This is a genomic window from Streptomyces sp. AC555_RSS877 (assembly GCF_019049245.1).
Taxonomy (GTDB): Bacteria; Actinomycetota; Actinomycetes; order Streptomycetales; family Streptomycetaceae; genus Streptomyces.
The window spans coordinates 1-44,514 of the sequence record NZ_JAGMUK010000002.1 but is presented as its reverse complement, the minus strand read 5'-3'; the positions used below and the strand labels follow the sequence as shown (position 1 = coordinate 44,514).

The 44,514-nt window shown below is 71.4% G+C and carries 39 protein-coding genes, 3 tRNA genes and 1 pseudogene; 22 read left to right on the top strand and 21 right to left on the bottom strand.

The window, feature by feature from the left end:
* Position 1 precedes the first annotated feature (1 nt).
* The 5 genes from KUM49_RS01835 (at position 2) to KUM49_RS01815 (ending at position 5,325) form a co-directional block, all read left to right on the top strand.
* Positions 2 to 733, top strand: a complete 732-nt coding sequence (locus tag KUM49_RS01835) for an HAD-IIA family hydrolase (protein ID WP_308406527.1) — start codon at positions 2 to 4, stop codon at positions 731 to 733.
* 91 nt (positions 734 to 824) lie between these two features.
* Complete coding sequence (locus KUM49_RS01830) at positions 825 to 1,388, top strand: hypothetical protein (protein ID WP_217234862.1); 564 nt, start codon at positions 825 to 827, stop codon at positions 1,386 to 1,388.
* Positions 1,389 to 1,393: 5 nt separating this feature from the next.
* The gene (locus KUM49_RS01825; RefSeq protein WP_217234861.1) at positions 1,394 to 2,059 is read left to right on the top strand and encodes a class F sortase; all 666 of its coding nucleotides are present in this window, start codon (positions 1,394 to 1,396) and stop codon (positions 2,057 to 2,059) included.
* Between the two features lie 82 nt (positions 2,060 to 2,141).
* The gene (locus KUM49_RS01820; RefSeq protein ID WP_217234860.1) at positions 2,142 to 3,716 is read left to right on the top strand and encodes an LPXTG cell wall anchor domain-containing protein; all 1,575 of its coding nucleotides are present in this window, start codon (positions 2,142 to 2,144) and stop codon (positions 3,714 to 3,716) included.
* Positions 3,717 to 4,305: 589 nt separating this feature from the next.
* On the top strand, positions 4,306 to 5,325 hold the full coding sequence (locus KUM49_RS01815) for a glycoside hydrolase family 6 protein (protein WP_217234859.1): 1,020 nt from the start codon (positions 4,306 to 4,308) through the stop codon (positions 5,323 to 5,325).
* 67 nt (positions 5,326 to 5,392) lie between these two features.
* Here the strand turns inward: KUM49_RS01815 and KUM49_RS01810 are convergent, their stop codons facing one another.
* The 3 genes from KUM49_RS01810 to KUM49_RS01800 form a co-directional block, all read right to left on the bottom strand.
* Positions 5,393 to 7,330: a galactose oxidase-like domain-containing protein gene (locus tag KUM49_RS01810; protein WP_217234858.1), complete on the bottom strand. Its 1,938-nt coding sequence runs from the start codon at positions 7,328 to 7,330 to the stop codon at positions 5,393 to 5,395.
* Positions 7,327 to 9,324, bottom strand: coding sequence for a glycosyltransferase family 2 protein (locus KUM49_RS01805; protein WP_217234857.1), 1,998 nt, complete (start codon positions 9,322 to 9,324; stop codon positions 7,327 to 7,329). Before KUM49_RS01805 ends, KUM49_RS01810 begins: the two co-directional genes overlap by 4 nt.
* 439 nt (positions 9,325 to 9,763) lie before the next feature.
* Positions 9,764 to 9,837, bottom strand: a tRNA-Lys gene (locus KUM49_RS01800).
* Between the two features lie 189 nt (positions 9,838 to 10,026).
* Between KUM49_RS01800 and KUM49_RS01795 the strand changes: the two genes are divergently transcribed.
* The 5 genes from KUM49_RS01795 (at position 10,027) to KUM49_RS01775 (ending at position 15,485) form a co-directional block, all read left to right on the top strand.
* Positions 10,027 to 11,349: a peptidoglycan-binding protein gene (locus KUM49_RS01795; protein WP_217234856.1), complete on the top strand. Its 1,323-nt coding sequence runs from the start codon at positions 10,027 to 10,029 to the stop codon at positions 11,347 to 11,349.
* Positions 11,350 to 11,450: 101 nt separating this feature from the next.
* Positions 11,451 to 12,560 carry an SPFH domain-containing protein gene (locus KUM49_RS01790; protein WP_217234855.1) on the top strand — a complete coding sequence of 370 codons (1,110 nt, stop codon included), beginning with the start codon at positions 11,451 to 11,453 and terminating at the stop codon, positions 12,558 to 12,560.
* A 101-nt stretch (positions 12,561 to 12,661) separates the two neighbouring features.
* A complete protein-coding gene (locus KUM49_RS01785; protein ID WP_217234854.1) occupies positions 12,662 to 13,267 on the top strand; it encodes a lytic polysaccharide monooxygenase in 606 nt (201 codons plus the stop codon).
* Between the two features lie 116 nt (positions 13,268 to 13,383).
* Entirely contained in the window at positions 13,384 to 13,824 is a 441-nt protein-coding gene (locus tag KUM49_RS01780) for a DUF3592 domain-containing protein (protein WP_217234853.1), read from the top strand.
* Between the two features lie 59 nt (positions 13,825 to 13,883).
* The gene (locus KUM49_RS01775) at positions 13,884 to 15,485 is read left to right on the top strand and encodes an AMP-binding protein (protein ID WP_217234852.1); all 1,602 of its coding nucleotides are present in this window, start codon (positions 13,884 to 13,886) and stop codon (positions 15,483 to 15,485) included.
* Positions 15,486 to 15,503: 18 nt separating this feature from the next.
* Here the strand turns inward: KUM49_RS01775 and KUM49_RS01770 are convergent.
* From KUM49_RS01770 to ehuB, 6 genes are all read right to left on the bottom strand, one after another.
* Positions 15,504 to 15,577 (bottom strand) — tRNA-Lys (locus KUM49_RS01770).
* 85 nt (positions 15,578 to 15,662) lie between these two features.
* Positions 15,663 to 16,421, bottom strand: a complete 759-nt coding sequence (locus KUM49_RS01765) for an IclR family transcriptional regulator (protein WP_217234851.1) — start codon at positions 16,419 to 16,421, stop codon at positions 15,663 to 15,665.
* Between the two features lie 222 nt (positions 16,422 to 16,643).
* The gene (ehuA, locus tag KUM49_RS01760; protein WP_217234850.1) at positions 16,644 to 17,420 is read right to left on the bottom strand and encodes an ectoine/hydroxyectoine ABC transporter ATP-binding protein EhuA; all 777 of its coding nucleotides are present in this window, start codon (positions 17,418 to 17,420) and stop codon (positions 16,644 to 16,646) included.
* A 10-nt stretch (positions 17,421 to 17,430) separates the two neighbouring features.
* Positions 17,431 to 18,081, bottom strand: a complete 651-nt coding sequence (ehuD, locus tag KUM49_RS01755) for an ectoine/hydroxyectoine ABC transporter permease subunit EhuD (RefSeq protein ID WP_217234849.1) — start codon at positions 18,079 to 18,081, stop codon at positions 17,431 to 17,433.
* A complete protein-coding gene (gene ehuC / locus KUM49_RS01750; RefSeq protein ID WP_217234848.1) occupies positions 18,078 to 18,806 on the bottom strand; it encodes an ectoine/hydroxyectoine ABC transporter permease subunit EhuC in 729 nt (242 codons plus the stop codon). Before ehuC ends, ehuD begins: the two co-directional genes overlap by 4 nt.
* Positions 18,803 to 19,708, bottom strand: coding sequence for an ectoine/hydroxyectoine ABC transporter substrate-binding protein EhuB (ehuB, locus tag KUM49_RS01745; RefSeq protein WP_217234847.1), 906 nt, complete (start codon positions 19,706 to 19,708; stop codon positions 18,803 to 18,805). The genes ehuC and ehuB overlap by 4 nt, the downstream gene beginning before the upstream one ends.
* Before the next feature lie 97 nt (positions 19,709 to 19,805).
* Between ehuB and KUM49_RS01740 the strand changes: the two genes are divergently transcribed.
* On the top strand, positions 19,806 to 20,300 hold the full coding sequence (locus KUM49_RS01740) for a DUF3830 family protein (RefSeq protein ID WP_217234846.1): 495 nt from the start codon (positions 19,806 to 19,808) through the stop codon (positions 20,298 to 20,300).
* On the opposite strand, the gene KUM49_RS01735 is transcribed toward KUM49_RS01740, so the two are convergent.
* Entirely contained in the window at positions 20,281 to 21,705 is a 1,425-nt protein-coding gene (locus KUM49_RS01735) for an amidase (protein ID WP_217234845.1), read from the bottom strand. The genes KUM49_RS01740 and KUM49_RS01735 overlap by 20 nt on opposite strands.
* 21 nt (positions 21,706 to 21,726) lie before the next feature.
* Positions 21,727 to 22,692 (bottom strand): D-2-hydroxyacid dehydrogenase, encoded by a 966-nt coding sequence (locus tag KUM49_RS01730; RefSeq protein WP_217234844.1) that lies wholly within the window; start codon positions 22,690 to 22,692, stop codon positions 21,727 to 21,729.
* Between the two features lie 270 nt (positions 22,693 to 22,962).
* Between KUM49_RS01730 and KUM49_RS01725 the strand changes: the two genes are divergently transcribed.
* From KUM49_RS01725 to KUM49_RS01715, 3 genes are all read left to right on the top strand, one after another.
* Positions 22,963 to 23,808, top strand: coding sequence for an aspartate/glutamate racemase family protein (locus tag KUM49_RS01725; protein WP_217234843.1), 846 nt, complete (start codon positions 22,963 to 22,965; stop codon positions 23,806 to 23,808).
* Complete coding sequence (locus KUM49_RS01720; RefSeq protein WP_217234842.1) at positions 23,805 to 24,536, top strand: aspartate/glutamate racemase family protein; 732 nt, start codon at positions 23,805 to 23,807, stop codon at positions 24,534 to 24,536. The genes KUM49_RS01725 and KUM49_RS01720 overlap by 4 nt, the downstream gene beginning before the upstream one ends.
* Before the next feature lie 268 nt (positions 24,537 to 24,804).
* Positions 24,805 to 25,899 (top strand): LLM class flavin-dependent oxidoreductase, encoded by a 1,095-nt coding sequence (locus KUM49_RS01715; RefSeq protein WP_217234841.1) that lies wholly within the window; start codon positions 24,805 to 24,807, stop codon positions 25,897 to 25,899.
* Here KUM49_RS01715 and KUM49_RS01710 read toward each other — a convergent pair.
* The gene (locus KUM49_RS01710) at positions 25,885 to 27,819 is read right to left on the bottom strand and encodes a bifunctional diguanylate cyclase/phosphodiesterase (protein ID WP_217234840.1); all 1,935 of its coding nucleotides are present in this window, start codon (positions 27,817 to 27,819) and stop codon (positions 25,885 to 25,887) included. The genes KUM49_RS01715 and KUM49_RS01710 overlap by 15 nt on opposite strands.
* Positions 27,820 to 28,131: 312 nt before the next feature.
* On the opposite strand from KUM49_RS01710, the gene KUM49_RS01705 reads away from it, so the two are divergent.
* Positions 28,132 to 29,394 carry a M6 family metalloprotease domain-containing protein gene (locus KUM49_RS01705; RefSeq protein WP_217234839.1) on the top strand — a complete coding sequence of 421 codons (1,263 nt, stop codon included), beginning with the start codon at positions 28,132 to 28,134 and terminating at the stop codon, positions 29,392 to 29,394.
* A 276-nt stretch (positions 29,395 to 29,670) separates the two neighbouring features.
* Here the strand turns inward: KUM49_RS01705 and KUM49_RS01700 are convergent.
* From KUM49_RS01700 to KUM49_RS01670, 7 genes are all read right to left on the bottom strand, one after another.
* Positions 29,671 to 29,744 (bottom strand) — tRNA-Lys (locus KUM49_RS01700).
* Complete coding sequence (locus tag KUM49_RS01695; protein WP_217234838.1) at positions 29,735 to 30,331, bottom strand: bifunctional DNA primase/polymerase; 597 nt, start codon at positions 30,329 to 30,331, stop codon at positions 29,735 to 29,737. Before KUM49_RS01695 ends, KUM49_RS01700 begins: the two co-directional genes overlap by 10 nt.
* Positions 30,332 to 30,484: 153 nt before the next feature.
* Positions 30,485 to 30,850 carry a hypothetical protein gene (locus tag KUM49_RS01690; RefSeq protein WP_217234837.1) on the bottom strand — a complete coding sequence of 122 codons (366 nt, stop codon included), beginning with the start codon at positions 30,848 to 30,850 and terminating at the stop codon, positions 30,485 to 30,487.
* A gap of 156 nt (positions 30,851 to 31,006) precedes the next feature.
* Positions 31,007 to 32,338 (bottom strand): AAA domain-containing protein, encoded by a 1,332-nt coding sequence (locus KUM49_RS01685; protein ID WP_217234836.1) that lies wholly within the window; start codon positions 32,336 to 32,338, stop codon positions 31,007 to 31,009.
* Complete coding sequence (locus tag KUM49_RS01680) at positions 32,335 to 33,924, bottom strand: hypothetical protein (protein WP_217234835.1); 1,590 nt, start codon at positions 33,922 to 33,924, stop codon at positions 32,335 to 32,337. Before KUM49_RS01680 ends, KUM49_RS01685 begins: the two co-directional genes overlap by 4 nt.
* Positions 33,915 to 35,042 carry a hypothetical protein gene (locus tag KUM49_RS01675; protein ID WP_217234834.1) on the bottom strand — a complete coding sequence of 376 codons (1,128 nt, stop codon included), beginning with the start codon at positions 35,040 to 35,042 and terminating at the stop codon, positions 33,915 to 33,917. Before KUM49_RS01675 ends, KUM49_RS01680 begins: the two co-directional genes overlap by 10 nt.
* Positions 34,993 to 35,946 (bottom strand): phosphatase PAP2 family protein, encoded by a 954-nt coding sequence (locus KUM49_RS01670; protein ID WP_217234833.1) that lies wholly within the window; start codon positions 35,944 to 35,946, stop codon positions 34,993 to 34,995. The genes KUM49_RS01675 and KUM49_RS01670 overlap by 50 nt, the downstream gene beginning before the upstream one ends.
* 195 nt (positions 35,947 to 36,141) lie before the next feature.
* On the opposite strand from KUM49_RS01670, the gene KUM49_RS01665 reads away from it, so the two are divergent.
* Entirely contained in the window at positions 36,142 to 36,738 is a 597-nt protein-coding gene (locus KUM49_RS01665; RefSeq protein WP_217234832.1) for a histidine phosphatase family protein, read from the top strand.
* A gap of 231 nt (positions 36,739 to 36,969) precedes the next feature.
* Here the strand turns inward: KUM49_RS01665 and KUM49_RS01660 are convergent, their stop codons facing one another.
* Positions 36,970 to 38,412 carry a hypothetical protein gene (locus tag KUM49_RS01660; protein ID WP_217234831.1) on the bottom strand — a complete coding sequence of 481 codons (1,443 nt, stop codon included), beginning with the start codon at positions 38,410 to 38,412 and terminating at the stop codon, positions 36,970 to 36,972.
* A 282-nt stretch (positions 38,413 to 38,694) separates the two neighbouring features.
* Here KUM49_RS01660 and KUM49_RS01655 point away from each other — a divergent pair, with 282 nt between their 5' ends.
* Together KUM49_RS01655 and KUM49_RS01650 are read left to right on the top strand one after the other, a co-directional pair.
* Positions 38,695 to 39,126, top strand: coding sequence for a hypothetical protein (locus tag KUM49_RS01655; protein ID WP_374200121.1), 432 nt, complete (start codon positions 38,695 to 38,697; stop codon positions 39,124 to 39,126).
* 53 nt (positions 39,127 to 39,179) lie between these two features.
* Entirely contained in the window at positions 39,180 to 40,040 is an 861-nt protein-coding gene (locus tag KUM49_RS01650; RefSeq protein ID WP_217234829.1) for a spermidine synthase, read from the top strand.
* A 6-nt stretch (positions 40,041 to 40,046) separates the two neighbouring features.
* Here KUM49_RS01650 and KUM49_RS01645 read toward each other — a convergent pair whose 3' ends face one another.
* A complete protein-coding gene (locus KUM49_RS01645; protein ID WP_217234828.1) occupies positions 40,047 to 40,562 on the bottom strand; it encodes a hypothetical protein in 516 nt (171 codons plus the stop codon).
* 122 nt (positions 40,563 to 40,684) lie between these two features.
* Here KUM49_RS01645 and KUM49_RS01640 point away from each other — a divergent pair, with 122 nt between their 5' ends.
* The 4 genes and pseudogenes from KUM49_RS01640 to KUM49_RS01625 all read left to right on the top strand — a co-directional run.
* Complete coding sequence (locus tag KUM49_RS01640) at positions 40,685 to 41,389, top strand: response regulator transcription factor (RefSeq protein WP_217234827.1); 705 nt, start codon at positions 40,685 to 40,687, stop codon at positions 41,387 to 41,389.
* Complete coding sequence (locus KUM49_RS01635; RefSeq protein ID WP_217234826.1) at positions 41,386 to 42,798, top strand: HAMP domain-containing sensor histidine kinase; 1,413 nt, start codon at positions 41,386 to 41,388, stop codon at positions 42,796 to 42,798. Before KUM49_RS01640 ends, KUM49_RS01635 begins: the two co-directional genes overlap by 4 nt.
* A 203-nt stretch (positions 42,799 to 43,001) precedes the next feature.
* A complete protein-coding gene (locus KUM49_RS01630) occupies positions 43,002 to 44,315 on the top strand; it encodes an ABC transporter substrate-binding protein (RefSeq protein WP_217234825.1) in 1,314 nt (437 codons plus the stop codon).
* Positions 44,312 to 44,514, top strand: a pseudogene (locus KUM49_RS01625) (sugar ABC transporter permease); the annotation flags it as partial. The gene KUM49_RS01630 and the pseudogene KUM49_RS01625, both read left to right, overlap by 4 nt.

Below are 44,514 nucleotides of genomic sequence, written 5' to 3'. Positions count from 1 at the left end.
TGTGCTCATCCACGAGGGCGTACCGATCCCCGGCGCCGAGGCCTTCCTCAAGAGGCTGAAGGAGTCCGGCAAGCCCTTCCTGGTCCTCACGAACAACTCGATATACACCCCGCGCGATCTGCACGCCCGGCTGCGGCGCATGGGCCTGGACGTGCCGGTGGAGTCCATCTGGACCTCGGCGCTGGCCACCGCCCAGTTCCTGGACGACCAGCGGCCGGGCGGCTCGGCGTACGTGATCGGCGAGGCGGGCCTGACCACCGCGCTGCACGACATCGGCTACATCCTCACCGACCACGAGCCGGACTACGTCGTCCTCGGCGAGACCCGCACGTACTCCTTCGAGGCCATGACCAAGGCCGTACGGCTCATCGAGGCCGGCGCCCGCTTCATCGCCACCAACCCCGACGAGACCGGCCCCTCCACCGAGGGCCCGCTCCCGGCGACCGGCGCCGTCGCCGCGCTGATCACCAAGGCGACCGGCAGGCAGCCGTACTTCGCCGGCAAGCCGAACCCGCTGATGATGCGGACCGGGCTCAACGCGATCGGCGCGCACTCCGAGACCAGCGCCATGATCGGCGACCGGATGGACACCGACGTACTGGCCGGCATAGAGGCCGGAATGCAGACGTTCCTGGTGCTCACCGGCCTGACCCGGCCCGAGCAGGTCGAGAACTTCCCGTACCGGCCGTCCAAGGTCGTGGACTCGATCGCGGACCTCGTCGACCGGGTCTGAAACCTTCTTGACCCGTTCGGAGCAGTGCGGCCCCGCTGAGGGTGCGGGGCCGCGGCCCGAGGGGGAGGCTCCGGGTATCTGGAGGTTCACGATGGGTTCAGCACGTCTCACTCTCTGCACGGCTCTGATGGTCGCCACCGCGCTCACCCCGACGGCGTACGCGGCGGACGGAGGCAGCGGCATCGCGGTGACCCCCTCGTCCCCCGCGCCCGGCACCGACATCGCGCTGCGGGTCTCGGACTGCACGGCCCGCACCGCCACGGCCGTCTCGGCGGCCTTCGTCGCGGACATCCAGCTCACCGGCGTCGACGGCACGCTCGTCGGCGAGACCCGCGTGAGCGCCTCCGTCGAGGCGGGCTCCTACGAGGTGAAGGTCACCTGCGGCGACAGCGACCGCAAGGCCTCCCTGACCGTCGTGGAGAAGGCACCGCGGTCCGACCAGCCCGCCCACCAGCCCACCACCCCCGCCTCCCCGGTCGCCCCGGTGAAGGCCGGAGGCGGCGGCACCGCGCGCCTCGCGGCCGTGGACGTCGCCGAGGACGCCCGCGCCGCCGGTCCCGGCACCGGGCACGCCGTGATCGGTCTGATCCTCGCCGCGGCCGCCGCGGTGGCCGTCGTGCTCCGGAGTACCCGCCGGAGCCGCGGGACGGGCTGACCGCCATGGCCGACCACGAACGTTCCTTCGGCACCGGCCGTCTGGTGACCGGCGTGGCCTGGGCGCTGCTGCTGCTCGGGCTCTGGCTGTGGGGGCGCGAGGTGACCGACGTACGCCCCGGGATATCCGCGCCCACCACAGGAGACATGGCGGCGGTCGGGCGGCCGCCGGAGGTGGAGCTGCCGCCCGCGCACCGGCCGCTCGGCGCGGCCCTGCCGCAGCGCGTCGACATCCCCTACCTCGGCGTGCAGGCGCCCGTGGTGGCGCGCGGCCTGGACGCGGAAGGCGCGATCGACCCGCCGCCGTTCGAGCAGTCGGGGATCGTGGGGTGGTACGCCGGGGGCGTGCGGCCGGGGGCGGCCGGGACCGCGCTGATGGTGGGGCACGTCGACACCCAGACCCGGCCCGCCGTCTTCTACAAGCTCAGCTCCCTCAAGCCAGGCGAGACGGTCCGGGTGATCCGCGACGACGGCAAGGTCGCCGAGTTCACGGTCGACGACGTCCAGGTCGTCACCCGCGACCACTTCGACGCGCAGCAGGCCTACGGCCCGCGCCAGACCGGGCGGGCCGAGCTGCGCCTGATCACCTGCGGTGGCAGCTTCGACCGGGCCAGCCGCAGCTACACGGCGAACGTGATCGTCTCGGCGTACCTCACGGGCAGCGGACTCTAGAACTCCCGTACAACCCTGGGCGGCGGTCGGATGTCTGAGTGGCCGGCGGGGCGAGGTTCGCCCTGCGGGGAGGGACCCAGGGATGATCAACCGCCGACGCAAGACGGGTGCGGTTCTGGCCGCCTTCGCGGCCGCCGTCGCCGCATGGCTGCCCGCCACGTCCGCCCAGGCGGCCGACGGACCGGTCGTGCACATCGACGTGCGGAGCGAGGCCATCGGGCTGCCCGTACCGCCGAGCGCTGATCCGCCGCAGATCAGTTGGCTCCTGAGGAACGACGGTCCCGGCGCGGCGAAGGACGTGACCATCAGCGCGGACCTCAGTGCCGTCAAGGACTGGGTCACGGTCAACGGAAAGTCGCTCGACACCTTCACCTGGCCAGCGATCGAGGACGTCCCCGAGGGCGACAACGCCGGCTACATCGCGGATCTGAACGCCAAGCCCGGCACACCCCTCGGCACCACCGGCACGGTGACCCTGAGCGGCACGTCGTCCAACGGCACCGTGGTCTCCGTCCCCGTCGAACTGACCGCGGGCACCACCGAGCTGACGGTGAACAAGCTGCCCGACCGGAAGGGCGACAAGCCCGGCTCCACGGTCGAGTCCCCGGTCACGATCAGCAACACCGGCACGCTGCCCGCCGAGGGGGTCCAGCTGCGGCTGCGCACCACCATCGGACTCGCGTACGCGGAGCGCTTCTCCAACTGCGTGTACTCCAAGGCCGCCGGGGACGCCTACGGTCTGACCGAGCAGGCGCTGTGCACGTTCGACACGGTCGTCGAGCCCGGCAAGAGCTACCGGCTGGAGCAGCCGGTCACACTGGACCTGACCCCGCAGGCCCTGTTCGAGTACTTCAGCCACGAGGCCCTGCCCCTGACCGGCGGCGACACCAAGCCTCCCGCCGGGAACGGTCCCGCGCTCTCCCTGGTCGCCGCCGGAGCCGCGGCCACCGACGGCACACCGATCAGCCGACGGCACATCGACGCCGACAGCACCGCCGACATGGTCGCCGGCGGCGACACCGCCGAGGGCGCACCGGGCGACCTGGTGCACGTGGACGTCTCCCTGGGCAACGAGGGCCCGGGCTGGGTCGGCTACAACGCCAGCGACGACCAGCCCGCACTGCTGGTGACCATCCCCACCGGCACCAAGGCCGTGGAGATCCCCGACCGCTGCAGCGTGTGGAACGAGGAGGCGGAGTCCGGTACCGGCGAACAGACACCGGGCGTGCCGCAGTACATCTGCCACCCCCGCCCGGTCCAGTTCGCCGTCGGGGACACCCGTTCCTTCCGGTTCGGCCTGCAGATCCGTGCGAACGCCCGGACGACCACCGGTGAGGCCCTGGCCACCACGTCGTACGGCAACACCATGACCTTCGACGACGAGCACGGCAACGACACCGCGCCCGTCACGGTCAAGGTCGAGGGCGGCGCCGACGGGGCCCCCGCGCCGAGTGCCTCCGCGTCGGCGTCCGCCGCCCCCGGGGCCGACGGCAACAGCCCCCGGACCCAGACGGTCTCCGCGGCCGACGACAGTACCGGCACCGGCTCCCTCGCCAGCACCGGAAGCAACGGCACCCTGCCGCTGGTGGCCGCCGCCACGGGCGCGCTCCTGCTCGGCGGCGCACTGGTCCTGTTCGTCAGGCGCAACCGGGGCTGACAGGTGATTGCGGCCGGCACCCGGCCCGGTCGGCGGCCCGCTCCCCCAAAAGCCGCCGACCGGGCTGGTCCTCGACCGCGCGCACGGGGCTGCGGGAGTAACCCGGCGTCGGCGCGGGAGGCCTGAGTGGCCAGGGGCTGGGGCCGTAGAGAAGACTTCAGGGCGGATGAGGGCCGGGGCCCAGAGGTCGATTGACGCCAAGTTCCCGTCCGGTTGCTCTGCGTCATCCGCGCTGGTGACGCGAAGTGCGCGGGGCGGTACCCGGTTTCTCCGGCGTCCCGCCGAGCGGCGTCTCCTCGGGTGGTTCGCCGTCGCCCGCGAGCCGAGGCGGAGGCCACCACCACCGCCCACGCGACCCGGGCCGGCGGCAGCCGGAGCTCGGCGCGCATGCCCGCGGCCTGTTCGATGCGCGCCCTGCCGGACGGGTCCTGCCGCAACTGCGCCTGGTGGCACGCGCTTTGTGCGGGCGCCTGCGTCCCTGGGCCATGGGGGCCGTAACAGCTCCTGGACAAGGCGCGGACGGCGTCGTGGGCCGCGCGGCGGGTGTGTCAGGATTGGGGCTCGGAACGGTGCACCCAAGGGGGGTTGGATGTACGTCAGCTGGGGGGCTCGAACACGCGCTTCCGCGACGGTGCTGGGGGCGGCACTGCTGATAGCGGGGTGTTCCTCGTCGGGGGACGGGGACGACGAGAAGGACGGCGCCGGCGCCGGGATCACACAGCAGCCCAAGGCGAGTGACCCCTTCTGGGTCAACCCCGCCGGCAACGCGGCGGAGCAGGTCGTCGCCTACGAGAAGTCCGGCAAGAAGGCCGAGGCCGAGCAGATCCGCAAGATCGCCGAGCAGCCGACCGGCGAGTGGATCGGCGTGGAGGACCCGGAGCAGGAGGCGCGCGGCTTCACCGAGGCCGCCGAGAAGGCCGACCGCACGGCCCTGCTGGTCCTCTACAACATCCCGCACCGCGACTGCGGCCAGTACTCGCAGGGAGGCGCCGCCGACGGCAACGCCTACCGGACCTGGATCGACGGCGTGGCCAAGGGCATCGGCGACCGCTCGGCGACGGTGATCCTGGAGCCGGACGCCGTACTGCACCTGGTCGACGGCTGTACCGGCGAGGAGTTCCACGAGGAGCGCTACGCCCTCCTCACGGAGGCCGTCGGCAAGCTCAAGACCCTGAAGAACACCAAGGTCTACATCGACGCGGGCAACGCCGGCTGGGGCAACCCCGACCAGATCTTCGAGCCCCTGCAGCGCGCGGGCATCGACCAGGCCGACGGCTTCTCGGTCAACGTCTCCAACTTCTACTCCACCCAGGAGTCCATCGCCTACGGCAAGAACCTCTCCTCGAAGGTCGGCAACAAGCCCTTCGTCATCGACACCAGCCGCAACGGCAACGGCCCGTACACGGGCGGCAACCAGGACGAACGCTGGTGCAACCCGCCCGGCCGGGCGCTGGGGGAGACCCCGACGACCAAGACGGCGGACCCCCTGGTGGACGCCTACCTCTGGGTCAAACGCCCGGGGGAGTCGGACGGCGAGTGCAAGGGCGGCCCGAAGGCCGGCGAGTGGTGGGCGGACTACGCACTGAAGCTGGCCAAGGCTTCCGGATAGTCCCTTCCACGCGACTGGGGGCGCCCTCCGTGACGGAGGGCGCCCCCAGTCGCGTACTGCCCACGGCCTAGGGAACCTTGACCCACCGCGCCTTGCTCGGCGTCCCCTGGTCGTCGTTCACGAAGACCATGTACCACCCCGACTGGACCAAGTTCTTGTTCTTCGGGACGGTCACGGTGACCTTGTCGCCCGACGTCTTGAAGTCCAGCGCGATCGACCGCTGGTCGACATCCGTCACGTGGGTCGCGGCACTGGGCCGCATCAGCCGCACCGACTTGACCGACGACGCGTGCTGCGAGGTGAACGTCCCCGACTCGCCGCGCTCGATGGTCTGCGGGCCGCCCGAGAGCGAGGGCCGCGAACCCTGGTACAGGTACGGCGGCGTGTAGATCTCGATCCGCTGCTCGAACTCGCCGGGCTTCGTGTTCGCCTTGTCCGCGTACAGCGAGTCCGAACCGAAGAACATCACCCGCCCGTCCGGCAGCAGCAGCGACCCGGAGTGGTAGTTCCGGCCCACCAGCGGCTCGGCGACCTCCTTGAAGGTCTTCGTGTCCGGCTGGTACAGCCGCGCCTGCAGGATGTTGGAGTCACCGCGTCCGCGGTAGTCCTCCGAACCGCCCGACACGAGAACCGTGTCGTCGGGCAGCACCGAGGCCTGCGGATAGCGCGTGCCCTTCTCCATGCTCGGCCCGTCCTCGAACTTCGGGCTGTCCGCCTTCAGGTCGATGAGCCGCGTCTTGTTGCTGGACAGCTGGGACTCGCCGACCCCGCCGCCGCCGATCACCATGTACTTCTCGTCCTGCGCCGGCGGCAGCAGCACGGTCCCCGCGGTCTCCAGCATGTTCGGGTCGCTGAGTCCGGGCAGCTTGGTGAACTTGTTGGTGTCCACGTCCCAGACGCCCGGGTCGCGGCCCACGTCGTCCGGCCCGTAGCCCGCGTTCGCACCCGAGTAGAAGATCTTGCCGTTCTGCATCAGGAACAGCGCCGGGTACGTCGGGAACTGCATGGTCTCCGGCAGGTAGGACCACTTCTTGGTCTTCGGGTCGAAGACCTCGTTCTTGCCGGGGACCAGCTGCCCGATGTCGTCGAGGCCGGAGACGCTGAGGATCTTCCCGTCGCTCAGGGTGGTGAGCGTCGGGTACCAGCGGGCCTCCTTCATCGGGTCGACCTTGATGTACTTCTCGGCGACCGGGTCGAACTCGAAGGCGTCGCGGATGCCCTGGAAGTCCTTCTTGTCCAGGGCGAGCTTCTGCGCGATGCCGTACGTGTTCTTGGCGTCGGCGCCGGACAGCCCCTGCACCTTGTAGTTGTCCTGCGTGCCCGTCTCGTACTTGGCGCCGCTCTTCTGCGCCTCGACGTAGATACGGCCCAGGCCCGGGGTGTTGCCGAGGAACTCGCCGGTCGTCTTGTCGAACTTCTTCGTCGCCCGCTCGACGACGACCGGGTCCTTCGACACGAAGGTCTTGCCGTTCTCCTTGCCCACGAACGTGGTGCCCGCGGGCAGGGTGATCGGCTTGTCCGGGTTCTCGTTGTGGACGATCATCAGGCCGCCGGCCTTGGTGACGTCGCCCTTCAGCTTCTCGTACCGCTTGGTGCCGCCGGCGATCAGCAGGTTGCCGTTGGCGAGCTGGGTGTGGCCGGTGCAGAACAGGTCCTTGGGCGTCGGCACCTTCTTGATGGTGCCCTTGACCGGGTCCCAGATCCGGGTGTCGAACTTCTTGTCGTCGAAGTTGTCCTGGTCGTTGCCCGACCCCGCGACGAGCAGCACCTTGCCGGTGCGCAGCAGCGCCGCGTGGATGGTGTTCTGCCGGTACTCCTCCGGGAACTCGATGACGTCCCATTTGCCGTTCGCGGCTTTGTACTCCGGCTTGTTGATTTGGTACTGGTGGTATTTCTCGGTTCCGAAGCGGTACAGCCACGGCCCGTTCATCCCGGCCAGCGCGAGCACCACCGCCGTACCTATCGCGAGTCGACGGGCGCGGCGGCGGCCTGCACGGTCGTTCATTCCTTACGTCCCCCAAGTCCACCAAGGGCGATCTGCATGGTCTGGTCTTCCGTCCCGTTCGAGGCGGCCCAGCTGGGCTTGTGCTGCGGGGCGTGCTGGGCCGGTGTGCGCTGCACGGGCAGCGGCTGCGGCTCGTAGGTCCCCGCGGCAGCAGCGGGCTGAGGGGCGGGAACCGCGTCCTGCGGCTCCTGCGTGGGCACGTCCGGCTTCTTCTTCGCCTGACGCAGCATGTGGCGCCAGGCGAAGATCGGCGTGGCGGTGATCAGCGTGGCGAACATCGCCCAGATGATCATCGCCGGGTGCGAGTGCCCGAGGACGAAACCGGCGACGATCGAACCGGTGAAGAGCACGATGAAGTACCAGTGGTACCGGAAGGTCCCGAACCACCTGTCCGGGCTCGCGGAGTCGCCCTTGGGCGTGACCACGAACTTGCTCTTGCGGCGCAGGACGGAGTCGATCAGCGCCTTCGCGTAGAGCGGCGCCGACAGGGCGGACATGACCATGCCCGCCACACCGCCGGACCCCTCCGGCTCGTGCGGGGAGACGTTGTGCCGGCGGTTCCAGATGTAGAGGCCGATCTGGAGCGCGGAGGCGTTGCCGTAGAGCATCAGCCACACGGTCGGGTCGATGTTCACACCCGAGGCGCCCAGGCCCAGGAACAGTGCGCAGCTCAGTGCCGCGAGGATCCAGTTGAGGGCGGACATCGGGTAGAAGATGATCATCATCGTGTAGTTGAAGAGCTTGCTCGGCGGCAGCGAGTACCAGCCCTTCCAGTACTGCTTGAGGATCGTCTCGTAGGTGCCGCGGGACCAGCGCATCTGCTGGGTGAAGAAGTCCGTCCAGGCGCTGGGGCCCTCGCCGACGGCGAGGACGTCCGGGGTGTAGACCGAGCGCCACTTCTTGCCCGTCGCCGGGTTCTTGTGGCGGTGGATCTCGAAGCCGGTGGCCATGTCCTCGGTGATCGAGTCGTACAGGCCGCCGATCTGCTTGAGCGCCTTGATGCGCACGGCGTTCGAGGTGCCCACGAACATCGGCGAGCCGTAGCGGTTGCCGGCCCGCTGGATCAGCGCGTGGAAGAGGAACTGCTGCGACTCGGCGGCCTTGGTGATGAAGTTGTCGTAGTTGCCGTAGACCTGCGGGCCGATGACGAAGCCGATGTTGGGGTCGCGGAAGAAGCCGAGCATCCGCTCCAGGTAGTTCGGCAGCGGCACGTGGTCGGTGTCCACGGAGGCGAAGAAGTCGTAGTTGTCGCCGTGCGCGTCCAGCCAGGCGTTGTAGTTGCCGTGCTTGGTCTTGGCGCGGTGCGGGCCCTTGGCCTGGTTCCACTTCGCGACGCCCTTGCGGGAGAAGTGGTGCACGCCGAGGCGCTCACAGACCTCCTTGACCGCCGGGTCGTCGCCCTCGTCGAGGAGCCAGACGTGCATGAGGCCGCGGTGCCGGATCCGCACCGCGGCTTCCAGGGTCTTCGTCACCATGTCCAGCGGTTCCTTGCCGGGAACGAAGGACGTGAGGAACGCCACTCTGGTGCCGGTCTCGGGAACCACCGGAATCGGGTCGCGGGCGACCAGGGTGGCGTGGGCGTTCGACAGCACGTTCATGCACCGGAAGAACTCGATCAGGCCGATCGAGACGAGCATCACGATGTCGAGCGCGGGCAGCCAGGAGAAGGCCGGGTAGTCGCGCTCGGTCCAGTGCTCGGGCTGGAGCAGCCAGGCCAGCAGGACCAGCGAGAGCAGCGGAGCGGCGGCCAGCATCAGCGCGACTCTGATGCGGTGCGGCTCCTGCGAGATCAACGAGCGGTACTGCACCCTGTATGGCTTGCCCGGATCGGGCTGCGTGAGGGGACCGGCCAGTCTGCTGTAGTGCTCGTAGTCGTATTTGGGCAGTGTTTTCTTGATCCGGCGGAACGAACCGGTCCGATGCGAAGGCACCCTGAGCTGGGTGGTCTGGGACGGATCGAGGTCCTGCCGGGCGCCCGTCGGCGTCGACGTCATGAGTCATTCCCCCCACACGCGGGAACGCCGCGTGTTTCGTCGTTTCCTTACGTCTGCTCAGGTCCCCCTCGACCTTCACAGACGTATCAGCGGTGGGTCGCAGTCACCACATGCTCCACACTTACAGGACACGGAACCACGACCTTCCGGTTGCATGATGCCCCCCTCGGCATCCGGTCGTGAACGGGGCCCCTCTCCCCGATCAACCGGGCAACCGGATCCTTCCCCCCAACTGCCGCGTATCGGCAGCATCTTGAAAACCAGGGTTCTACGGTGTTCATCATGATCGCAAGATGCGAAACGCGGTGTTTACCGGTCATACGCGTTCATTGTGGCGCCTGTGGGGAACTTGTGGAGTCATTGTGGACGGCAAAATTGCCGACGACCCGGCCGGAGAGCGGACAGGCCCCCCGCCTGGGCGGGGGGCCTGTCGTGTCTGTGCGCCGCCAGGGACTCGAACCCCGGACCCGCTGATTAAGAGTCAGCTGCTCTAACCAACTGAGCTAGCGGCGCCCGCTGACCTGCACAACTCTACCGGATGCCGGAGAGTGCCCCGGACCACCGGGCGCCACCGGGCGGCCGCCTCGGAGCGGGCCGCCGTACATCATTCGGACCGTCAGCATGCGCGTCTCGATGACAGTTGAGAAACTGTCGAATGTGCACAGGTGTGGACATTTCCATCTGGAATGTGAAGGGAATCGCATGACGACTCCGGTCTTCGAGGAATTCGATCCCGCGAGCGACTGCGACTGTCCCGGATGCGTTCACTGGCGGCGGGTCCTGCCGCACTCCACGTCGTCCCCGGCCGGCCGCCATCCCGCCGCCCACCGGGCGGTGCTCCTCGCCGCGGCGGCCTCCACGGCGCTTGTGTCCGGCCATGCGGCCCCGGCCGTCGCCGCCTCCCACGCGCCCGCCCGACCCGGTGTTCCCGCAGGTGACGAGCCCGAGACCCCGCAGGGCGGCAAGGCCCCGCTGCACGGCCCCGGAGGGCTGCCCGCGAAGCCCGCCGCCCCGGTGAGGACGCCCTCGACCACCCGCGCGGACATCATCACCCGGGCCAAGCAGTGGGTCGCCGCCAAGGTGCCGTACAGCGTGACCGGGTACTGGTCCGACGGGTACCGGCAGGACTGCTCGGGCTTCGTGTCGATGGCCTGGAATCTGCCGGGCAACGAGTGGACGGGCAGCCTCGGCCAGTACGGGGTGCGGATCGCCAAGGACGATCTGCAGCCCGGCGACATCCTTCTCTTCCACAACCCGGCCGATCCCGAGAAGGGCTCGCACGTCGTGATCTTCGGCGGCTGGACGGACTACACGCACACCTACTACGTCGCCTACGAGGCGACCCGCCCGCACGCCCGCCGGCAGTCCACCCCGTACGCCTACTGGAGCCACTCCGACCGGTACGTCGCCTACCGCTACAAGGGGCTCGCGGCCGGTACGGCGGGGGCGCCACCGGACACCACGAAGCCCGACAGCGTGAAGCCGGGCGAGCCGGCCGCGACGCCGTTCCCCGGCTCGGCGTACTTCGGTCCGGGCGCGAACAACAAGTACGTCACCCAACTCGGCCGCCTGCTCGTCGAGCGCGGCGCCGGGCGGTACTACACCTCCGGTCCCGGCCCGCGCTGGTCGGACGCCGACCGCAGGGCGACCCGGGCCTTCCAGCAGGCCCAGGGCTGGCGGGGCGCCGACGCGGACGGGCTGCCGGGTCCGCGGACCTGGGCCCTGCTGGTGACGGGGCAGGGCAGGGACGTCACGGCCGGGGCGGCCGGACCCGCTTCCCACGGGGTGTCCGGCTATCCGGGGCGGGCGATGTTCCGGCCCGGGGCGCACAACACGTACGTCACCGAGCTCGGGAAGCAACTGGTGAAGAAGGGGTTCGGCACCTACTACACGACCGGGCCGGGACCGCGCTGGGGCGAGGCGGACCGGCGCGGCGTCGAGGCCTTCCAGCGCGCCCAGGGCTGGCGGGGCGGCGCGGCGGACGGCTACCCGGGGCCGGAGACCTGGCGGCGGCTCTTCGCGTAGCCCGGGGACCGCTCACCGTCCCGACCCCACGCACTGCTCGCGATCTGCTCGCGATCCCACGCACTGTCATGGCGTATCTGGCGCGGAGGCTGGAGGCACGCATGAGTACGACCACTTCCCACACCCCCGAGTCCGAGGGGCCGTCCCGTCCCGCTCGGCTCATCCAGAACGAGGCGACCACCGAGATCCCCGTCCACCTGTTGTTCCGCGACGAACCCGACCCGGTGTCGGTGCCGCTGAAGCCGGCGGTCGTGGGGCGGCGGCAGGGGGCCGGGGAACAGCCCCGGTTCCGGCGTCAGGTGCCCCTGGAGCCGCGGCCCGCGCCGGAGATCGACCCCGCGCTGACGGAACGGCCCGCGCGGGTGCTGCCGGGTGCGGCGGGCGTGTTCGCCGGTGTCTGCGGGGCGGCCGGCTGTCTGGCCACGTCGTGGTGGGCGGGCGCGCTGCCGCCGCTCGTGGTGGAGGCGCTGGGGCTGCCGTCGTACGCCGGGACGGGACTCGGTCCCGCGCAGTGGGCGGCGTACGCCGGGGCGGGCGGCCTCGCGCTGTTCGGGTTCGGCGGGCTGGCGCGCGGGCGGACCGGGCGGGCCTGGGTGCTCGGACTGTTCGGCCGCTACCGGGGCACGGTCCGGCGTACCGGCCTGATGTGGGTCAACCCGCTGTTGCTGCGCCGCCGGGTGAACGTCCGGCTGCGGCACTGGCGCAGCGAGCCGATGCCGGCGGCCGACGCGAGCGGGGTCGCGCTGCGGGCGGTGGTCCTGGTGGTGTGGCGGGTGCGGGACACCGCGCGGGCCACGCTGGGAGTCGAGGACCACGAGAGGTATCTGCGCGAGTGCGTGGAGGCGGGGCTCGCCCGAGTGCCGGTGGAGATGCCCGGTTCGGGGCGGGGGCCCGCCGACACGGCGGGGGACGCGCTGACCCGGCTGGTCGCGGCCGACGCGGCGCCGGTCGGGGTCGAGGTGTTCTCGGTGCAGCCGGTACGGGTGGAGTACGCGCCCGAGGTCGCGTCCGCGATGCACCGCCGCCGGATCGCCGCGCTGGACGCCCAGCACCGGGCGAGCGTGCTCACCTCGGTCGTCGACTCGGTGGAGGACACGGTGACGCGGCTGACCGTGCGGGGGCTGGTGGCGCTGGACGACTACGAACGCAAGGCGCTGGTGAAGGACTTGACGGTGGCGTTCTGCGCGGGGCGCGGAGAGTCCGGGCCGTGATTGGTATGGACATGCCCATGCGGCGGCCATAATCTGGGACTTGGTCTAGACCTACCTGCACAGCTCACTGAACCTCCCCCACGTTCTCCAGGAGCGGCAGCATGCGCAAAAAGACCAGGTGGTACGCCGCCGCGCTCGGCCTCACGACGACCGGAGCCCTCGTGCTCTCGTCCGGCGGCGCGAGCGGCCACGGCTACACCGACCTCCCCATCAGCCGTCAGAAGCTCTGCCAGAACGGCTCGGTGACCAACTGCGGCAACATCCAGTGGGAGCCGCAGAGCGTCGAGGGCCCCAAGGGCTTCCCCGCGTCCGGTCCGGCCGACGGCCGGATCTGTTCCGGCGGCAACACACCCTTCGCCCAGCTCGACAGCCCGAGGACCCCGTCGGGCGGCGCCTGGCCCACGACGAGGGTGTCGGGCGGGCAGAGCTACACGTTCCGCTGGCAGTTCACGGCCATGCACGCCACGACCGACTTCAAGTACTTCGTCACCAAGGCGGGCTGGAACCAGAACCACAACCTGGCCCGCTCCGACCTCAACCTCACCCCGTTCCTGACCGTCCCCTACGGCGGCCAGCGACCCCCGTCCACGCTCTCCCACGGCGGCACCCTGCCGTCCGGGCTGAGCGGCCGTCACGTCATCGTCGCGGTGTGGACGATCGCGGACACGGCCAACGCGTTCTACGCCTGCTCGGACGTCACGTTCTGAGCGCCGCCCGGGGGGGTGCCGGAACTCTGAGCCTTACTTGAGACAGCCCGGCACCCCCCGCGGGTAGGTCCCCCACACGCCGCCGAACAGGACGGCGCAGGACATCGGGGGACACCATGGAAGCGCTCTTCCTCGTCATGCCGTTGCTCATGCTCGGGATCGTGGGCTTCGCCGCGTTCGCGGTGATCCGTCGCGCCCAGGACGTCAGCAGCGCCTGGAACAGCGGCCTGACGGCCCAGGCCCGCTGCCTGCGGGCGTACACGACGACCAGCGGTGGCGGCAGCACGTCCGTGCACACGACCCTGCACCACGTCTACGAGTTCTTCACGCACGAGGGCCGCGTCGTCCGCTTCGACGAGCCGGGCGGCTCGAGAACGACCGTCGCGGGCGACATCGTCCTCGTGCACTACGCGGCGAACCGCCCGGAGCGGGCCACGGCCAAGCCGCCGGCCCGCGGGCGGCTGGCGGCGAGCACCGGCTGCCTGCTGGCGTTCCTCGGCGTGATCGCCCTGGTCTGCCTCGGCTTCATGGCGGTGGCGCTGGTGGTGTTCGTCTGACGGACGACTTCACGACCCGGGCTCCACATCTGACGGATCATCAGCTACCGTGCGCGGCCATGGAGGCCAGTCGACGGAGCACGGTCGCGGAACTCGTCGCGGCACGGTGGGACGACCGCCGGCCCGGACTGTGGTGTGAACAGCGGACACTGACCCACCACGAGGTGGCGGCCGGTGCCGCGGCCAGGGCGGCGCTGCTGGCCGACCTGCTGCCACCCCGTCCACACATCGGGGTCCTGCTCGACAACACCCCCGAGTACCCGATGTGGCTGAGCGCCGCCGCCCTCGCCCGAGCCGCCGTCGCCGGCGTCAACCCCACCCGGCGCGGCCCCGAACTCGCCCGCGACATCCTGCACACCGAGTGCCGCGTCCTGGTCACCGAACGCACCCACCTGCCCCTCCTCGCAGGCCTCCGGCTCCCCGGCGTACGCCTCCTGGTGACCGACACCCAGGAGTACGAGGACGTGCTCGCCCCCTACGCGGACGCGCGGCCGGACGCCTCCCGGGCCACCCCGGCCGACCGCCTCCTCCTCTACTTCACCTCCGGCTCGACCGGCGCCCCGAAGGCCGCGCTGTGCTCGCAGGGCCGCCTGGCCGCCGCCGGGCGCTCGCTGGCCGACCAGTTCGCCGTCCGCCGGGACGACGTGCACTACGTCTGCATGCCGATGTTCCACGGCAACGCGGTGATCGCCGACTGGGCCCCCGCCCTCGCGGCCGGGGCGGGCGTGGCGCTGCGCCGGCGGTTCTCGGCGTCCCGGTTCCTGACGGACGTACGGGAGTACCGGGCGACGTACTTCACCTACGTGGGCCGCGCGATCCAGTACCTCCTGGCCACCGAGCCGCGCCCCGACGACCGGGACAACCCCCTGCGGCTGGGCTTCGGCACGGAGGCGGGCGCGGTGGACGCGGCGGCCTTCGAGCGGCGGTTCGGGGTGCGGCTGGTGGAGGGGTACGGCTCCTCGGAGGGCGGCGCGGCGATCCAGTGGCGGCCCGGCACCCCGCCCGGCGCGGTCGGCCCGGCGGCGCCCGGACTCGCGGTGCTGGACCCGGCCACCCGCGAGGAGTGCCCGCCGGCCGTCTTCGACCCGGCCGGACGGTTGCTGAACGGCGACGAGGCCATCGGGGAACTGGTGAACCGCGGACCCAGCCCCTTCGAGGGCTACTGGCGCAACCCGGACGCGGACGCGGCCCGGCTGCGGGACGACGGCTGGTACTGGACCGGCGACCTCTTCTACCGCGACACCGACGGCTACCTCTACTTCGCCGGCCGCACCGACGACCGGCTGCGCGTCGACAGCGAGAACCTGGCCGCCGCGATGATCGAGAACATCCTCGCCCGGTACGAGGGCGCGGTCGCCGTCGCGGTGTACGCGGTGCCGGACCCGGTGACCGGGGACCAGGTGATGGCGGCGATCGCCGGGGACTTCGAACCCCGGGCCTTCGCCGGGTTCCTGTCCGCGCAGCCGGACCTGGGGACGAAGATGGCGCCCCGGTTCGTGCGGGTGGTGGAGCGGATGCCGGTCACCGCCACGAACAAGATCCACCGGGCGCGGCTCAGGAAGGAGGGGATCCGGTGTGCCGATCCGGTGTGGTGGCGGCCTCCCGGGGAGCAGACGTACCGGAGGCTGACCCCGGCAGACGCCGAAGGGCCCCTCGTGTGACGAGAGGCCCTTCACCTGTGCGCCGCCAGGGACTCGAACCCCGGACCCGCTGATTAAGAGTCAGCTGCTCTAACCAACTGAGCTAGCGGCGCATGACTCCCGGCGACCACTCTCGCGGCCGACGACAAGAAAATACTACCTGGCCCACAGGAGTGCTCCGGACCACGTGCCGGTGGTCTAGATCGCCAACGACAGCAGCACCGGAGCCGCCCCCCGGTTCAGCTTGTCCGCTGCCTGGCGGAGCCGGTGGGCGTGCTCGACCGGCAGGGACAGGGCGAGGCAGCCGACCGAGGAGCCGGCCGTGATCGGGACGGCCGCGCAGACCGTGCCGACGGCGTACTCCTGCAGGTCGAGGTGGGGCACGGTGGGCGGCTGGGTCTCCAGGCGGGAGAGCAGCAGCTTGTCGCTGGTGATGGTGCGGGAGGTGAGCCGGGCCATCTTGTGGCGGGAGAGATGGTCCCGGCGGCCGTTGTGGTCGAGCTGGCCGAGCAGGCTCTTGCCGAGCGCGGTGGCGTGGGCGGAGTAGCGGAAGTCGACCCACTCGTTGACCGAGGGCGTGGTGGGGCCGTCGGCGTACTGGGCGATCGTGACCTCGCCGTCCACGTACCGGCTGATGTAGACGGCGGCGCCGATCGAGTCGCGCAGCCGGTCCAGGGTGCGCTGGAGCCGCTCGCGCAGCGCCTGGTCGCGGCCCTCGGCGGAACCGAGGCGGGTGAGGGCGGCGCCGGTGACGTACGCCCCGTCGGTGCCCTGCTCGACGTAACCCTCGCGGCGCAGCATCCTCAGGAGCGTGGTCAGTCGCTCCGGGTTGAGGCCGGTCAGGCGGGCGAGACGGGTGTCGGTGACTCCGGTGGTGTGTCGCGCCACGGTCTCCAGGACGCGCAGGGCGTCCTGGGTCGAGTGGTGCGGCGCGGTCGGCTCGTGCATCAGCGCCACGGTGTTCCCCCTGCGCTCGCTCGGTCGCTCTGGCAACTGGGCCGTAATCCGGACAGCGAATCCCCTCCACGATAGCGGGCAAGAGGCTTGTAGTGAGCGGCTGTTGACGAGATTACGTCGGTCGGGCGGCCCTCTCAGCAGGGGTGCTGGCACTCTGGCATATGCCAGTGACAAGCTCCGACCCGTGGACCTCGGGTGTTGAGCTCTGTTCACCTCTTGTCGTCACAGAACCGCGCTGAGGAATTCTCGCGTCCGGTCCTGCTCCGGCTCGCTGAAGATCTTCTCCGGCGGTCCCGACTCGATGACCCGGCCGGAGTCGAACATCAGGACCTGGTCGGAGATGTCCCGGGCGAAGTTCATCTCGTGGGTCACACACAGCATCGTGATGTCGGTGGTGCGGGCGATGTCCCGCAGCACGTCCAGGACGCCCGCGACCAGCTCCGGGTCCAGCGCCGAGGTCACCTCGTCCAGGAGCAGCACCTGTGGCCGCATCGCCAGAGCCCGGGCGATCGCCACCCGCTGCTGCTGGCCACCGGACAGCTGGGTCGGGCGGGAGTCCCGCTTGTCGGCCAGGCCCACCAGTTCCAGCAGATCGCGGGCCCGCTCCTCCGCCTCGTCCTTGGACATGCCGAGGACGGTGACGGGGGCCTCGGTGATGTTCCTCAGGACCGTCATGTTCGGGAACAGGTTGAACTGCTGGAACACCATCCCTATGTTCTTGCGGACCTCGCGGACCTGCTTCTCGGGGGCGGGGAAGAGCCGCTGCCCGTCGACGGTGATCGTGCCCTCGTCGGGCTTGGCCAGCGTCATCAGCAGCCGCAGGATCGTCGTCTTGCCGGAGCCGGAGGGCCCGATCAGCGTGACGTGCTTGCCGGAGTCCACGGAGAAGTCGAGCCGGTCGAGGACGGTGTTCGTCCCGAAGCGCTTGGTGACCTGCTCGAAGCGGATCAGTTCGCTGCCGTCCACCGGCCGGTTGGCGTTGGCGTCGGGCTCTTTCATGAGGGGGGCGTCAGTGGACAAGACGTCGCTCCAGTGCTCGCAGAAGAAGGGAGGCCAGATAGGAAATGAGGATGAAGGCCACGCCGATCACGGTCAGCGGCTCGGTGAACTGGAAGTGCTCCTGGGAGTACAGCCGCGCCTGCCCGAGCATCTCCAGGACGGTGATCACCATCAGCATCGGCGTGTCCTTGAGCATCGCGATGACGTAGTTGCCGAGCGCCGGCACGACCCGGCGGATCGCCTGCGGCAGGATCACCACCCGCCAGGTCCGGGTGACCGGCAGATTCAGCGCCGTCGCCGCCTCCCACTGGCCGGCCGGCACGGCCTCGATACCGGCGCGGTAGACCTGCATCGTGTACGTCGAGTAGTGCAGCCCGATGCCGATCACGCCGGTGGACAGCGCGGACAGGGTCACGCCCCACTCCGGCAGCACGTAGAAGAGGAAGAACAGCTGCACCAGCAGCGGGGTGTTGCGTACGAACTCCGTGACCACGCCCACCGGCCAGCGCACCCAGCGCGAGGGCGTGCGCATCAGCAGCGCCCACACCAGGCCGAGGGCGAACGAGATCAACGAGCCCAGGACCAGCGCCTGCAGGGTGACCAGCAGACCGTCCCAGAAGTGCGGCATGAAGCCGCTCACCGCGTCCCAGTCCCACTTCATGAGGCACCTCCGGCTGCGCCGACCCCGGTCGCCTCGGGCCGGGTGAGCTCATCCTTGACGGACACCCCGCGCTGCGGCCCCTTGCCGACCCCCGCCTTCAGCTTCGTCTCCAGCCCCCGCATCACACGGGTGAGCAGGAAGGCGATCACGAAGTAGATCACCAGCAGGTACGAGTAGATCTCCGCGCTCTCCTGCAGGGCCAGCCGCACCAGATTGCCGCTGAACGCCAGGTCGCCCATGCCCATCACCGACACCAGCGCGGTGCCCTTGAGCAGTTCGATCAGCAGGTTGGAGAACGGCGGGATCATCTCCGGCACCGCCTGCGGCAGCATGATCAGCCGCATCCGCTGCCACGGCGTGAAGCTGAGGGCGATCCCGCCCTCCTGCTGCGCCGGGTCGACGGCCTTCAGCGCGCCGCGCACGATCTCCGAGCCGTACGCCCCGTAGGTCAGTCCCAGCGCGAGCGTGCCCGCCCACATCGGGACGAGCTGCCAGCCGAAGGCGATCGGCAGCACGAAGAACACCCAGAAGATCATGACCAGCGCGGAGGTCCCGCGGAACACCTCGGTGTAGAGGCCCGCGAGGAAGCGGACGATCCACAGCCGGTGGGTGCGGGCGACGCCGGCAACGAAGGCCACGGCCGCGCCGAGCAGCGCGCTGAAGACGAGGAGCTGGACGGTGGTCCATATCCCCTTGAGTACGAGTTCCCAGAGTCCCGAGGTCATCCGCCGCACAACTCCTTCGCGGTGAGGTCCGTCATCTCGGCCTCGGTGAACCCGAAGGGCTTGAGGATCCGGAACAACTCCCCACTCTTCTTCAGCTTCCGCAACTCGACGTTGAAGGCGTCCCGCAGATTCGTCTCGGTGGGCCGGAAGGCGAAGGCGCCCCCGTCCACGTGCGGTTTCCCCTCGACGAGCGGCGCGAAGGCCTTGGTGGCCTCGGCCTTGCTCGACTTCTTCACGACTTCGCGGGTGGTGAGCGCGGTCCCGGCGAAGACGTCGACCCGCCCCGCCTCCACGGCGTTCAACCCGGCCACCTGGTCCGGAACGATCAGAATGTCGCTCTCCTTGTATCCCGCCTCGACGGCGTACTGGATCTCGGCGTACCCGGTGCCGGTGGCGAACCTGGCCTTCTTCTCGACGACGTCCTTGTAGTCGTGCAGGCCCTTCGGATTGCCCTTGCGCACGATGAAAGAGTCGAGCATCTGGTAGTCGGGGTCGGAGAAGATGACCTGCTCGCAGCGCTCGGGGTTGACGTACATCCCGGCGGCGACGACATCGAACTGCTGGGAGTTCAGCCCCGGAATGAGCGACCCGAACTCGGTCGGCACGGGCTGCACCTTGTCGACCCCGAGCCGTTTGAAGATCACCCTGGCGAGCTCGGGGGCCTCGCCGGTCATCTCGCCGTTCGTGTCGATGTACCCGAAGGGAATCTCACCGGCTATTCCCAGCCGTACGACACCGGCCGCCTTCAGCCGGTCGAGGAGTTCACCGCCCTCGGTGCTCGACGCGGTGGCCACGCGCGAGCACCCGGCGGCACCCAGCGCGCCGAGCGCCGCTACCCCCGCGAGCAGCGACCGGCGTGTGGTCCCGGACCTGTGTGTGCCATGTTCCAGTGGTGGAGCCATGGCGGCGCGGCTACCCGAGACCACGCCAGGTATGCCGATCGGTTTCGGCCCCGATCTTCGACAAGGCCCTCTTGACCGGCGGGGGACCATGGAACGCATGGCTGATCGCTACATCGAAGTCTCCCTGGTCAAGCGGGGTATCACCTGCACCGCCAAGCTCCTCGACGACCGCGCCCCGATCACCTGCGCGGCCGTCTGGGACGCCCTTCCCCTGGCCGGCGACGTCTACCACGCCAAATACGCACGCAACGAGATCTACGCCCTGTTCCCCCCGTTCGCGACATCCGAGCCACCCCTGGAAAACCCGACAGTCACCCCCATCCCCGGCGATCTCTGCTATTTCTCCTTCGCCGGAGCGGAACTGGGCACCAAGTCCTACGGCTACGACCGCGAGGTACGCCCGGGTACGACGGTCGTCGACCTGGCTCTCTTCTACGAACGCAACAACCTGCTGCTCAACGGTGACGTGGGCTGGGTGCCGGGCATCGTCTGGGGCCAGATCGTCGACGGCCTGCCGGAACTCGCGGACGCCTGCAACGACCTGTGGCGGACCGGGGCGGCGGGGGAGACGCTCAGCTTCCGGAGGGCGTGACGGAGAGGGCCGTGCCGGCGACCCGGGCCTCGTACAGCGCGTGCGCCGCCCGCAGCACCAGGTCGTCGCGGTGCCGGGCCGCCACCAGTTGGAGGCCGATCGGCAGACCGTCCGCGTCCGTGCCCACCGGTACGGACGCCGCCGGCTGCTGGGTCATGTTGAAGGGGTACGTGAACGGCGTCCAGCCCGTCCAGCGGCGGTGGCCCGACCCCTTCGGGACCTCGGCGCCCGCCTCGAAGGCCGTGATCGGCAGAGTGGGCGTGACCAGCAGGTCGTAGGAGTCGTGGAAGTGGCCCATGCGGCGGCCCAGTTCCATGCGGACGTCGACCGCGGCCAGGTAGTCCAGGGCGGTGAGACGGGCGCCCTGGGCGCAGATCTCCTGGAGGCCGGGGTCGAGCAGTTCACGCTGCTGGGGGCCCAGATGCTGGGTCACGCGGGCCGCGCCGCCGAACCACAGAGCGTGGAAGGCGTCCACTGGGTCGGTGAAGTCGGGGTCGGCCTCCGTGACGTACGCGCCGAGTTCCGCGAGGCGTTCCACCGCACCCCGGACCGCTGCCGCGACCGCCGGCTGCACGGCGACCTGGCCGCCGAAGGAGGGGGAGTAGGCGACGCGCAGACCCCGTACCCCGCCCGAGAGGCCCGCCGCGAAGGAGGCGGGTGCCGGGGAGAGGGCTGACCAGTCACGGGAGTCCGGGGTGCCGATGACGTCGAGGAGCAGGGCAGCGTCGGCCGCGTCGCGGGTCATCGGGCCCACGTGGGCGAGGGTGCCGAAGGCGCTCGCGGGATAGAGGGGGACCCGGCCGTACGTCGGCTTCAGCGCGAAGATCCCGCAGAAGGCCGCCGGGATACGGACGCTGCCGCCGCCGTCCGTGCCCAGGGCCAGCGGTCCCGCGCCCAGCGCCACGGCCGCCGCCGCGCCGCCGCTGGAGCCGCCCGCGGTGCGGGTGGGGTCGTGCGGGTTGCGGGTCACGCCGTTCAGCGGCGAGTCCGTCACGCCTTTCCAGCCGAACTCCGGGGTCGTGGTCTTGCCGAGGAAGACCGCGCCGTGCTCGCGCAGACGGGCGACGGACGGGGCGTCCTCGTCCCAGGGGCCCTGCTCGGAGATGGTCCTGGAGCCCTTGAGGGTCGGCGATCCGCGCAGCAGCAGGATGTCCTTCACCGTGACCGGGATGCCGTCCAGCAGACCGGCCGGCTCGCCCCGCCGCCACCGGTCGGCCGACGCCCGCGCCTGCGCGAGCGCATCGTCCGCGGTGAGCCGTACGAACGCGTTCACCTCCGGCTGGATCCGCTCGGCCCGTGCCAGGGTCGCGCGGGTCACCTCGACGGGGCTGAACTCGCCCTTGCGGTAACCGTCGAGGAGTTGTACGGCGCTCAGCCCGGTCAGATCGAGGTCCTGCTCCGTCATGCGCTCTCCAGCCGTGGGGGTTCAGCGTCCGGGGACGTAGCCGCGCTGCTTGTCGACCACGTTCGTCAGTGGTCTGCCCGCCTCCCAGCGCTCGTACAACTCGATGAACTGGTTGCCGAGTTCGTCCCGCCAGCCGATCGTGTCGCCGCTCATGTGCGGGGACACGATCAGGTTCGGGACCTGCCACAACGGGCTGTCCGGGGTGAGGGGTTCGTGCTCGAAGACGTCCAGGGCCGCACCCGCGATCCACCGCTTGGACAGCGCCTCGGCGAGCGCGTCCTCGACGACCAGCTGCCCCCGGCCCACGTTGACGAACCGCGCGGAGGGCTGCATGACGCCGAAGCGGCGGGCGTCGAACATGCCCTGCGTCTGCTCCGTGAGCGGCGCCGCGGCGATCACCCAGTCGGCGCGGGCCATCAGCCGGTCCAGGTCCTCGGGGCCGTGGATGCCGGTCCGCGGGGTGCGCCCGACCAGCGCCGCGGTGATGCCGAGCGCCTTGAGGGTGGCGACGATCGCCCGCCCGATGGGCCCGGACCCGACGACACACGCGCGAGTACCGGCGACCCGCTGCGACTCGCGGTGCCGCCAGGTCCGCTGCCGCTGAAGCTCCCAGGTCCGGGGCAGGTCCTTGGCCATCGCCAGGACCAGCGCGGCGACGTACTCGGCGATCGGCTGGTCGAAGACACCCCGGGCGTTGGTCACCACGGTGTCGGACGCCGCCAGTTCGGGACACATCAGATGGTCCACGCCCGCGCTCGCCGTGTGCACCCAGCGCGGCCGCGGCCCCTCGCCCGGCCAGGCCGAACGCACCGCGTGCGAGGTGAAGTCCCAGACCAGCAGCACGTCGGCATGCGGCAGCCGCTCGGCCAGCGTCGACGCGTCCGCGTGCTCGATCCGGGCCCGGCCGGTCAGCCTGCCGAGGCGGGGCAGCGGGTCGGCGTCGAGGACCAGGAGGGTGGGGGGAAGACCGGAGGGGGAGGCGGTCATTCTGGAGCCGTTTCTGAAGCGGTTTCTGGAGCGGTTTCCGTGGCCGACGCCCGAGCGGATGCACGAGCCGGTCTCCTGACCGGTTTCCTGAGCCCTTTCCCGGCGGGTGACGGCCGTCCGACATGGGCGGACATGAGCGGTTGACCAAGGCGTGACCTGGGCGTCACGAGGGCGGATTGACCACGCTCGCACCCGAACCTACCTTCGTCAACACGGGCACGTGCACGGTCCGTTCCCCTCCCGCTTCCGACAGTGAGGCCGGTGTCTGCCATGGACGTCACTTTTCTCGGTGGTCCCCGCCCCCAGCGCGGCGTCGGTGTCGTCGCCCCCTTCGACTTCGCCCTCGACCGCGAACTGTGGCGCTGGGTGCCCGACGAGGTGTCCCTCCATCTGACACGCACGCCGTACGTCCCCGTCGAGGTCAGCCTCGACCTGGCCCGGCTGGTCAGCGAGCACGAGACCCTGCACGACGCGGTACGCACCCTCACCGCCATCGCCCCCGAGGTCGTCGCCTACGCCTGCACCTCGGGCAGCTTCGTCGGCGGGATCGCCGGGGAACGCGCCATGTGCGGCGCGATGACCCACGCCGGCGCACTGCCCTCCGTGACCACGTCCGGCGCGCTGCTGGAGGCGCTGGCCGAGCTGGACGTACGGCGGGTGGCGCTGGTGACGCCCTACACGGTGTCCGTCACCCGGGCCCTGGAGGAGTACGTGGCGGAGGCGGGCGTCGCCGTCACCGGATGCGCGTACATGGGGCTGACCAGGCACATCTGGAAGGTGCCGTACCGGGACGTGGCGGAGATGGCACGCCGGGCGGTGGACGGCGGCGCCGAGGCCCTGTTCATCAGCTGCACCAACCTGCCGACGTACGACGTGATCCCCCAACTCGAGGCGGAACTGCGCATCCCGGTGATCTCGGCCAACCAGGTCACGATGTGGGCGGCCCTGCGCCGACTGGGTACCCGTGCCGTGGGGCCGTACCAGGCGCTGATCGATCCGGAGGCACGACGGACCGGTCCGGTACTGCCCGACATGCCGGCACTGCCGGACGCGCAGGCACTTCCGGACCTACCGGGACTGCCGGACGAAGAACAGCAGCAGGAAGGGTGGACATGACAGCACTGGGGTTCCTCTATCCGGGCCACTCCGCCGAGGACGACTATCCACGCATCGAGCAACTGCTCGGGAGCGACATCCGGCTGGACCTGGTGCACACCGACATCGGCGAGGACGCCCACCGGGTCGACGCCCTCCTCGAGATGGGCTCGGCGGGCCGGCTCGCGGCCGGCGTCGAGGAACTGCGCATGGCGGGCGCCGAGTCGGTGGTCTGGGCCTGCACCAGCGGCAGCTTCGTGTACGGCTGGGAGGGCGCCCACGACCAGGTCCGCGCCCTTGCCCTCACGGCGGGCATGCCGGCCTCCTCGACGTCCTTCGCCTTCGTGCACGCGGCGAAGGAGATCGGGGCGAAGCGGGTCGCGGTCGGCGCGACATACCCGGACGACGTGGCCGCGCTGTTCGCGGAGTTCCTGAGGGCGGCGGGCATCGAGGTGGTCGGGGTCCGCGGGTCCGGCATCATCACGGCGGCGGAGGTCGGGACGTGGGAGGAGGCGGAGGTCTTCGCGCTGGCCCGCGCGGCGGACGACGTGTCGGCGGATGCGGTGCTGCTCCCGGACACGGCGCTGCACACGGCGGCCCACATCCCGTCCCTGGAGAAGGAACTCGGCAAGCCGGTCCTGACGGCCAACCAGGTCACGGTGTGGGAGGCGTTGCGGCTGACGGACCGACGGGTGAACGCGCCGGCGCTGGGCGCGTTGTTCACCCGTGAGCCGATCATCCAGGCCTGACCCTGCCCACGAGGTACCAGGGGGCTCCGCCCCCTGGACCCCCGACCTTCGCCCACCGACCACCCGACTCGGTCGGACAGAAGGTGACCCTCGCCCCGGTGGCGCACCTCTCGACCACCGAGACGGGTGGTGGGTGGCATAGGCCCGGGGTCTGGGGCGAAGCCCCCAGCAGACGCCCGCACCGGCGCCGGGTGCCAGGGAATAAGCGGGGACTGCCTCCTGTTACCTCCGGAGGACAGCGCACGGCCCACACCAGGAGGCACCCACCGTGACCGCAACGGCAGACGAGACCCGGGGAACACCGCACGGCACCGCCCCCACCCCCCTCTCCGTACTGGACCTGGTCACCGTAGGCGCCGGCCGCACCGCCACCGACGCCCTCCGCACGAGCGTCGACATCGCCCGCCTCGCGGAGTCCCGCGGCTACCACCGCTACTGGGTCGCCGAGCACCACTCCATGCCCGGCGTGGCGTCGAGCTCTCCCGCCGTGATCCTGGCCCACCTCGCCGCCCACACCACCCGCATCCGCCTCGGCTCGGGCGGCGTGATGCTCCCCAACCACGCCCCGCTGGTGATCGCGGAACAGTTCGGCACCCTCGAAGCGATGGCTCCCGGCCGCGTGGACCTCGGCCTCGGCCGAGCCCCCGGCACGGACGGCGCCACCGCCGCCGCCCTCCGCCGCACCGACAGCCTGAACGAAGGCGCCGACGACTTCCCCCAGCAGCTCGCCGAGCTCGTCCGCTTCCTGGACGACGACTTCCCGGACGGCCACCCCTACCGCCGTATCCACGCGGTACCCGGCCCGATCCAGGCGACCTCCCCCGGCGGCGTCCAGTCCCCGCACCGCCCGCCGGTCTGGCTGCTCGGCTCCTCCGGCTTCAGCGCCCGCCTGGCCGGGTCCCTCGGCCTGCCCTTCGCCTTCGCGCACCACTTCTCGGCGCAGAACACCGTCCCGGCCCTCGACCTGTACCGGGAGTCGTTCAGGCCGTCCGCGGTCCTCGACGAGCCGTACGCCCTCATCGGCGTCTCCGCCCTCGCCACCGAGGACGAGAACGAGGCCCGCCGCCAGGTCCGCGCCGCCGCCCTCAGCATGGTCCGCCTGCGCACCGGCCGCCCCGGCCTCGTCCCCAGCCCGGAGGAGGCCGAGGCGTACCCGTTCAGCCCGATGGAGCAGGAGTTCATCGACTCCTGGAACGCCAACGTCATCCACGGCACGGTGGACGAGGTCCGCTCCGGCCTCGACGACCTCCACAAGCGCACCGGCGCCGACGAGCTGATGATCACGTCCCACGCGCATGCCGGAGACCTGCGCCTGCGCTCGTACGAACTGATCGCGGACGCGTACGGCCTACCGAACGACTAGGCCCAGCAGTCCGGAGATACGATCCGGCGGCACCGGCCGCGAGTACAGCCACCCCTGGCCGGTGTCGCAGCCGATCCGCCGCAGCCGGGACGCCTGCGCCGAGGTCTCCACGCACTCCGCGGTGACGGTCAGGCCGAGCCGGTGGGCGAGTTGGATCATCGCCTCCACGACGACCTCGTCGGCCGGGTTGGGCGCAACGCCCTCACCCTCGTACTGGAAGCCCCGTACGAACGACCCGTCCAGCTTCAGCACCGACACCGGCAGCCGGCTCAGATACGCCAGGTTCGAGTAGCCGGTCCCGAAGTCGTCGATCGCGATGCCCACGCCCATGTCGCTGAGCGCCTGGAGGGCTTGCAGCGGGCGTCCCGCCGAGCCCATCACCGCCGACTCCGTCAGCTCCAGCTGCAACAGCCGCGGCTCCAGTCCCGTCTCCGCCAGGATCTCCGCCACGTCCGCGACCAGATCCGAGTCCCAGACCTGACGCACCGCCACGTTCACGCTGACGAAGATCGGCGGCTCGTCGGGGTGGTCCAGCTGCCACTGCCGCGCCTGGCGGCAGGCCGTGGCCAACACCCAGCGGCCGAGCTGCACGATCGAGCCGTCCTCCTCGGCCAGTCCGATGAACCGATTCGGCGTCAGCACTCCGAACTGCGGGTGATTCCACCGGACCAGGGCCTCCACGCCCCGCAGCCGGCCGTTCTCCATGCTCACCAACGGCTGGTACTCCAGCACGAACTCGCCGCGCTCGATGGCCGGGCGGAGCGTGGAGGCGAGGGCCTGGCGGGTCATGCGGTGGGCGTTGCGCTCCGGGTCGAAGAGGGTCCAGCGGGCCTTGCCGTCGGCCTTCGCCCAGTACAGCGTCGTGTCGGCGGCCTGCATCAGACCGGTCGCGCTGGTGCCCGCCGCCTGCCGCTCCACCACACCGATCGAGGCCGACACCGACATCCGCTGACCGGACAGGTCGAAGGGGGCCTGGACCGCCTCCAGTACGGCCTCGGCGAGATCGGCGAGCTGCTCGGTGCCGGTGGAGTCCTCGACGAGCAGGGCGAACTCGTCACCGCCGAGCCGGGCCACCAGCGGGGCGGTCGCCCGGCCGTTGCCCGCCTCGTCCGCGCAGCGCGTGAGGCGTTCGGCGACGGCGGCCAGCAGCCGGTCGCCGACGCGGTGGCCGAGGGTGTCGTTGACCGCCTTGAACCCGTCCAGGTCCAGGTAGCACAGCCCGATCCGGCCGGTACCGCTCTGCTCGTACGACTCCGCCTCCAGCGCGGCCGAAAGGCGCTCGAAGAACAGGGTGCGGTTGGGCAGCCGGGTCACCGGATCGTGCATCTGCAAGTGCCGCAGCCGCGCCTGGAGTTCACGGCGGGCGCTGATGTCGGCGACCGACAACAGAACCCCGGGTTCGTTCCCGGCCAGGGGGGCGACGGTGACCTGCACCCACAGGGAGTGCCCGTCGGGGTGCTTGAGGCGGCGCGTGCAGCGCAGCTTCGCCTGGCGGCCGCGCAGCACCTCGCGGTACGCGTGCCAGGTGCGGGCGTCCGAGCCCAAGTCCACGAGGTCGGCGGCGACGCGGCCGGTCAGTGACTCGGAGCCGGCGCCGAGCAGGGTGACGAGCATGTCGTTGGCTCCGACGACCAGTCCCTCACGGTCGACGACGGCCATCGCGAGCGGCGCGGCGGTGAACACCGAACGGTAGGAGGGAGCTTCGGTATCGGAAGACGGAGTCGCTGTACCGAGCGACAGGGGCTCCGGGGCGAGCGACAGCGACTCGGTGTCGAGAGACAGGCGCTCCACACCGGGAGACGGGGTCTCGCGACCGGGAGACGGGGTCTCGCGACCGGGAGACGTGCGGACATCACTCTCTGTTACGGCTGACCCGTCGAGGTCCACCGCGGCCGTCGGCCCTTCGGACGTTCCGCTCACCGCTTGCTCCCGCAGTGCACTCGATCGCTGTCCGCCAGGAAAGTGTGCCGATCATAGAGGCTGGCCCCGGGCCCTTCCAGCCACAGTCCAGTGTCCCGGAACGACGGGCCTTTCTGGCAGATCGTTTCTGCGCGCGTCTGGACGGCTCCTTCAGGCGTCTGACCAGTTGTGACGTTCCGTGAGCGATTCAGGGGTGTCGATCCTGACGGCTCTTCGCCCTTCTCACCCGTCTGGTGCAGACAAACAGGGCGTAGTACGACAAACGCCAGCAGTCTGGGTGCGGTGTCCCGTGAACCGCACCCGGAGGTCCCTGTGCCGCGTCCGTTTCCGCGCTCCCGACTGCGCAGTACCGCGGCCGTGTTCACCACCTTGTCGGCGCTCGCCGCCACCTCCCTCGTGACCGGGCCCTCGGTCGCCGAACCGTTCACGGTATCGCCGTGCATCCTCCAGCGCACCGAGGCCCACCACTCGGAGGGCCTGGACACCTGGAACACCGCCTATCCGCGCCCGGCCCGGGTGCTGGACGCGGTGACGGTCTTCCTGTCCTTCCCGGACTCGGTCCCGCTGACCAGCCCCGCCGAGCTGACCGCCGACCACTTCCCGGCCACCAGCCGCTTCTTCGAGCGCGCCTCCTACGGCCGGTTCACCCTGCGCCCGCATCCACGGCGGGACTGGATCCGGATGCCGCAGCCCTCCACGTCGTACGCCATACAGCGCGACTGGAAGCCCGCCCACCGCGCCGCCTACCTGCGCGACGCGCTCGCCGCGGCCGACGGGCAGGTCGACTTCTCGCGCTACGACATCGTCTACTTCGTCGCCGATCCGGACGCGCCCGGCGTGGACTCGGACGCGACGAAGGTCGTCAACCTCGACGCCCCGCTGAGGGCGGACGGCACCGACATCCGCCGGGTCGTCACGGTGTTCGAGCAGCATCCGCCGGACCGGCTGGTGCTGGCCCACGAGACCGGGCACGTCTTCGACCTGCCGGACCTCTACCACCGTCCGGCGGACGGCAAGGGCGACTGGGACACGTACGTCGGCGACTGGGACCTGATGGGCAGCCAGTTCGCGCTGGCGCCGGACCTGTTCGGCTGGCACAAGTGGAAGCTCGGCTGGCTGGAGCCCCGGCAGGTGGCGTGCGTACGGGGCGCCGGGCCGACCCGGCTGACCCTGGAACCGCTCGGCGCGGGGCCGGGCGTCCCTGTCGTGGGCGCCGCCGGGGCGCCGGCCTTCGGGCTGGGCCGCGGGACCAAGCTCGCGGTCGTGCGCACCGGGGTTGACAGCGTGCTCGCCTTCGAGGCGCGCGGGCCGGTCGGCAACGACACGCAGGTCTGCCGACCGGGCATCCTCGTCTACCGGGTGAGCAGCGGCGCCGCGTCCGGCGGCGGACCGGTGGAGGTGATCGACGCCCACCCGCACACCGAGGCCTGCTGGGAGGCCTCCGTCTACCCGCCCCTCGCGGACGCTCCGGTCTCCGTCGGCGAGCGCTTCACGGTGCCGGGCGAGGACGTGCGGCTGGAGGTGGAGGGGCGGACGGCCTCGGGGGCATGGACGGTGAAGATCACGACCGCTTAGGGCCTGTCCGGCGGATCAAGTCGCAGGACATCCGCGGCGCCTCATCGGCGCAGGTGAGCGGGGCCTGGTGCGTCGAGCTGCCAGGCGGAGGAGGGCGTCGACGCGATGGGGGTCCCCCCGCTCGGGCGAAGTCGAGAGTGCGGGAGTCGGCAACCGACGACAACACCGCAGATCGGCGTGCCAGGCCCCACGTCTGCAACATGATCCGCCGGACAGGCCCTAGCCGCGTGGGTACGCGAAAGCCCCCTCGCCTGAGCGAGGGGGCTTTTCGTGTCGTGCGCCGCCAGGGACTCGAACCCCGGACCCGCTGATTAAGAGTCAGCTGCTCTAACCAACTGAGCTAGCGGCGCCTGCTGACGTCGTAGACCTTAGCACCCTGATCGGCGGGAGGAAAAATCGATATCCGCACGGCCGCGCGGGCCGCCCGGACGGCCGCCCAGAGCAGGATCTCGGGGCCCGGCAGCCAGGGCCGGCGGGTGTCCGGGGCGACCAGCCAGCGGCAGCCGGACGGGCCGACGGAGCCCGCGGCGCCCACGGGTGCAGGGACGGTCACCGCGTCGCCGGTGCCGTGGCACAGCAGCGGCGGGATGGCACCGGTGCGCCCGAACTCCTCCCAGTGCAGCAGCGACGGCAGCCGCTGTGCCGTGCCGGGCGCGGCGAACAGCAGCATCCGGCCCCGGAACGCCGCGACCGGCCCCGACCCCGGGCCCTCGTCCCACAGCCGGTCGAGCATCCGGCGCCCGAAGAACGCGGGCGCGCCGACGACGTCGAAGGCGGTGCCGCAGGGCAGGACGACCGGGGCGTCCGGCCGCTCCTCCCAGAGCGCGAGGGTGCTGCGCGGATACGTTGCCGCCGAGGCGAGCCAGGCGGCTCCGTCCGGGGTGACCCCCGAGACGTCGAAGCGGTCGGTGCCGGTCTCTTCGCGTGGGCTGCTCATGCCGACTACATCTACCGGTGGTGAGCGCTCGGTCTCCGAGGGTTGCCGGAAACCGGGACGGGTCGTACCGGGAGGGAGTATCTTGCCCGCCTGGCATATGCGTTCAGTACATGCGCTTCACATGAACCACATGGTTCGCATGGTGCACATGTCTCACACCGGGTCGGCGTGTCCCGGCCCCTCGGCGCCCCGCAGCAGATCCCGGCCGAACTCGACCATCTTCTTCGCGTAGTCCTCGGTCCACTCGGCCCGGGCGGCGATGTCCGCCGGCGTCAGCCGGTCGAAGCGGCGCGGGTCGGCCAGCTGGGCCGCCGCGATCGCCTGGAACTCCACGGCACGGTCGGTCGCCGCACGGAACGCGTGCGTCAGCTCCGTCGCACGGGCCAGCAGTGCGCGGGGGTCGTCCATCGACTCCAGATCGAAGAAGCGCTCCGGGTCGTCGGCGACCTGCGCGGGCTCGAAGAGCAGGGGCGCGGGGCGTAGCCGCGGGTCGTTCCGACGCGGCGTGGGCTCCGCCATGTCTTCTCCTCCTCGTACGTCACGGATGACCCGTCGGTGAGTGGGCCACCGTCCATTGTCCCGCGCCCGCGCAAGGGGGCCGGTGCTTCCGGCGGCAGCCCTGGTCACTCCAGCGGTGTCAAGCTCTGCGGGCCGCGCGATGTTCCCACGGGCCGGTCATGGCCGCCAGGCCACCTTGTGCTCCGACAGGTGTGCCAGCACCGCGTGGTTGGCCTCCCAGCCGTCCGGGAACTTCACGAGCGTTCCCAGCTGGACCGGTTCCGTCGACGGGTAGTCGTCGAGCAGGTCGGTCACGCCGGCTCGGCACACCACGATGCACGCGTGTCTGTGCCGGGAGGTGAGGACGCACAGGCGGCCCGTCTCCAGGTGGAACGCGGTGGCGTCGGGGCGGCCGGAGAGCGGGTGGAGGACGACCGTGACGTCGTACTCGCGGCCCTGGAGGCGGTTCGCGGTGTCGACGGTGACGTCCTGGACGCCCAGCTCGGCCAGCGCGGCGCGGACCGCCGCCGCCTGGTCGCGGTGGGCCGTGCCGACGGCGATCCGGTCGGCGGTGAGGGGTGTGGGGTCGGGGGAGCGCTCCGAGGTGGCGGCGCCGCCCCGGTCGAGCAGCCGTCGTACGACCGCCGCCACGGCCCGCACCGCCTCGGGGTCCGTGCGCGGGGTGTGCCGCGCGGGCAGCTCCAGCAGGCCCCAGCCGGACTCGGCCGCCTCGTCGATCACCCGGTCGGGGCCGGAGCCGTCCGACGGGACCGCGAGGGTGAGGCGGCGGTCGTCGTGGCCGGTGCCGCTGCGGAAGGGCGTGTACGGGTAGAAGGCGTCGGAGACCAGGGGCGCGGCCGAGGCCGGGAGCCGCCAGGACACCGGCAGGCGGTGCTGCGGCAGCTCGGGGTTGTGCGCGAGCAGGGTGGTCACGGCGGAGCCCGACGGGTCGTAGGACAGGCCCGCCCACTGCTCGCTGCCGACGATCGCGAACGGGTCCAGCTGGCCAGGGTCGCCCACGAACAGGGCCCGCTCGAAGAGCCCGGCCACGGCGAGCAGCGCGTCCGAGCGCATCTGGTAGGCCTCGTCGACGATGGCGTGCCGCCACGGTTCGTCGACCTTGACGTGTCCCCACTTGGCGGCCGTGGAGATGACGACGGCCAGCCCGGTGAGGTCGCCCGCCTTCGCCGACTTCCGGACGTTCGGCAGGTCGTCGAGCGCCTTGTCGTACGGGTCGGCGTCGCTGCTGTGCAAGCGTCCCACCGGCAGGCCGGGGTTCTTCTCCGCGAGCCTCAGCACCAGGTCGTCGACCTGGGCGTTGGTCTGCGCCACCACCATCAGGGGGCGACCGGCCTCGGCCAGTTCCAGCGCCGCGCGGACGACGAGCGTGGACTTGCCGGCGCCGGGCGGGGAGTCCACGACGACACCGCGCGCCGAGCCGTGCAGGGTGTCGTGGAGGATCGCCTCGGTGGCACGGGACGCCTCGAGGCCGGGATCGAACGCGGTCACAGGAGATCCTCCGCGGTCAGGGGGTCGGGAGCCGGTGTCGTCGGCTCACCCGGTGGTCCGCCGTGCGTCCACGGGGTGTCCTCCGGGTCGGGCAGTTTCGCTCCGCCCCGCTGCTCGTGCTCGAAGAGGGTGAAGCAGACCAGGTCGCCCTTCTCGGGCACGGAACCGGTCTCGGGCTCCTTGCCGCGGCCCATCTTGTCGACGATCCGCACCACGAGCAGATCTTCCGCTTCCCGGCCCACGAACTCGGCCGCCTGCGGCTTCCCGCCCAGCGAGCGGTACACCTTCACCCGCTCCCCGAGATGCGGCCGGTCGTCCGTCCGTACGGTCACCAGGGGGCGCGGGCTCGGCCGCTTGCCCTCGCTGTACGTCATGACGACGTCCGTGACCTCACCCGCGAACGCCTCACCGGCCAGCCGCCGTCCGGCCATGACCAGCGGGTCGTCCAGGGCTTCCTGCGCCTCCAGACGGGCCTGTTCGCGCTCGCGCGCGGCGAGCTTGTTCGCGGCGGTGACCGCGTCGTCGCGGCGCGGCTGCGGGGGCTCGCCGGACAGGACGCGGTCGCGGTGGCCGGTGAACGACCAGCGGTCGCGGGTCCACCGCTCCTCGACGCGCCCGCCCTCGGGCAGGGCCCGCAGCAGGTCCAGGCCGCGCCACACCGCGTCCCAGGTCGGCCGCGTTCGGCTCGCCACCAGGTCGCGGAGTTCCCGCTCGGCGGCGGTGAGCGCGCCCAGCCGGTCGTCCGCCTCCAGCCCGTCCTCGGCGGTCCCGAGTGCGGTCCGGGCGCGGTCGTATCGCTCGATGGCGGGGGCCAGGAGCTTGTTGTCGAACGCCGGGTCGGTGGCCGGGCCGGCCGGCGGCCACAGCAGCTGGCCCTGCGCGTCCCGCCGCAGCTCGGCCCACAGGGCGGCCTCGGCGCCGGACTTCCCCTCCGGCGGGTCGATCCAGGCGAGCAGCGCGCCCAGGTGCTGGTCCTCCAGGGTGGACTGGCCGGTCGCCCAGTGCCGGGCCAGGACGTCGGTCATGGCCAGCAGCAGCGAGGAGCCTGGCACGCGGGCGCGCTCCGCGAAGTGGGTCAGCCAGCGGCCGAGCAACGGCAGCCGGGGCGGCGCGGGGTACGGCGTCTCCGGGTCCTGTTCCGCCGTACGCCGAAAACGCATCGAGCGGCCGAGGAGCCGTACGAACTCGATGCCCGCGCGGCTCGGCACGATCAGCTGCGGGGCGTCCGTGCACAGCTCGACCTCGACCTTGACCCGCTTGCCGGTCTCCGGGTCGGTCTCGGTGCGCTCGGCGGCCTCCACGGAACCGGCATACGTGTCGAGGTACGGCAGGACGACGTCGGCGAGCTCCGCCAGGAACGCGAACCTGAGGTCGCGGTCGCGCGGCTGCGGTACGACCAGCAGGTGCGGGGTGTCCCGGTCGGTGCCCACCAGCGCGCCGAGCGGGGCGCCGGCCTCACCGGCGGTGGTGAGCGGCACGAAGACGAGGGGATGCTCGGAAAGACGCCGGTGCCGGACGGTGGCGACCGGCTGGGCGCGGCCCGTGCTGACGGCTTCGAGGCGGGCGAGGGTGGAGATCAGCGACATGCGGCCACTCCCCGGCCGAGGGCCTGTGCCCTCAGCTCGGCCGCCCTCCTGAGCGCCGCCACCGCCGGATCGTCCGGATCCCCGGCCTCCCCGCGGGCCGCCGCCAGGACGTCCTCGACCGTTGTCAGACCGCCGAGTTCGGCGCGCACCGAGCGGCCGAGCGACGTCACCGCGCCGTCCGCGCGGGAGCGGTCCCGGCAGTGGAAGGCCAGCTCGCACGCGGACAGGCACTCGGGCGCGTACGTCGCCGGGACCGCCTCGACCGCGGTCGTCAGCTCGTCGGCGGGCAGCTCGGGGGAGAAGCAGGTGCCCTCGGGCAGGGCGTCGGCGATGTCCTGGACGCGGGTGAGGCGGGCCAGCTGGCGGGAGGTCACCGCGCGCTGTTTGCGGATGTCCACGGCGGACGCGGTGGCGAGGTTGGAGAAGTCCTTCGGGCAGACCAGCAGGACGTGGTGACGCACGCGCGGCGGTGGGGTCAGGCGGGCGGCCTCTTCCTCCAGCGCCAGGACGTACACCGCGGCCTGGCGGGCGGCGGCGCCCACCTTGGCCGGGTCCGCCGAACCGTCCAGCATCGGAAAGGACTTGATCTCGACGACCGTCCAGCTGCCGTCCGGGTGCACCACCACCGCGTCCGGCTCCAGGAAGGCGGGCGAACCGGCCACGTCGAGCGCCAGCATCGGGTGGTCGAGCAGCGTCCAGCCGCCGCTCGCGGTGGCGTCGCGCAGGGCGAGGGCCGTACGGGCGGTGCGTCCCTCGGGGCCGATCGCGGTGAGGTCGGGCACCTCGGCGTTCGACGGCGGCTCGGCCTTGCGGTCCAGCCTCTCGTGCACCAGACGCAGCAGCTCCGCGCCGCCGTCCGCCTTGACCCGCGCCTCGAACGCGTTGCCCCGCGTCAGGGCGAACTGCGACTGGCCGAAGGCGGAGGGGGAGCCCAGCGCGTCCGCGAGCGCCGCCTTGTCCACCCCGGCGCCGTCGAGGATCGCCCGCCGCTTGCAGCCGGGGTTGGCGGCGAGGGCGGCCAGGGCGCGCGCGTCCAGTGCCTTGGCCGGTACCTCGGGACCGCGCAGCTCAGCGAGCCGCTGCCGGAGCCCCGTCTCCCGCGTCCGCGGGAGAGGCACTCGGTTCGGCTCCGCCTGCGAACTGTGAATCGCGCTGCCGTGGAATGTGCTCACCCGCGGAAGTCTGGCATCCGTCACTGACAATCGAGGCAGGTGCGCCGGGAGAGCTTGCCGCGACACCCGTGAACCGGACCCGCATCGGCGCCGTGACCCGCTGCGCGTACCGCGTGACGACCGGCGCGAGCAGCAGCCCGGCCCCCATCACCGCGGCCCCCGCGACCGCGTCGAGGAAGTAGTGGTTCGCGGTGCCCATCACCACGATCGTGGTCACCAGCGGATAGACGATCGCGGCGGTCTTCGCGGTACGTGTCCCGCCGTACTTCCACAGCATCACACCGCACCACAGCGCCCAGCCCACGTGCAGGCTCGGCATGGCCGCGTACTGGTTGGTCATTCCGCCGAGGCCCCGTGGGGCGCTCGCCTCGCCGCCCCACCAGCCGTACGAGCTGTACTGGGCCATCGTGTCGACGAAGCCGTGGCCCGACGAGAGCAGCCGGGGCGGACAGGTCGGCAGCAGGGTGAAGCCGATCAGACCGATGAAGGTGGACGTCATCAGCCAGGTGCGGGCCAGCCGGTAGTGCACGGCGCGGGACCGGAACAGCCAGACCAGGATCGCGGGCGTGACCAGATAGTGCAGCGACGCGTACCAGAAGTCGGCCGGGACGCCGATCCACGCCTCGCTCGTGAAGAGCCGGTTGAGCGGGTGTTCCGCGTTGATGCGCAGGACCTTCTCGACCCGCAGGATCGCCAGACCGTGGTCGACGGCACTCGTGACGTCGCCCCGGGCGAGGAGTCGGCCGGCGGAGTAGCAGGCGTACACCAGCACGATCAGCGGCAGCTCGGTCCACCAGCGCAACCGGATGAGCGGGGCCGCCTCGGTGCCCGGTGTCTCGGTCTGCGGCATCCGATCGCCTCCCCCTTCGTCTCACGCGCGTCCGGTGGTCTGTATCCGGTCGGGCCACTTTACGGTGCGTGTGCGCACCCTCGTGGCACGCCCCCGGCCCTCAAAGACGCTGAGATCGCCCGCCAGGTTGCCCCGGGACAGCGTGCGCCATGATGGAGGTGCCTCGCCTCTCATTTCTCCCGGAAGGGTCTCTTCATGGCACCGCGCATCCTGCTGGCCCGGCACGGACAGACGGAATGGTCGCTGTCCGGCAAGCACACCGGCAGGACCGACGTACCTCTCCTCGAAGAGGGACGGCGCGGCGCCAAACTGCTCGGCGAGCGCCTGCACCGGGCGCCGCTCGACGGTCTGGCCGGGGCGGAGGTGCGTACCAGCCCGCTGGCACGCGCGCGTGAGACATGCGAACTTGCCGGCTTCGGCGAGCGCGCGAGCTCCTGGGACACGCTCATGGAGTGGCACTACGGCTCCTACGAGGGGATGACCCCGCAGGAGATCCAGGACATCCGGCCCGGCTGGCTCATCTGGCGCGACGGCGTGCCAGAAGGCGAAACGCTCGCCGAGGTGACGGCCCGGGCGGACGAGGTGGTGGCCTGGGCGCGGGCGGAGGACCGGGACGTGCTGGTCTTCGCGCACGGGCACATACTCCGGTCCATCGGTGCGAGGTGGCTGGGACTGCCGATCGACTTCGCGGCGCGGATCAGGCTCAACCCGACGTCCCTCTCGGTCCTCGGCTGGGCCTATGGGGAACCGGCGATCGAGAGCTGGAACGATGTGGGCCACCTCACGGCGTAGCACGGCGCGCGGTGCTGGTACCGACGGGCGGGCTGCCGCTCGGCGGCGCCGGCCGCACGGTGGAGGCGGAGACGTCGTGGCCGCCCCCATGTCGGAAAGCCGCCGTTGATGGCGGAGGACTCGCCGGGACGATCTGGGCGATCCGGCCGGCCGGGAGCTCGCGCCGGCGCCGGCAGGGTGCCGCGCCTGTTCGGTGCGGGGGGCGCGCCCCTTCGGCGCGACGGGCCGCGGCTAGACCGTGCGCGGCAGGCTCGCGTGGCGTTCCAGGAACGTCGACACGCCCGACGCCCGCCGGTGCGGCAGCAGCACCCTCGCCGTGGCCGCGAGCATCGTCTGGATCCTGGACGACTGGACCTCGCCCAGCAGGTCCAGCACCCGCATCCCGGCCGCCGCGGCCTCGTCGGGACATCCTCCGCGCGCGAGGTCGTCGGCCAGTTCCGCCGTGTACAGGGCGATGTTCCGGGTGAAGTGAGGATCCTGGAGCTGCGCCGCACGGCGCGCGTGCCGGGCCGCGCGCCGCCAGTCGCCGAGTGTCGACCAGCACTGCGCCTCCAGCCCCTCCAGTTCGGCCTCCCCGTAGAAGCTCATCCACTCGGGGTCGGCGTCCGAGCGGCCTCGCTCGAAGAGGACCTGCGCGCGGGCGAGCGCCTGCTCGCAGCCGGTGCGGTCGGCGAGCCCGGCCCAGCCGCCCGCCTCGCGCAGCGCGAGCAGCGACATCAGGCGGGCGGAACCCAGCGGGCGCCCGACGCGCTGCGCGGCCTGCGCGGAGCGCACCGCCTCGCGCGGCCGGCCCGCGTCGCGCGCGAGGAACGCCGTGTTGCAGAAGGCGTGCGCCTCAAGGCCAGGATCGCCGGTCACCCGGGCGGTGGCGAGCGCCTCCGCGTAGTGCGAGCGGGCGTCGTCGAAGCGGCCCGAGTCGTGGGCCAGCCAGCCGACCGAGATGGCCAGTTCACCGGCGCCCGAGTGGAGTCGTTCGGCGGTCGTCTGCCGGGTCGCGTTGGCGTCGAGCAGGGCGTAGGCGGCGCGCAGCGGAGCGGCCGCGCGACGGTAGAGGCCGTCCGCGCCGTGCCGGTCGTCGAGCAGCCGGATCCTGCGGACGGCCTCTTCGAGGGCGCCCGCCTCGCTCGTCCCGACGCGCCGGACGGGCCGTTCCGCGGCCGAGGCGTCGAAGGCGAGTGTGAAGGGGCCCAGCGAGGCGACGGCCATCGTGGCGCCCCCGCTGGTCATGAATGCGCGACGCAGCACGTCGCTCTCCTCGTCGTTGTCGTGCGTCTCGTACAGGTCCTGCGTTTCATACGGCTCGTACGTTCCCGGCGTCTCACCGGCGGTGTGCACCGGCATCGTCGCGAGGGACGGGGCCGCGTCCTCGGGGGCGTGCGCCCGGCGTCCGCGTACGGACGAGCGGGGCGCGAACCCGAGGTCGGTGAGCGTGCGGCCGGGGAACATGTGCAGGAACACCCGTTCGTACGCGTAGTTGGGACAGCGGATCTCACCCGCCTCGACCCGGCCGACATAGCGCGCGTCGCAGCTGACCCGCTCGCCGATCTCGCGGGCGGCCCGCCGTACCGCCGAGGCGAACTCGGCCGGCGAGCGCTGGCCGCGCAACTGCCGGAACGCGAGGTTCGGCTGCGGTGGTAGGGGGGACGGGGACGGGGTCACCATTGACGACGCCATGGCCGGGTCCTCTCGTGCGAACCGTCGAACCATGCCGGAACCGTGGTGGGTTCACGGCGAGTTGTCCGTGTGACACCCCGTTTCCGGCGGGCAAGAACGTACCCGCTGTGTCGGACCCGGCACGCGGTGTTTGGCCACAAACCGGATATCTCATCCGAGATCTGCCATGAACTGCCATCCTTTGCGGCGGACTTCTGCCGTAGCCGTTGACACCTGGCCGCGTTGAACCCTGCGGACCGGGAGCCGCCCGACTCCCGACCCGTTCGTTGGAGGAGGGGTTCCGTGGTGGAGGCCGGCATGGAGACCAGACACAGCGCCGATCCTTGTGCGTCCCATTCGTTCAGTGCGCCGACCGCGTGTCCGGACGCCGCGTGCGACGTCGTCACGGTGCCGACGCGGCACGGGCTCGAGGCGGTCGACATCCTGCGGCGCGGGGCGGGCGACGAGGCGGTCGGGCCCGTCCTGCACGACGACGACTGCGGCACGCTGGGGTTCGTGGTGCCGCCGGGGACCGCGGCCGGGTGGGACGTGCCGGGCAGTACCTGTACGGAGACGGACGGGCGGGGGCTGCGGCTGAGCCCCGAGCCGCCGGTGGAGGGCTCGGACTGGCTGCTGCCGCCGGGGGAGGCGGACCTCGCGACGGATCCCACGGTGCTGCGGGCGGCGCTGGGGGAGGCGGCTCGGCTGATCGAGGCGGCGGACAACTGCCGGTGACGCCGGCACGGGCTCGCTGAGCCGAGCGCCCAGCGGCGCCTGATAATGGCGCAATGGGAAAGTCCAGGAACGCCCGTCGGGAAAGCGCCGCCGTCGTCGAGACCGTCGACGGCGGGCTCGCCGAACTCATACCCGACCGGGACCGGGCGCGGGCCTGGACGCTGCTCGTCGACGGGGCGCCGCAGTCGCACGTCGACCTCGACGATCCCGGCTACCTGTCCTTCGAGTACCAGCGGCGGCTCGGGCACGTCATCGACCTGGCCGCCCCGCCCGGCAAGCCCGTGCACGCCGTGCACCTCGGCGGCGGCGCGTTCACCCTCGCCCGTTACGTCGCCGCAACCCGGCCCCGCTCCACCCAGCAGGTCGTCGAGCGCGACGCGGCCCTCGTCCAACTGGTCCGCCGGGAGCTGCCGTTGGAGACGGGGGCCCGGATCCGGGTGCGTTCCGTCGACGCCCGCGAAGGACTCGCCAAGGTGCCCGACGGATGGGCCGATCTCGTCATCGCCGACGTGTTCAGCGGGGCCCGCACCCCGGCCCACCTCACCTCCACCGAGTTCCTCGACGAGGTCCGCCGGGCGCTGAAGCCGGGCGGCTGCTACGCCGCCAACCTCGCCGACGGGCCGCCGCTGGCCCACCTGCGCGGCCAGATCGCCACCGCGGCGGCCCGTTTCCAGGAGCTAGCCCTGGTCGCCGACCCGACCGTCCTGCGGGGCAAGCGCTTCGGCAACGCGGTCCTCGTCGCCTGCGACCACCCGCTCCCCGTCGCCGAACTCACCCGCCGCGCGGCCTCCGACCCGCACCCCGGCCGTGTCGAACACGGCAGGTCGCTGACCGACTTCACGGGCGGGGCCGTACCGGTGGCCGACGCGGCCGCGGTGGCCTCCCCGGCGCCGCCGGCAGCGGTGTTCCGATGAGGTGACTCAGTAGGTCCCGATCTCCACCCGCGGCGGCCCGTCGTGCCAGGTGCAGAACACCGACACCCGGTCCGCGCCCGAGGAGAACTCCACCCGGATCCACGACTCGGTCTTCCACACCTGCATCGACCAGCCGGTGCCGGGAGTCGCCGACACCAGGGTCGCGGAGGTCCTGCCGAGGTCGAAGACCGCACGGCCGCCGTCGGTGTCGTAGCTCCTGACCTGACCGGACGCGGTGGGGGACGGGTTCGGGTTCGTCGTCGGTGTCTTCGAGGGGGTCCGCGTGTGGGTCGGGGACGGCTCGCGGGAGGGGCGTGCCGAGGGGGACGGGGCCGGCCGGTTCGTCGACGACGCCAGCGGTTTCGACTCCTGCGTGGTCGCGTCGGCCGCAGTGACGGGCAGGGCGCGCGGCGGGTCGTAGGCCGTGCCCGCCATCACCGTGTGGACGCCCCACCACGACAGCGTGGCCGCCGCGCCCGTGGCGAGCGTCCAGGCCAGTACGAGCAAGAGTCCTCTGCGCATCGCGGGCCATCCTGCCTCACGCGTCCCACCGGTGTCGCCCGCTCCCCGCCCTGTTCTCCACAGGCGGGAAGTTGTCCACAGGCACCGGATGGGCCTGTGCCGCATGGCGTACGGTGCCGCGCATGGCAAGTGTTCTCGTGGTCGAGGACGACCAGTTCGTACGCTCGGCGCTCATCCGGCATCTGACCGACGCCGCCCACACGGTGCGCAGCGTCGGCACCGCGCTGGAGGCGTTGCGCGAGGTCGCCCATTGCCGTTTCGACGTGGTCATCCTTGACCTCGGTCTGCCCGATCTGGACGGCTCAGAGGCCCTGAAGATGCTGCGGGGCATCACCGACGTCCCTGTGATCATCGCCACCGCCCGGGACGACGAGACGGAGATCGTCCGGCTGCTGAACGCGGGGGCGGACGACTACCTGACCAAGCCGTTCTCGGTCGAGCACCTGTCGGCACGCATGGCCGCCGTCCTACGGCGCTCCCGCACCGCGGCCGGGGACGCCCCGCCGGAGAGCGTGCTGCGCGTCGGCGGGCTGACCGTCGACCCGCTGCGCCGCCAGGCCGAGTTGGACGGCGTACGACTGGACCTGACCCGGCGCGAGTTCGACCTGCTCGCCTTCCTGGCCGGACGGCCCGGTGTCGTCGTCCCGCGCAGGGAACTGCTCACCGAGGTCTGGCAGCAGTCCTACGGCGAGGACCAGACCATCGACGTCCATCTGTCCTGGCTGCGGCGCAAGCTGGGCGAGACGGCGGCCAGCCCGCGCTATCTGCACACACTGCGGGGCGTCGGCGTGAAGCTGGAGCCACCGGGACCGGAGCCGGCGCGATGAGGTGGGCACTGGTCAAGGTGTCGCTGGCGGTCACCGCCATGGTCGTGGTCGCCTTCGCCGTCCCCCTCGGACTCGTCATCAGGGAGATGGCCCGGGACCGTGCCTTCTCCAACGCCGAACGGCAGGCCGCGGCCGTCGCCCCCGCCCTGTCCATCACCACCGACCGCGACCAGCTGGAGCGGGTCGTCGCCTCGGCCGGGGCGGACGCGGGCCTGGCCGTGCACATACCGGCGTCCGACGGCGCCGCGGCCGTGGACCTCGGGCGCCGGCGCGCCGCCGACGGGGACATCGCGACCGTGCGGAAGCTGGGCCGCGCCTCCACCAGCGAGGTGTCCGGCGGCTCCGCGCTGCTCCAGCCGGTCGCGCTGAGCTCCGGCGAGATCGCGGTCGTCGAGGTGTACGTCCCGGAGTCCGAGGTCAGCAATGGCGTGGCCACCGCCTGGGCGGTGCTCGCCGGCGTCGGTGCCGCGCTGGTCGTCGGCTCGGTCGCCGTCGCCGACCGGCTGGGCGTGCGGATGGTGCGGCCCGCGCAGCGCCTGGTCGAGGGCGCGCACGAACTGGGGGAGGGGAAGCTGGGCGCGAGGGTGCCCGAGGAGGGGCCGACCGAACTGCGGCTGGCGGCGGTCGCGTTCAACTCCATGGCCGACCAGGTCGTACAACTCCTCGCGAACGAGCGGGAGCTGGCGGCCGACCTGTCCCACCGGCTGCGCACACCGCTGACGGTGCTGCGGCTGAACGCGGCCTCGCTCGGGGACGGACCGGCCGCCGAGCAGACCCGGGCCGCGGTCGCTCAGCTGGAGCGCGAGGTCGACACGATCATCCGTACCGCCCGGGACGCCAAGCCGCAGACCGCGGCGGCCGGGCCCGGCGCCGGGTGCGACGCGGCGGAGGTGGTGCGCGAGCGGATGGCGTTCTGGTCGGCGCTCGCGGAGGACGAGGGCCGCAAGTGGCGAGTGGCCGGGGCCGACCGGCCGGTGCGGATACCCGTGGCCCGCACGGACCTGGCCGCCGCCCTGGACGCCCTGCTCGGCAACGTCTTCCGGCACACCCCGGTGGGCACCGCCTTCGCGGTGGACCTGCACAACGGCGAGGACGCGGTGATCGTGCTGGTGTCCGACGCGGGGCCGGGCATAGCCGACCCCGAGGCGGCGATGGCGCGCGGCCGGGGTTCGGGAAGCGCCGGGTCGACCGGGCTGGGGCTCGACATCGTGCGGCGGCTCGCGGAGGAGACGGGCGGGGACGTGCGGATCGGGTCGTCGGTGCTCGGCGGGACCGAGGTGCGGATCTGGATCCAACTGGACGGGCGCGAGCGGCCACCGCTGAGGCGGGGGCACCGGGGCTCCGTACGACGGCGGCGGCCCGGCCGACAGGTTTCCCCCTTCGGCAACCGGACCCGACCCCTTCCCTGAGGGTCCCCCAGCCCTCCGTGAACGTTCCCATCCGGGCGGAAGGGCTCGTGTCGATTACGTTTCGACAAAACGGCCCGAAAGCTATTGACGTATGACCTGACATACGGCTGTCATTGCGCAAACGTGTTTGGTCAAGTTGATTTCTGGTCGATTGCGATCGGATCTCCGACGACCATGACCGACCCTCCCGTCAGGAGCCGTTCATGCCCGACCTCTCTTCCTCCGGTCTCTCCCTCCCCTCTCCCAGCCGCCGCACCCTGCTGCGCGGCGTCGGCGGTGCGGCCCTGCTCGGCGCCGGGATACCCCTGCTGAGTGCCTGCGGCGGCAGCGGCACGTCCTCCGACCCGAAGACGGTCACCCTCGGGTCCAAGGCGTCCGACGCGGTGCCGAAGAAGGCGTTCGCCGACGTCTACGCGGCGTACAAGAAGAAGACCGGCATCACGGTCGACGTGAACACCAAGGACTCGAACACCTTCCAGGAGCAGATCAACTCCTACCTGCAGGGCACGCCGGACGACGTGTTCACCTGGTTCGCCGGCTACCGGATGCAGTTCTTCGCGGCCAAGGGTCTGGCCACCCCGATCGACGACGTGTGGAAGACGATCGCGGGCAACTTCCCCGAGGCGATGCAGAAGCTCAGCAAGGGCGAGGACGGCAAGTTCTACTTCGTGCCGCTGTACACGTACCCCTGGGCGCTGTTCTACCGGAAGAGCGTCTTCAAGCAGTACGGCTACGAGGTCCCCACCACGTGGGACGACTTCGTCGCGCTGTGCAAGCAGATGCAGAAGGACAAGCTGGTCCCGATCGCCTTCGGCGACAAGGACGCCTGGCCCGCGCTCGGCACCTTCGACCAGATCAACTTCCGCAAGAACGGCTACGACTTCCACGTCGACCTGATGGCGGGCAAGGCCTCCTGGACCGACGCCAAGGTGAAGTCCGTCTTCGACCTGTGGGCCGAGATCCTCCCGTACCACCAGGACGGCGCCGTCGGCCGCACCTGGCAGGACGCCGCCCAGACCCTGGTGTCCAAGAAGGCCGGCATGTACCTGCTGGGCACCTTCGTGGGCCAGCAGTTCACCAACCCGGCCGACCTCGAGGACCTCGACTTCTTCGCCTTCCCGGAGATCGACCCGGCGTACGGTCAGGACACCGTCGAGGCGCCGACCGACGGCTTCATGATGAGCAAGAGCCCGAAGAACAAGGCCGAGGGCGTCAAGCTCATGGAGTTCCTGGGCACCCCGGAGGCCGAGGAGGCCTACCTCAAGGCCGACCCGAGCGTCGTCGCCGCCTCCACCAAGGCCGACACCTCCGCGTACACCCCCCTTCAGAAGAAGGCGTACGACATGATCGCCGGGGCCAAGAGCCTCACCCAGTTCATGGACCGCGACAGCCGCCCGGACTTCACCTCGACGGTGATGCAGCCCTCGCTGCAGAAGTTCGTCCGTGACCCCAAGGGCGTCGACAGTCTGCTGTCCTCGATCGAGCGCCAGAAGAAGACGATCTTCGCCTCGTCATGACAACCGAAACCACCGAGGAGATCCCGGAGGCGGCCGCCGTGCCGCCTGCGGGAGCCGCCCCAGCCAAGAAGAAGGTGCCCAACGGGCACCGCCGCCTGCTCACCCGCCGGGACCGGTTCATCCTGGCGCTGATGGCGGGCCTGCCCACCCTCCTGCACGTCGCCCTCGTGTGGGTGACGGCCTTCGCCTCGATCGCGTT

What these genes read in the sequence shown, in the direction of transcription:
- ehuD (WP_217234849.1), bottom strand. Translation starts at nt 18,081, where the DNA reads ATGAAGTGGGACTGGGACGCGGTGAGCGGCTTCATGCCGCACTTCTGG.
- KUM49_RS01830 (WP_217234862.1), top strand. Translation starts at nt 825, where the DNA reads ATGGGTTCAGCACGTCTCACTCTCTGCACGGCTCTGATGGTCGCCACC.
- KUM49_RS01740 (WP_217234846.1), top strand. Translation starts at nt 19,806, where the DNA reads ATGGCTGATCGCTACATCGAAGTCTCCCTGGTCAAGCGGGGTATCACC.
- KUM49_RS01645 (WP_217234828.1), bottom strand. Translation starts at nt 40,562, where the DNA reads ATGCGCAGAGGACTCTTGCTCGTACTGGCCTGGACGCTCGCCACGGGC.
- KUM49_RS01680 (WP_217234835.1), bottom strand. Translation starts at nt 33,924, where the DNA reads ATGTCGCTGATCTCCACCCTCGCCCGCCTCGAAGCCGTCAGCACGGGC.
- KUM49_RS01690 (WP_217234837.1), bottom strand. Translation starts at nt 30,850, where the DNA reads ATGGCGGAGCCCACGCCGCGTCGGAACGACCCGCGGCTACGCCCCGCG.
- KUM49_RS01795 (WP_217234856.1), top strand. Translation starts at nt 10,027, where the DNA reads ATGACGACTCCGGTCTTCGAGGAATTCGATCCCGCGAGCGACTGCGAC.
- KUM49_RS01725 (WP_217234843.1), top strand. Translation starts at nt 22,963, where the DNA reads ATGGACGTCACTTTTCTCGGTGGTCCCCGCCCCCAGCGCGGCGTCGGT.
- KUM49_RS01650 (WP_217234829.1), top strand. Translation starts at nt 39,180, where the DNA reads ATGGGAAAGTCCAGGAACGCCCGTCGGGAAAGCGCCGCCGTCGTCGAG.
- KUM49_RS01785 (WP_217234854.1), top strand. Translation starts at nt 12,662, where the DNA reads ATGCGCAAAAAGACCAGGTGGTACGCCGCCGCGCTCGGCCTCACGACG.
- KUM49_RS01810 (WP_217234858.1), bottom strand. Translation starts at nt 7,330, where the DNA reads ATGAACGACCGTGCAGGCCGCCGCCGCGCCCGTCGACTCGCGATAGGT.
- KUM49_RS01775 (WP_217234852.1), top strand. Translation starts at nt 13,884, where the DNA reads ATGGAGGCCAGTCGACGGAGCACGGTCGCGGAACTCGTCGCGGCACGG.
- KUM49_RS01815 (WP_217234859.1), top strand. Translation starts at nt 4,306, where the DNA reads ATGTACGTCAGCTGGGGGGCTCGAACACGCGCTTCCGCGACGGTGCTG.
- KUM49_RS01825 (WP_217234861.1), top strand. Translation starts at nt 1,394, where the DNA reads ATGGCCGACCACGAACGTTCCTTCGGCACCGGCCGTCTGGTGACCGGC.
- ehuC (WP_217234848.1), bottom strand. Translation starts at nt 18,806, where the DNA reads ATGACCTCGGGACTCTGGGAACTCGTACTCAAGGGGATATGGACCACC.
- ehuB (WP_217234847.1), bottom strand. Translation starts at nt 19,708, where the DNA reads ATGGCTCCACCACTGGAACATGGCACACACAGGTCCGGGACCACACGC.
- KUM49_RS01820 (WP_217234860.1), top strand. Translation starts at nt 2,142, where the DNA reads ATGATCAACCGCCGACGCAAGACGGGTGCGGTTCTGGCCGCCTTCGCG.
- KUM49_RS01665 (WP_217234832.1), top strand. Translation starts at nt 36,142, where the DNA reads ATGGCACCGCGCATCCTGCTGGCCCGGCACGGACAGACGGAATGGTCG.
- KUM49_RS01695 (WP_217234838.1), bottom strand. Translation starts at nt 30,331, where the DNA reads ATGAGCAGCCCACGCGAAGAGACCGGCACCGACCGCTTCGACGTCTCG.
- KUM49_RS01720 (WP_217234842.1), top strand. Translation starts at nt 23,805, where the DNA reads ATGACAGCACTGGGGTTCCTCTATCCGGGCCACTCCGCCGAGGACGAC.
- KUM49_RS01790 (WP_217234855.1), top strand. Translation starts at nt 11,451, where the DNA reads ATGAGTACGACCACTTCCCACACCCCCGAGTCCGAGGGGCCGTCCCGT.
- KUM49_RS01735 (WP_217234845.1), bottom strand. Translation starts at nt 21,705, where the DNA reads ATGACGGAGCAGGACCTCGATCTGACCGGGCTGAGCGCCGTACAACTC.
- KUM49_RS01730 (WP_217234844.1), bottom strand. Translation starts at nt 22,692, where the DNA reads ATGACCGCCTCCCCCTCCGGTCTTCCCCCCACCCTCCTGGTCCTCGAC.
- KUM49_RS01640 (WP_217234827.1), top strand. Translation starts at nt 40,685, where the DNA reads ATGGCAAGTGTTCTCGTGGTCGAGGACGACCAGTTCGTACGCTCGGCG.
- ehuA (WP_217234850.1), bottom strand. Translation starts at nt 17,420, where the DNA reads ATGAAAGAGCCCGACGCCAACGCCAACCGGCCGGTGGACGGCAGCGAA.
- KUM49_RS01630 (WP_217234825.1), top strand. Translation starts at nt 43,002, where the DNA reads ATGCCCGACCTCTCTTCCTCCGGTCTCTCCCTCCCCTCTCCCAGCCGC.
- KUM49_RS01805 (WP_217234857.1), bottom strand. Translation starts at nt 9,324, where the DNA reads ATGACGTCGACGCCGACGGGCGCCCGGCAGGACCTCGATCCGTCCCAG.
- KUM49_RS01780 (WP_217234853.1), top strand. Translation starts at nt 13,384, where the DNA reads ATGGAAGCGCTCTTCCTCGTCATGCCGTTGCTCATGCTCGGGATCGTG.
- KUM49_RS01670 (WP_217234833.1), bottom strand. Translation starts at nt 35,946, where the DNA reads ATGCCGCAGACCGAGACACCGGGCACCGAGGCGGCCCCGCTCATCCGG.
- KUM49_RS01660 (WP_217234831.1), bottom strand. Translation starts at nt 38,412, where the DNA reads ATGGCGTCGTCAATGGTGACCCCGTCCCCGTCCCCCCTACCACCGCAG.
- KUM49_RS01635 (WP_217234826.1), top strand. Translation starts at nt 41,386, where the DNA reads ATGAGGTGGGCACTGGTCAAGGTGTCGCTGGCGGTCACCGCCATGGTC.